Origin of the sequence: Micromonospora sp. MH99 (genome assembly GCF_021442385.1) — a bacterium.
Classification (GTDB): Bacteria; Actinomycetota; Actinomycetes; order Mycobacteriales; family Micromonosporaceae; genus Micromonospora.
The window spans coordinates 112,507-153,423 of record NZ_MUZA01000008.1 but is presented as its reverse complement, the minus strand read 5'-3'; the positions used below and the strand labels follow the sequence as shown (position 1 = coordinate 153,423).

The window sequence follows — 40,917 nt, the reverse complement described above, 5'->3', positions numbered from 1 at the left end:
CCGGGGCCGCCGGCGGGAGCCCACCGCGACCACGCCGACCGGGCGGCGTGGCCACGGGTCGTCGCCGTGCGCCCACGCCTTCAGCACCTCGACCACCACGCCGGCGACGTCGTCGGGCACCGGCGCGTCGGGCGCCTCCGGGCCCACCAGGGCCCGCAGCCGGCCACCCCAGCCCAGGTCGGAGAGGCGCCCGACGGCACGGCCGGGCAGCGCCTGCTCCGCGGGGGCGATCCGGCCCTTGAGCGGTACGCCCACCGCGTCCAGCCCGGTCGGCCAGAGCTTCTTCGGGGCGATCTCCACGCCGGGGCGACCCAGGAAGGTCTGCGCTGCGCCGAGCGCCGCAGTCGACACGTCGGCGGCGAAGAGCGGATCGGCGCACCTGTCGCAGCGGCCGCAGTCGGTCGCCTCGGTGTCGTCCAGGCGTTCCCGTAGATACCGCATCCGGCAGTCGGACGTGGTCGCGTACTCCCGCATGGCCTGTTGCTCGACGGTGCGCGCCTCGGCGACGCGGCGCAACCGGGCCTCGTCATAGACCCACGGCTCGCCGGTGGCGAGCCAGCCACCGCGCACCCGGCGGACCGCGCCGTCCACGTCGAGGACCTTGAGCATCAACTCCAGGCGGGCCCGGCGCAGGTCGACGAGGGGTTCGAGGGCCTGGGTGGAGAGCGGACGGTCGGTGTGCAGGGCGGCCAGCACGGCCCGGACCTGCTGCTCGGGCGGGAACGCCAACGAGGCGAAGTACCGCCAGATCGCGGCGTCCTCGACGCCGGGCAGCAGCAGCACCTCGGCGTGCTCGACGGCGCGGCCGGCGCGGCCGACCTGCTGGTAGTACGCGATCGGCGAGGGTGGTGCGCCGAGGTGGACGACGAAGCCCAGGTCGGGCTTGTCGAAGCCCATACCGAGGGCGCTGGTGGCGACCAACGCCTTGATCTTGTTGTCGAGCAGGTCCTGTTCGGCGGCCCGCCGGTCGGCGTCGTCGGACTGCCCGCTGTACGAGGCGACCGGATAGCCCCGGGAGCGCAGGAACTCGGCCGTCTCCCCCGCTGCCGCGACGGTGAGCGTGTAGACGATGCCGGACCCGGGCAGCTCGTCCAGGTGGTCGGCGAGCCAGGCCAGCCGGTGCGACGGGCTGGGCAGGTCGAGGACGCCGAGCCGCAGCGACTCGCGGTCCAGCGTGCCGCGCAGGACGAGCGCGTCACCCAACTGCTCGGCCACGTCCTGGGTGACCCGGGCGTTGGCGGTGGCGGTGGTGGCCAGCACGGGCGTGCGCTCCGGCAGGTTGGCGAGGAAGGTGCGCAGCCGCCGGTAGTCCGGCCGGAAGTCGTGACCCCAGTCGGAGACGCAGTGCGCCTCGTCGACCACCAGCAGCCCTGTCGTCGCGGCCAGCTTCGGCAGCACGCCGTCGCGGAAGTCCGGGTTGTTGAGCCGCTCCGGGCTGATCAGCAGCACGTCCACGGCACCGGCCTGGATCTCGGCGGTGATCTCGTCCCACTCGTCGAGGTTGGCCGAGTTGATCGTGCGAGCCCGGATGCCGGCCCGCGCGGCGGCCTCCACCTGGTTGCGCATGAGCGCCAGCAGCGGCGACACGATGACGGTGGGGCCGGCCTGGTCGCCCTGCCCACTGTCGCGCAGCAGGGCGGTGGCCACGAAGTAGACGGCGGACTTGCCCCAACCGGTGCGCTGCACGCAGAGCACCCGTCGCCGGTCGACGACCAACGCCTCGATGGCCCGCCACTGATCCTCGCGCAGTCGGGCGTGCTCACCGGCCAGCCGGCGCAGCACCGCCTCGGCCCGCTCCCGTACCGCCGCCCGTTCGTCGCCCATCCGGCATTTCTACCAGCGCCGTCCGTCAGAACCCCGGGCCGCGCGGGAGGTGCCGGTCACGATCCGCGCGTTCGCGCCTCGTCGGGTCGGGACGCCGGGGGCAGGAAGAGCAACAGGTCGCGCAGGGGCTCGGTCGCACTCGGAGGCAGCAGGCAGCGCGCCGCGAGCTCTTCCATCGAGGCGTACGGGCCGCGCAGCCAGCGGTCCACCACGATCTGCCGGCCCTGCTCGCTCGTCAGGCCGGGCAGGGCCGTGAGCACCTGCTCCGGGACCGCGTTGACGTCGACCAGTCCACCGTCGTCGAAGGTGCCGGGCAGGTCGGGCCGGCCGAGTCCCAGCTCGGCCCGGGCGGCCGGGTAGTGGTAGAGCAGGTAGCGGGCGTGCTCCCGCCGGATGCGCCGCTCCTCGTCGGCGCGACCCCGGGCGCTGTCCGGTCTGCCGGTGATCGCCTCCCAGAGGCCACGGCTGAGCAGGACCACGTGCACCGCCCCGGCGAGCCAGGTGATGAGGGCCAGGCCGAGGAAGGTCACCGCCTCCGGCCCGGGCACCTCGGCGTCCGGATTCTCGATGTCGAGCATCGTCACCTCGACGACGAGCAGCGCGAGGTAGCCCACGCCCGCGACCGCGAGGCGCCAACTCCGGCGCCAACCCGCGTAGGCCAGGATCACCAGCCAGGTCAGGCAACCGAACGAGAGCAGGACGAGCACCGTACCGAGGATCGTGACGGTCCTGCTCGCCCAGCGCGGCGCCTGCCGCCGCGGGGGTTTCGTGCCGCTCGCCGGAGGCGGCGAGTACGGAGGCGGCGGCAGGGGCAGCGGGGGCGGCGCTGACACGACGGTCGGCGCCGCCGGTCCCGGTTGGGTGGGGATGAGACCTGCGGGTGCGACCACCGGCCGCGGCGTCTCCGGTTCGGGCGCCGTGGCGACCACCGGCCGCGGTGTCTCCGGTTCGGGCGCCGTGGCGACCACCGGCGGCGGTGTCTCCGGTTCGGGCGCCGTGGCGACCACCGGCGGCGGTGTCTCCGGTTCGGTGGAGGGCTTCGCCACCACCAGGGTCGGATCGGAGCGCAGGATGCGCCGGTGGAGTTCCTGCAACACCTCGCCCGGCTCGATGCCGTACTCCTCGCGGAGCAGGTCGCCGAACTCCCGGTAGGCGGCGAGCGCCTCCGCCTGCCGCCCGCTGCGATAGAGCGCGAGCATGAGCTGGTGTCGCAGCCGTTCCCGGACCGGGAACTCGGCCACCAGCTCCACCAGCTCGCCGACCGCCTCACGGTGCCGGCCGAGGTCCAGCGTCAACTCTGCCCGGGTCTCCAACGCGACGGCCCGCAACTCCACCAGCCGCTGCCGGGCCGCCTCGAAGATCGGTCCGGTGAAGCCGGTGAACGGCTCCCCCTGCCACAGGTCCAGGGCGGTGGCCAGCTCACTCAGCGCCTGCTCGGTACTCCCGGCCGCATGCCGCTGCCGGACCGCCTGCACGCCCCGTTCGAAGCGGACCGCGTCCACCGCCTCGGGGTTCACCCGCAGCAGATAGCCGGCGTCGGTCAGGCTGAGCACCTGCCCCGGCGTACGCGGCGACCGGTCCGGCTCCAGCACCCGACGCAGTCCGGCCACGTACTTCTGCACGACGTTGGGGCCGTTCGCGGGTGGCTCCTCCGGCCAGACCGCGTCGACGATCTGCCCTGTGGACACCGGGCGACCGGCGGAGAGCAGCAGTACGGCGAGCACCGCGCGCTGCTTGCCCGGACCGAGGTCGATCTCCCGGTCGGCGTACCAGGCCCGCTGAGGCCCGAGAATCTCGAAACGCAGTTGGCCTGACATGCGAGTTTCCGCTCCTGACACCCCCGGGACAGCCGGACGGCAGTGCCCGGCAGCCGGACGGCAGCATATCGGCAGCCGAACCGCCGTGCCGGCCGGCAGCATCGTCGTCGGCAGAAGCCAGGCAGCGAGAAAGAGAAGTGCGATGACACAGGCAACGGGCACCGCCGGCACCATCCGACGGACGGCCTTCACGGCCGCCGCCGTGCTGGCCTCGACCACCCTGCTCGCGGGTTGCGGGTCGAAGAGCGAACCGGCCGCGGCGCCACCGAGCAGCCCGTCCGCCAGCCCGAGCGTCAGCCCGAAGGAGGCGCTCCTCGACGCCGTCCCGGACGGCACCGAGGGGGCGTTCCGGTTCAGCGGCAAGGACGCGTCGAGCACTATCGACGGCCGGATCGACCCGGCGGCGAAGGCATTCGAACTCAACATGGTCATGCCGCCCGACGACGGCATCGTGGTGAAGATGTCGTTCCTGGTGATCGAGGACCAGAACTGGGTGAAGGCGAAGTTCAGCGGCCGTCCCGGCCTGCCGAAGTTCCCCGACAAGTGGATGAAGCTGGACCCCACGAAGCTGACCGACGCCGCGAGCATCCCGACGTACGACGGCGTGGACCAGGGCAACGCCGGTCCGCTGATCCAGGCCGCCACCTCGGTCGAGGAGAAGAGCCCCGGTCAGTACGCCGGGTTCATCGACGTGAGCGACACGGAGGCGGCGAAGGCGCTGGAGGAGGGCGAGGCGGCGGCCCTCGGGGAGGCCGCCAAGAAGGTGCCGTTCACCGCTGTCGTCGGCGCGGACAAGCACCTGGCCTCGCTGACGTTGAAGATGCCGGCAGCCGGCAAGGCGAAGGCGTACGACTACGTCGTGAAGTACGCCGACTACGGCAGCGCGCCGAAGATCAGCGCGCCGACCGGCGCCGCCGCAACGAAGGCGCCGGCGGGAGCGTACGAGTTGTTGAACGGCTGATCCACGACGCACAGGGCGGCGGCCACACGGGGGGCCGCCGCCCTGTCGTCGTGCGCGGACGGTGGCGTGCTCGGTGCGCAGCGGATCGGCGTGGCGTGCTCAGCGGCCGAGGACCGAGCCGCCGTTGACGCCGAGGACCTGGCCGGTCACGTAGCCGGCAGCCGGGCTGGCGAGATAGCGGACCGCCTCGGCGATGTCGTCCGGCAGTCCGGGACGCTTGACGAGGGTCTCCGCGACCCGCTTCGCGTACCCCTCGGGTGTCATCCGGTCGCCGAAGAACTCGGTCTCGGCGACGTAGCCGGGGCTCACCACGTTGACCGTGATCTGCTCCGGGCCGAGCTGCGCCGCCAGGGTGTACGCCCAACCGTGCAGGGCCGCCTTCGCCGCCGCGTACGCGTCAGCGCCGCCCCGCTGCGCGGCGATCGAACTGACCATGATCACCCGACCGCCGGGCCGACGCAGCGCCGGCCGCAGCGCCTCGGTCAGCAGCACTGCGGTGAGCACGTTGGCGTCGAGGTTGGCCCGCCAGTGCGCGGCGGTGCCGGCCAGCGTGTCGGTGTCCCCGGCCAGGTAACCGCCCGCGTTGTTGACCACCACGTCGACCGCCCGGTCACCGACCGCCGCGAGGACCGCGTCGAGCTGCCCAGGATCGGTCAGGTCCGCCGTCACGGCGGTGACGGCGTCCGGCCGACCGCAGTCGGCGGAGATCCGGTCGGCGGCAGCAGTCAACACGTCCACCCGCCGCCCGACGATCAGCACGTCGTACCCATCCCGGGCAAGCGCCCCCGCGACGGCCGCCCCGATCCCGGTCCCACCCCCACTGACAACCGCAACCCGCTGTCCCACCTGACTGCCTCCCCATCCGCAGAACCCCGTCGATCATGAAGTTATCGCCACCCGCGACGGCGTGTCGTGGCAATAACTTCATGATCAACGGGGGGGTTCACCTGCGGGGGGACGGGCGGAGGGATCTGGTCAGGGCGGTGAGGCGGGGGGCGAGGCTGGTCATGCCTCCGGGGAAGAAGTACACGGCCAGGATGAAGACCGTGCCCAGGACGAACAGGGGCTGGCTCAGCGGGTGGCTGAGGACGGCCGGCAGGTTGTCGACCGCGTCGCTCGTGCCGAACGCGGTGAGCCGGTGGTCCAGGTACATGTAGAGGACGCCGCCGAGCACCGGCCCCCACCGGGTGCCCGGCCCGCCGAGCACCACCATGACCAGCAGCGACAGGGTCAGCTCGGAGGACGTGATGTGCGGTGACGCGCCGCCGACGATCAGGACGTAGACCACCCCGCCCGCCGAGGCCAGCCCGCCGGCCAGGGTGAACGCCACCAGCTTGTAGCGGTACGGGTCCAGCCCGAGCACACCGATCCGCCGCTCGTCGTCGCGCAGCCCGGCGAGCACCCGCCCGGTCGGCGACCCGCTGACCCGGTGCACGACGAACACCACAAGCGTCAGGTACGCCAACGCCAACCAGTACAGGTTGACCGTGTTGGTCACCCCCACCAGCCCGGCGGGCAGCCCGGACACGTCCAGCGGCAGACCCTCCTCGCCACCGGTCAGCCCACCGAAGTCCCGGGCTACCAGGATCGCGCCGACCTGCGCGAAGGCCAGGGTGACCATGGCGAACGCGATGCCCACGGTCCGCAGCGCCACAGCGCCGAGCAGCGCGGCGAGGATCGTGCCGCCGGTGATGGTCAGCAGCGCCGCCTGCCACAGCGGCAGGCCGGCCCGGGTGACCAGGATGTCGGTGCCGTAGACACCTGCGGCGAAGTACAGCGCGTGCCCGAAGGACAGCATGCCGGTCCGGCCGAAGAGCAGGTCGTACCCGGCCGCCAGCCCGCCGAAGATCAGGCAGATGGCGAGCAGTTGCAGGGTGCCGGGCGAGTTGACCGGCCCCTCGAAGATCCCCGGCAGGGAGATCGTCGAGTACGGCAGGATCGCCATCACGACCAGCGCAACCAGTGGCAGGAACGGGCGGACCCGGTGCCACCGCCCCCGCTGCGGGGTCAGTTCGTCGGGTACCTGCGCGGGAGGCGCGTCGATGACCGTCATGCCGTTGCCACCTTTCCGGCGATGCCCTGCGGGCGCAGCAGCAGCACCACGGCCAGCAGGCCGACCACGCAGATGTCGCCCAGCCCGGACGTGCCGTAGTAGTTGACGAACTGCTGCACCAGCCCGACCACGACCGCCGCGTACGCGGAGCCGACCACCGAGCCCATCCCGCCGATCACCACCACGATGAACGCGAAGATCAGCAGCGAGCCGCCCTGACCGGGCGAGACGGTGCCGAAGTAGACGCCGCCGAGCGCGCCGGCGAGCGCGGCAGCGGCCCCGCCGATCGCGAAGACCAGGGTGAACGCCTTGCGCACGTCGATGCCGAGAGCGGTGACCATCTCCCGGTTCTCCACTCCGGCCCGGATCACCAGGCCATAGCGGGTCCACCGCAGGAACGCCAGGATCGCGCCGAGCACCAGCACCGCCGCGACGATCAGCAACAGGCCACCGTTGGGCACCTGGGCGCCGAGGATCCCGGTCACCTGCCGGGTCCAGTCCGGGCGCGGGAACGGCCGGGCGTCCGCACCCCAGGTGGCCTGGAGCAGCGCCACCCCGGCCAGCGACAGCCCGACGGTGACCAGCACCTGCTCGATGGTGCGCGAGTACAGCGGGCGGATCAGCACCAACTCGACCAGGATCGCCACCAGCGTGCCGGCGGCCACCCCGAAGGCGACAGCGAACACGAAGCCGAACCCGTCCGGGCCGGCGCCCGGCAGGTTGCCCGCCGCCCACCAGGTGCCGTACGCGCCGACGCCGAGGAACAGCCCGTGCGCGAAGTTGAGCACGTCGGCCAGGCCGAAGACCAGGGACAGGCCGGACGCGACCAGGAAGTACAGCGCCGCCAGGCCCAGCCCGGTCAACGTCAACAGGATCACCGTGCTCATGCCCTGACCTCCGCGCCCACACCCAGCAGCGACTTCGTCAGCGCGGTCTCCAGCAGCAGGTCCTGCGCGTTGCCGGTCCAGGCGACCCGGCCGGCGGAGAGCACCACCGCGTCGCGGGCCAGCCGGCGTACGACCGCCAGGTTCTGCTCCACGAGCAGCACCGGCACCGACTCCGCGACCCGTTCCAACACCTCGGCCACCTCGGTCACCACCTTCGGCGCCAACCCCTTGGTCGGCTCGTCGACCAGCAGCAGCCGGTTGTCGTTGAGCAGCACCCGCCCGATCGCGAGCATCTGCTGCTGCCCGCCGGAGAGCGAACCCGCCCGTTGGCGTCCGCGCCGGTCCAGCTCCGGAAAGAGCGCGAAGACCTTGTCGTACGCCGGAGTGGTGCCCCGCCGCTCGGCGAGCCGCAGGTTCTCCGCGACGGTGAGGCCGGCGAACACGCAGCGGTCCTCGGGCACGTAGCCGAGCCCACCGCGGACCAGCCGGTGCGTGGGGCGGGCCAGCAGACTCTGCGCGCCCATCCGGATCGTGCCGCGGACCTCGCCGGCGGGCGGGGTGAGACCGACGATCGCGCGCAACGTGGTGGTCTTGCCGACCCCGTTGCGGCCGAGCAGGACTGTCACCCCGGTCGGGGCGACGGTGAAGGACACGCCCTGGAGGATGTGCAGCCCGGAGATCCGGACCGACAGGTCCTCCACGGTGAGAATCGGTTCCAGCTGAGCCGCTTCCGTTCGCGACTGCGGGGCTCGCAAACCCGGCTCACTCCTCGCGCTCACAGCGACTCCCCCAGGTAGGCCTCTTGCACTGTGGGGTTCGCCATCACCGTCTCCGGGGTGTCGCAGGCCAGCAGCGCGCCGTGGTGCATGACGGCGATCCGGTCGGCCAGCTCCAGGATCACGTCCATGTGGTGTTCGACCATCAGCACCGCCCGACCGCTGTCCCCGGTCAACGACTTGATGACGGCGACCAGCTCGGGCACGTCCTCGGCGCTGACGCCGGCCATCGGCTCGTCGAGCAGCATCACCCGCGGTTCACCGGCGAGCAGCAGAGCGATCTCCAGCTTGCGCTTCTCGCCGTGCGCCAGGGTGCCGGCCAGCGCCGTACCCCGGTGGGCGAGGCCGACCCGGTCGAGCGCCGCGTCGGCGGCGGCGGCGACCTCCCGGTCGGCCGCCGCCCGCCGCCACAGTGCCATCGAGCCCCCGCGGTGCGCCTGCACGGCGAGCCGGACGTTCTCCCGCACGCTGAGCGAGCCGAAGACCGACGACGCCTGGAAGGTACGGCCCAGACCGAGGCGGGCCCGCCGGTGCGGCGCAAGCCCACCGATGTCCTGCCCGTCCAGGGTGATCCGACCCTCAGTGGCCCGGCGCAGGCCGGTGATCAGGTTGAACAGTGACGTCTTGCCGGCGCCGTTCGGCCCGATCACGCCCAGGAACTCCCCGGGCGCCAGGTCGAGGTAGACGCTGTCGACGATGGCGACCTCACCGATCCGCCAGGTCAGACCGCGGGTGGCGAGCATTTCTCAGCCCTTCATCGCCACGGCCGGCGGCGCGGTCTCGTCACCGGTGAGGCTCTTCTGCGCGGTCGCCGTGAAGGCGGTGCCGCTGCCGGTCAGCTTGGCCTGGAACATCGGCTGGAGCAGCGCGTGGTCGGCGGCCCGGATGGTCATCTTGCCCTTGACCCCGTCGAAGCTCCAGCCCTCCAGCGCGGTGACCATCTTGTCGACGTCGTCCCCACCCTCCTGCGCGGCGCGGACCACCATCTGGGCGGCGGCGAAGCCGTCCGGGTGGAACAGGTCGATGGTGCTGACCTTCGCCTTGAGGGCCTTGCTGGCCTCGGTGTCGGACGCACCGTCGAAGTAGTGCGACAGGAAGGAGATCTTCGCGCCGGCCGCGCCGAAGGTCGGCCAGGAGGCCCGGATGTCCAGCCCGGTGACGACAGTGGTGGAGGAGAGCACTCCCTGCTGGTCGAGCGTCTGCCACATGGCCGGTGCGGTCGTGCCGGCCCAGGCCACGAAGAGCAGGTCCGGCTTGGCCGCCTTGATCTGGCTGGCGAACGGCGTGAACTCGGTGGCGCTGGCCGGTGCCCGGACGCTGCTCACGGTGGCGCCCGCGCTACCGATGACCGCCTTGACGGCCGCCTCGTTGGCGTCGCCGAACGCGCCGTCCTGGGCGAAGACCACCACCTTCTTGCCGGCCGGGTCGCCGATGAACGACTTGGCGGTCACCACGTCCTGGTAGGACTGCCGGCCCGAGCGGAACGTGTACTTGTTGGCCCCGGTCACCGCGTCGGTCGCGGCCGGGCCGGAGATGAAGAGAACCTTGTTCTGCGCCGCGATCGGCGCGACCTGGAGCGCCACACCGGACGCGGTCGAACCGGCAATGATCTTCGTACCCTTGCCGATCAGGTCCTTCGCGGCGGAGACCGCCTTGGCCGGGTCACCGGCGTCGTCGACCTCGGTCAGCTCGATCTTCCGGTCACCCACCTTGCCGGTGCCCTTGGTGGCGAAGTCCAGCCCCGCCTTGAACCCCTCGACGTACTGCTTTCCGTAGCTGGCCAGGGCTCCCGACTGGGAGTACACCAGGCCGACCTTGACCGGGGCGGCGTTGTCGCCGCCGCCGGTGGCGGTGTCCTGCGGGCTACCGCAGGCCGTTGCGGCGAGCGCCGCAGCCATCATCGTGGCGGCGGAGAGGAACGCCCGCCGCGTGTGCCGGACCGTCATCGCGACTCCAGGTGAGGACAGGATGCTGTGTTGTCGGCTCACGCTAGAAGTGACGTCACCCACGGGCTATGTGGCGGAAACACACAAGTAACCGGAAGGGGGTGGCCCGGGGTAACAGCGGACCGCACTACCACCCTCCGCGCCGGCCTCCCGATGGCCGTAAGCGCCGCAAATGGATCGACGGGTGTGTCGCCCTGAGCCATCCGCTATCCGCCATCCGCCGTCAGCCGCAGGCCGCCGTGGTCCGCCGGCTGCGGGCACCGCCGCCGACCCGCCGCCCCTCGATGGTCGAGCAGGCGAAGATCGTCGCAACTTCCCTGATGTTGCTGCCTCCGCCGGCCCCGAGACAGCAATTTCCCTGATGTTGCCGTCTCGTGCCGCGCTTCGCCCCGTCGAGATCGTGCTCGATCGTGGATGTAGTGGCCTCCGGGGCGCGGCGAGGCCACTACTTCCTGGATCGAGCACGATCTTGCGGGTGGTCTCGCGGCTCGGACTGGGTCAGAGGCCGGCGCGGGCGGCGACGGCGGTGTCCGGGTGGTCGCTGAACACGCCGTCCAGACCCAGGCCGAGGAAGAGTTCGTACTCGGACGTGATGTCGCCGCGCGCGTTCGGGTCGGTGCCGATCCGGAAGTCCACGGGAAGGAACTGGTTCTCCGCGCGGAACGTCCACGCGTGCACGAGCAGCCGCTCGCGGTGCGCGTCGCGTACCACGTTCGTCGGGGCGAGCAGCTTGCCGGCGGCGTCGCGGGGCACGATCAAATTCTTGTTCGCCCCGATGCCGTCGGCGTAGCCGGCAATCCACTTCAGGCCGGCCGCCGTGGCGAGGTCCTGGTAGCTGCGGGTGTCGCCGGCGACGGTGAAGTCGTACGGGCGGCCTGTCGCGTCGAGCAGCTGGACGAGCTTCACGTCGGTCATCCGGCTCAGCCGGCGCAGGTTGGCCGTCTCGAACGACTGGATGAAGACCGGCGAGTTCTTCCGGTCCAGCTTGTTCCGCCGCAGCACCGCGAGCAGCGGCTCCTCCAGCGGCAGGCCGATCGACGTGAAGTAGCTCGGGTGCTTGGTCTCCGGGTAGATGCCGATGGTGCGGCCCCGTGCCCGCCCCTCGGTGCGAGCGAGGTCGATGACCTCCTGGAGGGTGGGCACCTCGAAGCGGCCGTCGAAGGCGGTGTTCGCCACGCGGACCTGCGGCAGCCGCTCCTTGGCCCGCAGCGTCTTGAGCTCGGCCAGGGTGAAGTCCTCGGTGAACCAGCCGGTCACGGCGACACCGTCGATGGTCTTCGTCGCCTTGCGGGCGGCGAACTCCGGGTGCGTCGACACGTCGGTGGTGCCGGAGATCTCGTTCTCGTGCCGGGCGACCAGGACACCGTCGGAGGTGGACACCAGGTCCGGCTCGACGTAGTCGGCGCCCGTCCGGATCGCCAGCCGGTACGCCTCCAGGGTGTGCTCCGGCCGGTAGCCGCTGGCGCCCCGGTGACCGATGACGATCGGCCGGTCGGTGCCTCGGGCGCGGTCCGCTCCGGTCGAGGGGTCGGCGGCGGCCATGGTGGGAACGGCCACGGCGGCGGCGAGCAGCGCGCCGGCCACGCCGAAGATCGAGAGGGTACGTCGCAACGCCGTCTCCTGTCATCGAGGGTTGTCGCAGACAGCAGACCGCCCGCGATTGACCGGGAGTTGGTCGATGACTGGCCGGCAGGTGAATCTCCGGAATGGGCGTTCCCACTCGGGCGGTCATCCGGAAAAGGAAGATTGTCTGGTGCGCCGGTTACTCCGCAACCCCGTGCGGCTGGTGCCGCTGGGGTTCCTGGTGCCGATCCTGCTCGGCACCGCGCTGCTGCTGACGCGCTGGTCGACAGTCCAGCACCAACGTCCGCCCCTGGTCACCGCCCTGTTCACCGCCACCTCGGCGGTGTCCGTCACCGGCATGGCCGTCACCGACACCCCCAACTACTGGTCCGGCGGGGGTCTGGTGGTGATCACCCTGCTCACCCAGCTCGGCGGCCTGGGCATCCTCACCGTCGCGGCGCTTGTCATCCTCGTCGTCTCGCGCCAGCTCGGGCTGCGCAACCGGCTGCTGGTGCAGGCCGAGACGGCGGAGTTCGGGGTCGGTGACGTGGCCCGGCTGCTGCGCCGGATCGCGGTGACCGTCTTCGCGTGTGAGGCGGTGATGACCGCGCTGGTCGCCGGCCGGCTCTGGTGGGCGTACGACTACACACCCGGTCGGGCCCTCTGGTCCGGCGTGTTCCATGCCATCCAGGCGTTCAACAACGGCGGATTCGCGCTCTACTCGGACGGGCTGCTGGCGTTCGACCGCGATCCGTGGGTGTCGCTGCCGCTGGCGTTCGGTGCCATCGTCGGCGGGCTCGGGTTCCCGGCCCTGTTCGAGGCCGTACGCGAGTGGCGCCGGCCGGCGCGTTGGGCGGTGGCCACCAAGCTGACCATCTGGGGCAGCGTGGCACTGCTGCTGCTCGGCTTCGCCGGCCTGCTCGCCGCCGAGTGGACCAACGTCAGCACCATCGGCCTGTACGACGCCGAGGGCAAGGTGCTCGCGTCGTTCACCCAGATCGCGTTGAGCCGCACCGGTGGTTTCAGCGTGCTGAACATCCAGGACCTGCAGGAGGAGAGTTACCCGCTGCTGATCGTGTTGATGTTCATCGGCGGCGGCAGCGCCAGCACGGCCGGTGGCATCAAGGTGTCCACGTTCTTCCTGCTGGCGTTCACCATCTGGGCGGAGCTGCGCGGCGAGCCCGACGTGATGGTCGGGCACCGCCGGGTGGCCACCGCGAGTCAGCGGCAGGCCGTCACCGTGGCCCTGATCAGCGTCGCGCTGGTCACTGCCGGAACGATGCTGCTGTTGCTGCTCACCGAGGGCGTGCGGTTCATCGCCGCCCTGTTCGAGGTCACCTCCGCGTTCAGCACCACCGGGCTGACCATCGGCCTGGCCAGCGAGCTGCCGGCCAGCGGCCAGGTGGTGTTGACGGTGCTGATGTTCATCGGCCGGGTCGGGCCGCTCACCCTCGGGTCGGCGATCGCGCTGAACACCCGCCGCAGGCTCTACCGCTATCCCCAGGAACAACCAATTGTCGGCTGACGAGAAGGAGGGTCGAGGTGTCGGCGAGACGATCGGACGGCAGCGGCATCGTGGTGATCGGGCTGGGCCGGTTCGGGTGCCACCTGGCCGGCGCTCTCACCCGGATGGACCGTGAGGTGCTGGCCATCGACCGCGACCCGGATCAGGTGCAGCGCTTCTCGACCCAACTTGACCGGGTGGTCCAGGCGGACGCGACCGAGGATGGCGCCCTGCGGCAGCTCGGCGTCACCAGCTTCGACCGGGCCGTGGTGGCCATCGGGGCCTCGGTGGAGGCGAGCGTGCTCACCGTGCTGGCGCTGGTCGAGCTGGGTCTGCCGCAGATCTGGGCCCGCGCCACCTCGCAGAAGCACGCCAAGATCCTGTCGTCGGTGGGCGCGCACCACGTGATCTTTCCGGAGGCGGAGACCGGGGACCGGGTGGCGCATCTGATCGTCAGCCGGCTGCTCGACTTCATCGAGTTCGACGACGACTTCGCGATCGCCACCGTCCGCGTGCCGCAGTCGCTGGCCGGTCGCACCCTGCTCGACCTGCGCCCGGAGGAGCGCTACGGGGTCCGGGTGATCGGCGCGAAGGTGCCGGGTGAACGCTTCCGGTACGCCTCGGACGACACCGAACTGCCGCAGGGCGGGGTGCTGGTCGTGGAGGGCGGGATCGACCAGGTGCAGCGGTTCGCGGGGCGACGCTGACGCCTCACCTCGGGTGGCGAGCGTGCCCCTCAGGCACCTTCACCCTTTTCCCGGACCACCCGGCCCCTTCGCGGTCGCGGGCTTCGGTGCCTTCGCCTTCTCCTTCTCCGGTGCCTTCGGCGCCGGCGCCTTGGGAGCGACCTTCGTGGTGGTCTTCGTCGTCTTCTTGGTCGGCGCCTTCGTCGGGGCCGGCTTGGCCGGCGGGGCCGTGGACGGGGTCGTCCCGGCCACCCCGGAGACGCGTACGCCGCAGGTGGCGTCACCGAGCCGGAACTCCACCGGCAGCGGGTTGGCCCCGCTGTACGTCCCGGCGAGGGTGAGCTTCTCGGCCGCGCCCGGCGCCAGGGTCGTCCGCTGTGCCGCGGGTCGGATCTGCACGGTGCCGCCCTGCTGCTGCACCGGGGCGGGCTCCGCCTTCGTCACCGTCTGCTGCCCGGGGAACGTGAAGTTCATCGTCCAGTCCCGCAGCTCGTGGTCACCGGTGTTGGTCAGGGTCAGCTCGGCGGTGAAGTCCTTGCCGGAGTCGGTGCGCAGCGCGTACGCCACCTCGCAGGGCGCCGGCTCGGGCAGGCCCATCCGCGCCTCGGTGGTGGGCCGGTCCTCGCCGCTGGCCGGGCTGCGGGAGGTGAACCCCCACATCGCCCCGGTGACCGCGATGAGCCCGACGGCTGCCACCCCGGCCTCCACCCGCCGCCGCCGGCTCACCCGTCGGTCGCGGCTGCGCCGGGTACGCGACAGCGGAAGCGCGTCCGTCTCGGCCGACCAGGGCAGGATCGTGGTGCCGGCGTTGGCCAGCGCGGCGGGATCCAGCGGACCGCCGGCCGGCGACACCGGCACCGCCGCCAGCATGCCGGCCGCCTCGGCCAGGGTGCGGGCCAGCTCGGCGGTGCTCGGCCGGTCGGCGGGGCGCTTGGCCAGGCAGCGCCGCACCAGGTCGGTCACCGCGTCGGGCAGCCCGGGCACCGCCGGCATCGGGTCCGGGTCGCTGTACATGTGCGCACGCAGCATCTGCGTGGTCGTGTTCGCCTCCCACGGCAGCCGGCCGGTGAGCATCCGGTAGAGCAGCAGCCCCACGGCGTACACGTCGGTGGCCGGGGAGACCTGGCCGTTGTCCAGCCGCTCCGGCGCGAGGTAGGCGGGCGTGCCGAGCAGCGCGCCGTCCGGCCCCTTCTCGCTCTCCCCGACCAGCGCGGAGATACCGAAGTCGACCACCTTCACCCCGGTCGAGGTGAGCATGACGTTGCCCGGGGTGACGTCGCGGTGCACGACCCCACGAGCGTGCGCGGTGGCCAGCGCCGAGCTGACCTCCGCGCCGATGGTCACCGCCTCCCGCCACGGCAGCCGCATCTCCCGGCCCAGTCGGCCGGCCAGCGAACCGCCGTCGACAAGCTCCATAACCACGTACGGCACGGTGAGGCCGACCTGGTGGGACTCGCCGTAGTCGTACACGTTGGTGATGTTGGGGTGGCAGAGCCGCGCGGCGGCCTGCGCCTCGACGCGGATCCGGTGCCGGAAGGCCCGGTCGCTGGCCAGCCGCGAGGCCAGCACCTTCACCGCGACCTGGCGGCCCAGCACTTCGTCGTAACCGCGCCAGACCACGGACATGCCGCCCGCGCCGAGCTGCTCGATGAGCCGGTACCGCTCATCGAGGAGTTGCGCACCGTTCCGGTCCCCACCGCCCATGGTGGCCGTTGTTGCCCGCAGGAGAACGGGCTACACCTGAAGGATCGGAATCGGTCAGGAATATCACCCGTTCAGGCGGTCGCCAGCAGTTGGTCCACCGGGGCGTAGTCGTCGGTCAGCACCATCGCCCCGCCGACGAAATCCGTGAGGTCCGCGCCGGAGAGCAGGCTGACGCTCGGGTCGACCTCGTCGAGGCGGGCGCGGACGGCGGCCAGCGGCAGCGGCGCGTCGGAGCCGACGATGAGGAAGTTGCTGCCCCGCTCCTCGGCGAGCGCCTCCGGCGGGGCGATCAACGCGACGTGCGTGAACTCGGCGGCCACCGTGGCCAGTTCGGCGCGGATGAACCGCAGTGGCGGGTAGTCGATGACGTTCTGCACGTACACGCCGCCGGGGCGGGTCACCCGCCGGATCTCGGCGGCCATCTCCCGGGTCGACAGGTGCCAGGGCACCACCAGGTGGCCGAACGCGTCGCCGACGACCAGGTCGCGGCTGTCCGCCGGTTCGCCGGCGACAAGCATCCGGGCGTCGCCCACCACCGTCCGCAGGCCCGGCCCCGGGCGTACGCCCAGTTCCCGCTCGCCCAGCTCGACGAGCCCGCCGTCGATCTCGAACACCACGTTGTCGGTGCCCGGCCGGGTGGCGCTCAGGTACGTCGGCACGGTGAACCCGCCGCCGCCCAGGTGCAGCGCGTCCAACCGCTGCCCGGCCGGCGCGACCACGTCGGCGACCGCGCCGATCCACTTGGTGTACGCGTACTCCAGGTGCTTCGGGTCGGCCAGGTCGACGTACGAGTGCTGGGCCGAGTTGAGCAGCAGCGTCCGGCCGCTGGGCCGGTGCGGGTCAGTGGTGACCCGGGCGCAGTGGTACGCGGTCTCGATGTCGCACGGGTTCGGCGCGACGGTGGACAGTCCCGCCCCGAGCAGGCCGAGCACGGCCAGCGCGGCCCGGGTACGGGCCGGACCGGGCAGGTCGGTGCCCGCCTGCCGCCGCAGATACCACCCCAGGCCGATGCCGGCCAGCCCGAGCGCCACGGCCAGCGACAGCAGGATGACGGTGCTGGGCAGGGCGGCGACCAGCACGAACCCGGTGAGCAGGGTGGCGGTGATGCCGCCCAGGGTGCCGATGCCGGACAGCCGGCCGACCACCTGACCGGTACGACGCAGGTCGGCGAGTTGGAGCTTGACCACCAGCGGGGTGACCGCGGCCAACAGCGCCGCCGGCACGAACACGGCGAGCGCCACCAGCAGCAGGATGGCGCTGGCCGCCCCGCCCCGCAGGACCTCCCCGGCGTAGCGGACCACGGGCAGGGTCACGGCGGTGGCGATGCCGGCCAGCACCAGCGCGGGCGCCAGCAGGCCGCGCGGGTCACGCCGGTCGGCGAGCCAGCCGCCGGCCCACGCCCCGTACGCGATCGCGGCCAGCGCGATGCCGATGACCGAGCTGGTCACCTGGAGGGTCACCCCGACGTACGGGCCGACCAGTCGCAGCGCGACAGTCTCGAGCACCAGAACGGCGCCGCTTGCGAAGAAGACCAGGAAGGCGGCCAGGCCACCCGGCAGCGCCCGGCCGGTGACCGGCACGGACGGGTCCGAGGAAACCGGCGTGGTCGCGACGTCGGACGATGGGGAGCTCATCGTCGCGATGGTACGCAGCGAAGCGGGCGTCCCGGGTCAGTACATCGAGAGATGAACATGGTTCGTGTGGCTGGCGGCCGGGCTGCCGCTGCCGCTGTACGACCGCCACCCGGTGCCCGGATGCCAGATCTGCCGGTACCAGATCACGTAGAGCACACCCAGTCGGTCGGCGTTGCGCACGTGCCAGGCGGCCAGGCTGTCCCCGTACGCCTTGTCGCCGCCTGTCGCGTTCTTGTCCTCGAAGCCGCCCGCGGCGGCCGAGAAGTCGCAGGCCCGCCCCTTCGGGTGTTCGCCGCCGCCGCCCTCACGCTTGCAGGAGACGTACCGCTTGTAGCCGGCGGCCTGGGTCTGCTTCAGGGCGTTGAGGGTGCGCGGGGTGATGCAACCCGAGGTCGTCGGGTCCTTCACCGAGCAGGACTCCGACGGCCAGGACCCGTCGGAGTTGCGCGGCGCGGGCTTCGCGGACGTGGAGCTGCCGCCGCTGAAACCGTTGCTGCTGCCCGAGCTGACCTCGGCGAGAGCCGCCTCGGCCTCCTTCTTCTTCTTCGCCATCACGGCGAGCTGCTTCTGCTGCTCGCGGACCTCGGTGTCGATGGCGATCTTGGCCTGCTGGGCCTGCTGCTTCGCCTCGGTGAGATCACGCAGCCGCTTGCTGTCCCGCTGGGCCATCAGGTCGAGGTCGGCGGCGCGTTGCAGGAACGCCTGCGGCGTGGCGGTGTTGAGCAGCATCGCCGTCGGGGTGAGCCGACCCGCCCGGTACGACTGCGCGGCCACCTCGCCGACCTGGGCGGTGAGCCCGACCAGCCGAACCTCGACGGCCTTCAACTCGCCGGTCAACGCCGTCTGGCGGCGCTTGGAGTTGTCCAGCTTGGCCTTGGCCTCGATGTGGCCCTTGGCGGTCAACTCCAGCGCGTCCTGCAACTTCTTGGTGCCGCCCTCACCGGGCTCCGCGTACGCGGGCAACCCGCCCGCGAGCACCAGCGCCACGGCGGCGAGCAGAGGGAGCAGTACGCGGCGAACGCGCCGCTGACTGAGCCTGGTCCTGGGCACGACAGCGTCCTTCCGTCGACCGCCGGCCCCCGGTGAACTCTGCGCGGCGGCGTCCCCGCCGGCGCCGGTCGGCGGCCTGCTGGCGGAGACCGCCGGTCACGATACCGGAACGCGCGCCGGTGACCAGCCCCGTGACCGCCCGCCGGCCACAGTGTCGACGCAGCGTGCTGCCCTCGTAGCGCAGGGCGGATCAGGAGCCGAGCAGGGCGTCGTGCACCTCGGTCCAGACCTGTTCGTTGGCAGCGACGAGCAGCCCTCGGCCCTCGTCGGCCGGGTGGTAGTCGACGCCGTCGAACCGGCGGGCCACACCACCCGCGGCGCGGACCAGCAGGACGCCCGGCGCGTGGTCCCACGGCAGGGTGCGCCAGAAGAGGGTGAACTGCTGCTCGCCGGTGAGGATGTCCAGGTATTCCCGGCCGGCACAGTGCTGGCCGGGCAGCAGCTCGCCGAGCCGCCGACCGCCGGCGCGGACCCGGTCGCGGGCCTCCGCCGGCAGGAACCGCGTCATCGCCGCGCCGCGCAGCTCGCCCAGTGGCGGCACCGCGTCGGCGGCGTCGACCGGCTGGCCGTTGAGCAGGGTGCCCTCGTCGACCCGACCGGCGGCCAGCGTCCCGGCCAGCGGGTCGAGAATCCACCCGGCGGTCGGGCGGCCGTCGGTCAGCAGGGCCACCATCAGGGCGAACGGCCTGCGGCCGGCGGCGAAGTTGGCGGTGCCGTCGACCGGGTCGACCAGCCACACGTCCCCGCTGTCGCGCAGGTGCCGCAGCAGCCCCGGATCGTCGGCGACGCCCTCCTCACCCACGACAGTCGAGCCCGGCCGCAGCCTGCGCAGCCCAGCGGAGATCAACTCTTCGGCGCGACGGTCGGCGACGGTGACCACCTCGCCGGGCGCCTTCTCCGACACGTCGGCGTCGTCGAGCTTGCGGAACAGCGGCAGCACGACCTGGTCGGCGGCCTCCACGAGCAGGTCACCGACGTCGTCGAGCAGGGTGTCAGCCACGAGGCGGCAGCTTGACCACGCTGACGAAGAACTCGTCGATCTGCCGGACCACGGAGATGAAGCGCTCGAAGTCCACCGGCTTGGTCACGTAGGCGTTGGCGTGCAGCTGGTAACTGCGCAGGATGTCCTCGTCGGCCTGGGAGGTGGTGAGCACGACCACCGGGATCCGGCGCAGCTCGTCGTCCTTCTTGATCTCCTCAAGCACCTCCCGGCCGTCGCGGCGGGGCAGGTTGAGGTCGAGCAGGATCAGGTCGGGCGCCACCGCGTCGGCGTACTGCCCCTCCCGGCGCAGGTAGGCGAGCGCCTCGGCGCCGTCGGAGACGACGGTCAGCCGGTTGCGCAGCTTGTGCTCCTCGAACGCCTCCTGGGTCATCAACACGTCGCCCGGATCGTCCTCCACGAGCAGGACCTCGATCGGGCTCTTGCCATCCGCCGGCGCGGTCATCCCACCGTCTCCCTCATGTCACCCGTTCTACCGCTTTCCGGCGGCCCGTCGGCCCGGTCCGGCTGGTCCGCCCCGGCGGAATGCTCCGGCAGCGCGGACGACGCCTCGTCCGCGGGCGTCGTGTCCCCCGCCGTGGCCGATTGCGGCTGCTCGGCAGGGTCGGCGGCGGCAGCCGCCTCCACGTCCTCGGGGCGTGCCGGGAGGGTGAACCGGATGGCAGTGCCCTCCGGTACGTCGGTGTCCACCCAGACCCGGCCGCCGTGATATTCCACGATCTTCTTGACGATCGCCAACCCGATGCCGGTGCCCGGGTACGCGTCCTTCGAGTGGAGCCGCTGGAAGATCACGAAGATCTTGTCGGCGAACTCCGGCTCGATGCCGATGCCGTTGTCCTGGCAGCTGATCTCCCACTCGGCCCCGACCAGCCGGGCCGAGATGTGCACCTTCGGCGGCGCGTCGGGACGGCGGAACTTGATCGAGTTGCTGACCAGGTTGGCCAGCAGGTTGGTGAGCAGCGGCTCCTCGCCACGGATCACCGGCAGCTCGGTCCAGGTCAGCTCGGCGTCGGCGTACTGCCGGGCCGCCTCGGTCTGGCCGGCCACGTCGCCCATCACCTTGTTGAGGTCGACGTCGACGAAGCCTGTGGTGAGCCGGCCGATCCGGGAGAACGCGAGCAGGTCGTTGATCAGGCGCTGCATCCGCTGCGCGCCGTCCACCGCGAAGGCGATGTACTGGTCGGCCCGCTCGTCGAGCTGCCCGGCGTAGCGGCGCTGGAGCAGCTGGCAGAAGCTGGCCACCTTGCGCAGCGGCTCCTGCAGGTCGTGCGAGGCCACGTACGCGAACTGCTCCAGGTCACGGTTGGACCGGGTGAGCTCCTCGGCCTGCTTCTGGAGCTGGCTGTTGACCCACTCGATGCGCTCGCGGGCCTCGCGCACCTCGGCCAGGTCGGAGGCGATCTTCTGGCGCATCGCGTCCACGTCGTCGCCGAGCCGGATGAACTCGGGTGGGCCGACGGTGGCGATGCGGTGCTGGTAGTCACCCTCGGCGACCTCGCGGACCTGGGTGGCCAGCCCGGTCAGCGGCCGGATCACCATCCGGTCCAGCGAGAGCAGCAGCACCGCGCCGGCCACGACCACCACCAGGGCCGCGATGATCAGCAGGAGGACCAGCAGGTTGCTGCTGTTGCGGACGTTCGCGGCGGACTTCTCGCGGGCGGCCAGGATCTCATCCTGGAGGTCGCCGACCGCCGAACGCACCTCGTCGAACCGCTGCCGTGCCTGCTCGGTGACCAACGCCTGGCCGGCGCGGGTGCCATCCTGTTCGGTGGTGGCGATGACCGGCTCGGCCACGCTCTCGCGCCACTGCTCGGCCGTCTCCTCGACGACCCGCAGCTCCTGGCCGATCTGCGGGTAGTCGTCGAGCAGCCCTCGCATCGCGGCGATGGTGGCCTTCTCCTGGTCGAGCCCAGCCTGGTACGGACCCAGGTCGGCCGGGTCACCGCTGACCGCGTACCCGCGAACCGCCGTCTCCTGGTCGAGCACCGCGTTCAGCAGTTCCTGCGACTGCACCCGCAGCGGGCCGGTCTGGTTCAGGATGGCGTCGATCTGGGTGCGGTTGCGGGCGGCCATCGCCGCCTCCGCGGTGGCCAGGCCGATCAGCAGCACGCCCACGATGGTGAGCAGCGTGATGACCCGGCGGCGCAGACTCCAGCCGCCGCTCACCGGCGTCACCGGCCACCACCGCGGCTGACCAGCAGCATGGCCACGTCGTCGGCGAGCGGGCCGCCGTTGATCTGCTCGGCCCGACCGACCAGCCAGGCCGGCAGCTCGGGCAGGGACACCTCCCGGTTGGCCGGCTCGTCGAGCAGCCCACTCAGGCCCGGCACGTCGAGCCGTTCGTTGCCGGCGCCCACCCGCCCCTCGATCAGGCCATCGGTGTACATCAACAGGGACCAGTCATCGGTGTCGAACTCCAGGTCGTAGGCGATCGGCCGGCGAGGTCGTACGCCCAGCAGCAGGCCGCCGGGCGCGGGCACCGGGACGACCCGGCCACCGGAGAGCAGCAGCGGCGGCGGATGCCCGGCGAGTCGGACGGTGGCCCGATTGGCGTCCAGGTCGAGTCGGGTGGTGGCCACCGTCGCGAAGATCTCCTGAAGTCGGCGCTCACTCATCAGCACCTGCTCCAGTGCGGGCAGCACCTCGTCGTCCGGCACCCCGGCGAGCACCAGCGCCCGCCAGGCCACCCGCAGTTCCACACCGAGCGCGGCCTCGTCCACCCCGTGCCCGCAGACGTCCCCGACGATCAGGTCGAGACGGTCCGGACGGGTCTGCACCACGTCGAAGAAGTCCCCGCCGATCAGCGCGGCGTGCCGACCCGGCCGGTAGAAGGTGTGCACCGCCACCTGGTCGGTGGTCATCAGCGGCTGGGGCAGCAGGCCACGTTCGAGTCGTGCCGACTCGGCCTGGCGCAACTCGACCTCACGGAGCCGGCGGGCGTTCACGTCGGCGCGCTTACGCTCGACCGCGTAGCGCAGGGCCCGCGTCAGCAGCACCCCGTCGACCTGACCCTTGACCAGGTAGTCCTGTGCGCCCTCGGCGACCGCCACGATGCCCAGGTGCTCGTCCGAGCGGCCGGTCAGCACGCAGACGGCGGCCCCACTGGACATCTCCAGCACCTGGCGCAGCCCGTCCAGCCCCTGCGCGTCGGGCAGACCCAGGTCGAGCAGGACGCAGTCGACGCCGGTGATCCGCTGCCGCGCCTCGCTGAGGCTGGTCGCGACCACCAGGTCGATCATCGAGTTCGTCTCGGCGAGCAGCTCACCGACGAGGAAGGCGTCGCCTTCGTCGTCCTCCACCAGCAGCACCCGCAACCGTTCGCCGGGCGGCACGTTGCCGTGCCGCGCCAGGCCACCGTGCGGGTACGGCACAACGGGGGACGCGGTCAGGCCGCCTCCCCGGTGCGGCCGGGTCACCGCCGCGAGACGCGGGAGTTCGCTGGTGATGTCGGGCTCCTTCCGAGTGCCCTGCTGATCCTGTATTAGACAACGGTCGCACACAACACGATGGGCGCGGCACGGGCGGGGATGGGCCGGATCACTGCCCGCCAGGGGACAAACCGGGCGGCCGGTCGGTGCCCGGGTGGCCGAGCGACCCGCCGACGGGCGGAAGTCGGTGGACGCCCGGCCATCCCGTCCCCGGCCGCCGGAGGGCAGGATGGTGCCACCCCAGGCCCCACCACCTTCGAGGAGTTCGGATGGGCGCACCCCCCACCCCCGTCACGGCCGGCGTACCGCTCCGGCCGGGTCCGGGCGTACCCCCGGCCAACCGTGCGCTGACCCGACCGCGCCGACGGCTGCTGGCCGCCGCGGCGGCGCTTGTCGCGCTGGCGGCCGTCGGCGCCGGCAGTCTGCTCGACCTGCGCACCCCGACGCCGAGACCGGCGGACGCGCCGGCCGGCGAGTTCAGCGCCACCCGGGCGTACGAGGACGTCCAGGTGATCGCGGCCCGATCGCACGTCGCCGGGAGCCCGGCCAACGACCAGGTTCGCGCGCACGTCGAGCAGCAGTTGCGCGGCCTGGGCCTGGAGACGGAGGTGCAGGACACCGTCGCGCCGGAGGCCGGTCAGCTCAGTGGGGCGGCCGGCGGGGCGACAGTGGCCCGGGTGCGCAACGTCGTGGCCCGACTGCCCGGCACCGACCCGACGGGACGGGTGTTCCTGGTCGCCCACTACGACTCGGTGCAGACCGGGCCCGGCGGCAACGACGACGCGGCCGGCACCTCGGCCATCCTGGAGGTGGCCCGCGCGCTGAGCACCGGCCCCCGACCCCGCAACGACATCGTCTTCGTGCTTACCGACGCCGAGGAGGCGTGTCTCTGCGGCGCGGCGGCGTTCGCCGCGAGCCACCCGCTCGCCGCCGACGGCGGCGTGGTGCTCAACCTCGAGGCGCGTGGCTCCACCGGCCCGGTGATCATGTTCGAGACGTCGAAGAACAACGCGAAGCTGGTGGACGTCTTCGGCCGGGCCGCCCCGCACCCGGTCGGCACCTCGTTCGCGGTGGAGATCTACCGGGCGCTGCCCAACGACACCGACTTCACCGCCTTTCTGGACCAGAAGTTCGTCGGGCTGAACTCGGCGTACATCGACGGCGGCGCGATCTACCACACGCCGTTGGACACCCCGGCCGCGATGGACCGGAGCAGCCTTCAGCAGCACGGGGACAACGCGCTGGGCCTGGCCCGGGAGTTCGGCCGCACCGACCTCACCGACCTGCGCTCCGGGTACGACGCCACCTACTTCCCGGTCCCGCGTGGGCTGGTCCGCTACCCGGGCTGGCTCGTCCTTCCGCTGGCAGTGCTCGCGGTGCTCGCCGTCGCGGCGCTGGGCTGGCTGACCCGCCGCAGCGGTCGGGCCAGCACGGGACGGCTGGCCGCCGGCTTCGGCCTGGCTCTCGTGCCGATCGTGGCCGCGCCGGTCGCCGCCCAACTGCTCTGGCTGGCGATCACCGCGATCCGTCCGGGGTACGCGGAACTGCTCGACCCGTACCGGCCGATCTGGTACCGGTTGGCCGTGCTGGCGCTCGCCGCCGCCATCCTGTTCACCTGGTACGCGCTGGTCCGCCGCCGGATCGGCCCGGCCGCGCTCGCCGTCGGCGGGCTGGCCTGGCTGGCGCTGCTCGGGGTGCTGCTCGCCGTGGCGGTGCCCGGCGGGGCGTACCTCACCACTCTGCCGGCCCTGGCCGGCGCCCTCGGCGGGCTGGTCGCGCTGCGGACCCGGCAGACCGGGCCGTGGCCGGTGGTGGCGGTGACGGCCGCCGCCGCGGTCGGCGTGGTGATCCTGCTGCCGACAGTGGTGCTGCTCTTCCCCGCGTTGGGCATGGCGATGGGTGGGGTGGCCGCGCTGGTCGCGGTGCTGCTCGGCCTGACCGCGCTGCCGGTGGTCGACCTGCTGCACCCGCAGGCCGGCGGGCAGCGCGGCCTGGTGGCGCTGCGGGCCCGACGACTCGCGGTGCTGCCGGCCGGGGCCGCCGCCCTGGCGGCGGTGGTGCTCGCCGGGGTCGGGCTGGCCGTGGACCGCTTCGACGCCGCCCACCCCGCGCCCACCCACCTGATGTACGCCCTGGACGCCGGCACCGGCCAGGCCCGCTGGCTGAGCCGCGAGAGCGACCCGCAGCCGTGGACGGACGGCTACGTGGACGAGGTGGCCAGCGTGGCGGACGACTTCCCCGGCCTGGGCGACGCGGAGCTGCGGGCCGGCCCGGCGCAGGCGGCGAACCTGCCGGCGCCGAAGCTCGAGGTGCTTGCCGACACCAGCGCCGGCGGTGAGCGCACGCTGCGGCTGCGACTCACCCCGCAGCGGGCGGTCCGGCTCGCCACCCTGCACGTCGACACGGCGACCGCCACCGTGTTGCGCGCCGAGGTGGCCGGCCGTCAGGTGCCGGTGGAGCCCCGCGCGGGCAGGTGGGGCTTCGGACTGGTCTTCCACGCCCCACCGGCGGAGGGCGTCGAGGTCACGTTGACGCTGCGGCCGATCGCCGCGCAGGTGGCGCTGCGGGCGATGGACGCCAGTGACGGGCTGGACGCGCTGCCCGGCTTCCGGCCCCGGCCGCCGGCCGTCGGCGTGGTCGGATCGCACAGCTCCGAGATGCTGGCGGTCGCCCGCACGTATCCCCTCTGACGAGACGGGTCATGGTCCGGCGGGGGTGCTCCCCGCCGGACCCGCGGCCCTTGCTCTGCACCCGCGGACGCACCACCCACCTACGGTGCCCGGTCAGTGCGGCGCGGCCGGACCCAGGTCACTCGGGTCGGTGTTGCCGCCGCAGACGATCACCGCCACCCGCTCCCCCGCCTGCGGCACGTACGCGCCACCGACCAGCGCGGCCAACGCCGCGGCACCACCGAACTCGGCGGCGACCCGCAGCTCCGACCAGAGCAGTCGACGCGCCCGCACCAGGTCCTCGTCGCTGACCAGCACGGAGACCACACCGGTCCGGCGGGCGGTGTCGAACGCGATGTCGCCGATCCGGCGGGCGCCCAGCGAGTCCGTGGCGACGCCGCCGACCTCGATGTCCACCGGCCGGCCCGCCTTGAGCGCGGAGTGCAGGGTGGGGATCTGCTCGGGTTCGACGGCGACGACCCGCACCGACCCGTCGAACCAGCTCGCGATGCCGGACACCAGTCCACCACCGCCGACCGCCACCAGCACCGTGTCGACCCCGTCGAGCTGCGCCTCCAACTCCCGCCCGACGGTGCCCTGACCGGCCACCACCTCCGGCTGGTCGTACGCGTGCACGACCAGCGCGCCGGTCTCCCGCGCCCGCTCGGTGCTCGCCGCCAGGGCCTCGGCGTAGTGCTGGCCTACCTGCCGCACCTGCGCGCCCAGCCCGGCCAGCCGCTGCACCTTCACCGGCGACGAGGTCACCGGCACGAAAACCTCCGCCGTCACGCCCAGCGACCGGGCCGCGTACGCCACCGCGAGCCCGTGGTTGCCACCGGAGGCGGCGATCACCCCGGCCGACGGCAGCGGCCCCTGGAGCATCCGGTTGAACGCGCCACGCGGCTTGAACGAGCCGGTGTGCTGGTGCAGCTCCAACTTGAGGCTGAGCTGGCCGGGCACGCCCAGGTCAGCACCGTCGACAGCGATGACCGGAGTTTCGCGGACCCGCCCGGCGACCAGCGCGGCAGCGGCCTCGACGTCGCTTCTGTTCACCATCGGAAACGCCCTCTCACTGGGACCGTGGTCGGTGAGCCATCCTATGGAGCGTCAACGGGGTCACCCCTGTCGGCTGCGCGCCGCAACCGGCGGTGCTCGGCGGTCACCACCCCCAGCAGGGCCAGGTCGATCGCGACCACGGCTACCGCGTTGAACTGGTTGACCGTGAAGTTGAAGACCTGCCCGAACAGCAGGTTGACCAGCAGCGCGAGCTTGAAGAACCGGAACGCCTCGATCCGGTTCGAGCGCAGCAGCCACGCCGCCCGCAGACTGAGCACCGCCGTGACCAGCGCGGTGGCGGTGACACCTACCACCGCGCCCCACTCGCGCTCCTGGTCCAGTTCTCCGGTCACACCGTCCAGCAGCACCGCCACCACGACCAGCACCGGCTCCACCACCAGGTAGACCACCACCAGCCAGACCAGCCAGCGCTGCCGGGTCGCCCAGGTGGCGAGACGCCGGGCCCGGTCCGCAGCCCGCTGCCAGAACCGGACCGGCGGCGGCTCACGTCGGGGCATCGTGTCCAGCAACTGCTCCACGGCCGCCTCGGCGGCCGGCCCGGCGCCCCGCACGAGACGCCGCACGTCCGACCGGCGCCGGTCGGTCAGCCCGCCGGGCTGACCGCTGAGCACCACGTCCAGCGCGTTGGCCGTACGCTCGGCCGGGGTCAACTCGGATCGACCGGTACGCCCACGTACCGCCTGGGTGAGCAGGACGAGCAGCGCGAACGCGACGTAGATGATGGCGGCAGCCGGGGCGTAGAAGTAGTCGGTGCCGGTGGTGACGAACTTGCCCACCTCGTCGATGAACAGGCCGAACCCGACGCCGCCCACGATCGCCCCAGCTGTGCGTGGCCCTTCGCCCAGGAAGATCAGCGGGATTCCCAGGCCGACCGCGAGCAGCAGGCCGCCCCAGAGCACATGCGCGATGTGCAGGCCGCCACCGCCGAGCTGCGGATAGTCGGTGGCCTCCAGGTACGCCCGCAGGGCCAGCACGGTGACCACACCGGAGAGCACGAAGGCCTGGAGGTGGGACGCCGCCTCGACCGCCCGGGTCGGCAGCCGGCGGACCAGCCAACCAACTCCGGGGCGGTGGCGCGAAGGTCCAGATGACATGTTTCGAAACCTAGTAGCCACCCACTCCGCGCGGACGTGGTCCGGTCGAGCCGGCGATGCCAGCACGGATCCGTTCGTCCCTCGTCGTGGGCACGCTGGCCGCGTGCGCCCTCCTCGTCAGGAGGTGATCGGCGCCAGCTCGCCGACCTGGAGTCGATCGCTCAACCGGGGCCGCGGGACGTGGCACGGCCGGGCAGAATGCCACCCATGCGCCGGCTTGCGACCGTTCTCTGCCTGTTGACTGCCGTGCTGCCGGGAGTGGCTGCCTGCGCGGCGCCGCAGACACGGCCCGGAGACGCCGCACCCAGCGCGTCCGCCGCGTGGAGCACCTACCAGGCCGAGGTGAGCGGCGTGACGCCCGGTCCGGGTGCCCGGGCGGTGACCGTGCAGGTCGAGGCGCTCGCTGGTGGCGATGGTTGCTCCCGCAACGTGCGGGTCGACAACCAGACCGAGGAGAACGGCGTCATCTTTGCCGACATCGTGCAGGATTCGGCCGGGTCCGCCATCGTTGGCGCCTGCCCGACCTTCGCGCCGGCCGAGGTGACCCTTACGTCGGCGGAGCCGATCGGCGACCGCGCGCTGTCGCTCAACCAGAAGACATGGGCGCTGAAGAACGGCGCCTACAACCGCTGCGACGAGAACCTGGGCTGTAACCCACCCAAGGATCGCTGCGACCCGACCTGGACGCGTGCGGCCGTACGGGGGATGGACGTGTCCCGCCACTCCCAGGGTCATGTCGAAGCCTGCGACGGGAAGTGGCTGGTCATGACGGTGCCGGACGACCCGGCATCGTGCGGCGTCGAGCCGCGCCCGGGGTGCGAGGTGAACACCGCCCTACGGCGCTACTTCCTGCGGAACGAGCCGGCCGGATGGTCGATCATCGCCCGGACCACGTCGGGTGGGTGCGACGCGGTCCGCAAGGCAGCGATTACCTTCCCCCGGGAACTCTGCGCCAACTTGAAGCCGACGGCCCGGCTCGTCACCGTGGCACCAACGCCGCCGTCCGGTCGGCCCGGCGGCTGATGGCCCTGTCGCCGCCGCGCCCCGACGTCAGCAGCAGGGCCGCGTTCCTGGTGATGATCGGCTGGTATCTGGCCATCGTCGTGGCGTTCGGCCTGTTCCTCGGCACGCTCTCCGGCTCGGTTCCGGCGGGCTGCGGGGAGGTGTGCGACTCGGAACGGTCCCGGATGCTGCTGTTCGGGCTTTACGTCGCCCTGCCGGCGATGTTCCTCGCGCTGCTGGTCAGCCTGGTGACGCTAGCAGTGCTGGTCCCCCGTACGCGGAATCGCTCGTCGGCCCTGGTGGGCACCCTCAGCGCGGTGCTACCGCTGGCCGCGTGCGGCCTCCTCACCGCCAGCCTGTGACAGTGCGCCCAGTCGGAGTAGGACATGACCCGTCGCCTGGGTGGACGCCGCCTATCAGCGCGTCCAGGCCACGAACCGCTCGTACAACTCGGCCGGCGCCACCTCGGGCAGCTCCACGACGACGACGAAGAGCAGCCCACTGACGTAGATGGAAAGGCCGATGCGGTCACACCCGTACGCCTCGGCCAGGCGTACCCGCGCCGGATGGCACGGCCAGGGCGTATCTGCCGCGCACGTCTGACAGTGCCACTGCGGCCGGCGCGGCAGGTGCTCCCCGTCCATCCGGCGATCGAGCGCTGACACCGACCGTTCAGCCCGATTGGCCCGTGCCGTCTCCCACTCTCCGGCCATCAGAGAACCGCCCGCCCACCGTCGCGGTTGCCGTCGCGCGCCGTGATTCCAAGCGCGCCGGACCGCTGTGGATAGCAGGTCGCTGCGCCGGTCTTGTCCAACTGGACCTGATTCCGTCTGCTCCACCAGCGCTTGAACCGCTCCCGAACCGCCACCACGCCTCCCGCCGCTCACTGCGCGTGCTCGTCCGATACACCCTGCGGCGGTACGCTCACATCGGTCGACGGGTTGCGCGTTGCCAACCCGCATCGGCAACCCGGCAACTCCGGCGGGAGGCGCGAGACATGCCAACATTCGGCGCCCGAATGCGGACAGCGCGGGAAGCTCGCGGCCTCAGCCTGGCCGCTCTCTCGGAGCTGCTGCCCGCCGACAAGGGGCACCTCTCCCGCCTCGAGAACGGCCGTCGTCGACCGGGTGAGGATCTCGCCCGCCGGATCGACGACGTCCTGGCCGCTCGTGGGGAGCTGATCGCCTGCGCCGCCCTGGATATCGCCGCCGCCTCCGACACCCGGCCGTCGGAGACCGTCGAGCTGCTACATCGAATGCACGCCTGCGACACCGCCCCCGCGACCATCGAGGCGTTGCAGGCGACCGTGACCGAGCTGTGCTGCCAGTACGGGTGGCGCGACGCCGGGGAACTCCGCGCCGAAGGTCAGGGTTGGCTGCGCGAGGTCGCCCGACTGCTACAGCGCCCCACTGGGCTACGGCAGCATCGCGAACTGCTGGTGTGCGCAGGCTGGCTGGCGCTGCTGATCGGCTGTGTCGATTACGACCTCGGCAAGCGCGCCAGCGCCGAGGCCACCCGCACTGCGGCCCGTCAGCTCGGCGAGGAAGCCGGTCACGCCGGCATCACCGGCTGGGCGTGGGAGATGACGGCCTGGTTCGCACTCACCCAGTCCCGGCACGAGGCAGTGTTGACTGCCGCCCGAGCTGGGCAGGAAGCGGCCGGCCGGCAGCGGGTGGGGGTGCAACTGATCGCACAGGAAGCCAAAGCGCTGGCACGACTCGGCGACCTTCAGGGCGCGCGGGCGGCGCTCGATCGAGGTCGGCGGCTCCTCGACGACCTCGGTGCGCCAGACCGGCCCGACAACCACTTCGAGGTCGATCCTGGCAAATGGCTGTTCTACGCGATGGACGCCTACCGCCTCGCCGAACACGACGCTCTCGCCGAGCACTACGCCAACGAGGTTCTGCGTCTCGGCACCGGATCGGACGGCATCGAGCGGTCACCTATGCGGATGGCCGAAGCCAGACTCACTCTCGCCGCCACAGCCCTGCGCGCTGGCGAGCTGGATCGGGCCGTCGAGGAGGGGGTGGCGGCGTTCGCCGCTACTCGGCGGTCCCTGCCCTCGCTGCTGCTCGTCGCCGGCGAAGTTGACGTCGAACTTCAGCGTCGCTACCCCCACGAGCAAGCCACTGCCGACTTCCGAGACGCGCTGAACGCGATTCGTTAGCCACACCCGCCGATGACGTTGACGGAGGGCTCTTGTTCCTCAAGACCGCCCTTGAGGAACACCAAGGCGTCCAGCGATACGGGTCGCCGATCCGGTCGAACTACCCTCACCGTCATGCCGCACCTGGACGCCACGGATCCCCTGCCGCGCCGTCCCCGCCGCGTCCTGGTCGCCGGGACCTCGGGCGCCGGAAAGACGACCCTCGCCTCGCGCATCGCCATCTCGTTGCAGGCGCCGCACGTGGAGATCGACGGCCTCTTCCACGGGCCCTCGTGGACCAGACGTCCCTCCTTCGAAGAAGACGTACGGCGCTTCAGCGCAGGCCCCTCCTGGGTGACCGAGTGGCAGTACGAGGCGGTTCGCGCCCACCTCGCCGATCTCGCGGACCTGCTGGTGTGGCTGGATCTGCCGAAGATCACCGTTATGCGCCAGGTCGTCCGGCGGACCGTCGTCCGCCGTCTTCGACGCCGGCGGCTCTGGAACGGTAACGTCGAACCGCCGCTCTGGACCCTGTTCACCGACCCCGAGCACATCGTCCGCTGGGCGTGGAACACACATTCACAGACGGCCGCGCGCATCGCGGCCCTGGCGGCCCGGCGTCCGGACCTTCCCGTGGTGCGCCTCCGCAGTCACGCCGCCGCCGATAGCTGGCTGCGCGGCCCGCTGAAGCAGGCTCAGCCCAGCAGGTCGTGACCGTGGCTGCCTCCAGCGGCTTGAGCTACTTCCAGCGGTATTGATCTAGTGCGAATGTATAGCCCATCAAACTGGACGAGACTCCCCTGTGACCTGGTCTTGGACAGGTCATCGACGGTCATTCCTGGTCGCCGTTGGTTCACCTCCGACGGCCTGGAAACGGCATGATCTTGGTGTCTCCAAGGGTTCCGGCCCCCGCCGGGGGGAGCCCCGTCGGCTCGTGCGGACTGCTGCCGATCAGGCTCCCCTGGCGGTCGAGGTCGTGCTACGGATGCGGGCGCGGTTTGTCCGCCGGGCGGTCCGTGCCAAACAGCAGGAACCCCAGAATCATCAGGCACAGCGTCTCGGTCGCCGCGAACGCCGTTGCGCCTGCGATGATCGACTTAGCGGGGTGCTCGTCGTTCAACCAGGCGAGGCCACCGCCGACGATGCCGATTACCGCGCTTAACAGGAGCGACCAGGCGATCCAAAGCGCCCGAACGTGGCTCATGGCGAACCGTCCTTCCTTGAACAACTGGCAGCGATCTGCCGCTAGGGCGACGGTATCCAGGCTTCCTCTGTCGGTGAACAGCGTGAGACAATACGTAGACAAGCGCGGACATCGTGAGACTTCAAAGTCGTAGGAGGAGCGAGATGCCCCGGCGGCCGACACCGCTCGATCACGACGGAGGGCCGCTCGCCAGATTCGCGCTGAAGCTGCGCGCGCTTCGTGATGCCGCCGGCGAGCACGCGCTCACGATTGACCAGATCGCGGTGCAGACCCGCATCGCTAGGTCGACGGTGTACTCGGTATTGCAGGGCAAACGACTTCCCAGCCGCGATGTCCTAGCAGCGATCGTCAAATCCTGGGGTGGTGTCGATGCCGTCGCCCACTGGATGAGTGAACGAAGTGCTGTGGAAGCGGAACTTGAGAGAGACCGTTTGGCACACCGCTCGTTCCATCAGCGGCTGAGTGCGCCGCGGCGACCTGAGCCAGTGCTGGCGCCGCAGGTCAGGCAGTTCGTCGTAGATCTCGCTGCCGTCCGGGAACGGGCGGGCGCGCCGTCTCTTCGGGAGATTGCGCGGCGTGGCGCTGAGCGAAGTGGTTACCTGACTTCCCACACGTCTCTGTCCCACCTTCTCCGGGGACGGGGCATGCCGCTCTACTTCACCGTGGACTGCTTCCTGCTTGGTTGTGGTGTGGACGATCCGAAGGCGTGGCGGGACACCTGGGAACGCAAGGTCCGGTACAAGCCATGGTTCGGCGAGGAGGACGTCGACCAGGCCGTCGGGGCCGGGTGAACGGACAAGCGGCGTTGCACTGAGGCTCGTGGTCACATCGCCTGCTCATTGCTGTGCATCGCTCACGGAACGTTTGCTATGCAGCACATCGCACCTGCCATGCACCACATCGCACCTGCCATGCACCAGCTCGTCGCTGTCCTTGACAGGTTGAGGCACCCTGGTTGGGTCAAGCGGAACCGACGGAGGCTACGTGCAGTTTGACGTCGTGGTTCAGACCTTGATCGGTGCTGTCGTCGGCGGCACCCTCGTGCCCTATCTGACACATGCACGGGAGAAGCGCACTGCGCGAAGTGCCGTGAGGCAGCAGTTGTCGGATCTTGAGCAGAAGCGTTGGGCGGCCAGCAAGGACGACGCCGCCGAGAAGGAGTTTGAGCGAGCCGCCGAGCGGTTCGAGGCTGAGGCCATAAGTTCCGGGCTACCGCGTTCGGTCGTCGAGCTTTACGTCCAACTTGCTCGCGTCAGCTTCTACACCACTCAGGAGACCTTCGGTGAATATCATGTCGTCGGGGCTGATGGCCCGGTCGTAGGCGGGTCGTTGCACGGCGACACGGCCACTGTGGTGGAGGCTGCGCGAGACCTAGTTGTGGACTCGATCTGGCGTCCTGCTTACAGCTCGGTCACGAGGGGCAGGCGCATTCGGGCAGTACGGGCCACCGTCAAGGCCGTCATCGACAGTGAGGATGGGGAGACCGTCTGGGATACGTGGCATGAAGAGAATTTTCCTCGCAATGTTCAGATGCGAAACATTCGGAAGCGTCGTGATGGACACCGCAAGTCCTCCGCCCGCCTGCACTCGACCCGGCCTCCTGGGCAGCGGGCAGTGAGTGACGAGCGGCAGGAACCTCGCCCTGGCCAGGATCGGGCCTAGGTCGTGGCTGTGGATGCCCGGTGACCTTCGCACGAAGAACAGGCAGGTTATGTCGTGGGCCTCTAAGGACTCGAACCCCTAAACCGCTGGGTGGTGGCAGATCCACAGAAAGTGGACCCAGGGGCCCCTGGCCTGGATCGCGTTCCTCGGTGCCTCTCGACGTTTCGCATGCGTTATCGCTGTCGGCTGTGCCGGATCTGTGCCCGATGATCTCCCGATACCGCGCAGCATACGAAGGTGGTCTGGACCCCGGACGCCTGCCTTGCAAAGGCGGATAACGTGCGCTGTAGCCGGGTAGACCGACGTCACAGGTAGCCGTGCTGCCCCGCAAGCATGCACAGCGTGTGCAGAGCGCGGCTGCCCGAGGTGCCCTGAACCCTCGCTGCTACCCCACTGCATCGATAGCCGCTACTTGCGCCCACCTGGGAAGATAGGGTGTGACCGATCAAGCGGAGCAGCACGCGGATGAGCTTCCACCGTTCCAACTTCTGGTTCAGTCGATTAAATCAAGCGTCAGAAGGCTTCAGCAAGCGTTACAAGCAAACCCCACGCTAGAAAACGGGTTGCGAAATTCGCTCACTTCTATTGCCGCCCAAGGCGACGATATATTCGAAAGCGTATTGGATGTAATTGGAAGGCTTTCGAGAGAAGACGGTTCGATTCTGCGTCGCATGATGCGCGACTTCGATCAAATAATGCAGCGTGACGAAGGCCAGTTCTTGAAGGCCAAGCCAAAAGAAGCAATCCTGCTGGTCGGCAACTTCACCGCACTGGCCAGTGAGGTAATACGCCGGGCGATAGCCGAAGGTCCCCGACCGCACGAACGAAGGCACCTAGACTTCCAATTTCAGCGAATGTCGGCTCTCCTCAGCTCGGTAAAGCTACTTCAAGAGCACGAGGAGGTTAAGCAAGTTGGGGCGGAAGTACGGCAGATAGCCGACGATGCGCAGGAAGCCGCCGGCCAGGCTGCTACCAGCGGCATAGCGACTTTCTACCAAGAAAGAGCCGACACGGAGCGCCGCCGGCACTTTACCTGGAACGCCCTGCTGCTCGCGTCGACAGCTGCCGGAGTATGGCTTGGTTGGTTCGTTGTTTTCCGCACCGCCGACTCTGGCTTGACCGTGCATGAGTTAGCCAGGGCAACGATCGCCCTTCCGGTTCTCCTGCTCGCTGCCTACTCAAGCCGCCAAGCGAACTACCACAGGAATTCGGAGTCCGATGCCCGCAGTATTGCCGTTCAACTTAAGACGATACGCGCTTATTCCGACGCTCTAGACACCTCAGCCCGACAGGAGATTTTGCGGTTATTTGGAACCAAGATATTCGGCCCTTCCGCTGACACGCCATTTCCCACTGCCCCTACGGCTGCAGCGGAAGGGGATGCAGGCGAAGGCTTTTCCGCCGACATGATCCAGGTCCTTAGGGCACTCGCCCAGGGCAACAAGAGCAGCGGTCCTGCTTGAAGACCCCGCGCCCTGCGCCATCCCGTCTGCCGTCGACCCGCCCTCCTGGGGAGCGGGCCGCCGCCCGGCCCGCCATGTCAAGACGGCCTTGACGCACGTTCGGACGCTGGCGGGTCGGGCGGTGGTCTGCTCGGCTTGCCCGGGTCGACGGCAGACGGGATGGTCCGCGCAACCACCCGCGGACCGCAACGCGCCGACGGGTTTGCAGCCATCTCGGAGCCCGAGCGCCCCCGCCGGAGGCGCAGTAACCGCAACCCGGCGACCGCCGCCAGCTTCGCCGACGCGGCCGGCGTGCGCTCCCCTACGCCGCGCGGGCTCGTGGCCGCGCGGCCCGGCCGGCTGCCGGCCCACCATCACCCGGTCAAACGCCCTGTCGTTCTGCGGCGGCCCCTTGGACTTCCGCCTTCCGCGCCAGCCGGCGGGCATATGCGTGGCCGGAGTCGGAGCGTCAGCGAAGCGACGGACACGCGCCCAGGCGGCGGCGCGTGCGGCCCGTTGCGGGCCGCCTTGATCTCGTACAGAAAGTTCTCACAACATGGGGATCACCCTGGTTGTCATCCGTCGACTGATGCGCAACACTCGTGCGCCAACTGATCTGCGACACCTCCGCACGCTGATTGCGGCTACTTCCGGGCTCTCGATCGGCCGCCGAATGTTGCGGGATACTGCCTCAATGATCAGGTTCCGCTTCGAGCTGTACCCACTGGACAAGGTGTCGCCGTGGGGCAGTGACCAGCCGAGGCTCCACTGGTTCGGCCTCACTGAGGGTTGGTACTGGCTCGAAGCAGGCGGGCAGGAGCTGCTGCGCCGCACGCGGGAGGTTCACCCGCATCCCTACATCGACTACTACCTGGCGCGGCTCTGGGAAGACGTCATTGTCCTTACACCCGAGGTGCTGGAGCCGGTCCCCGACGATCTGCAGCCATTCATCGCCTCCGACCCCACGCAGTGGACGTGTGACCCGCTCGAGTTCGTGGCCGAGCCGGATGAGGAACGGACCGACGACGGGAACGCGGACCTGCCCGACCATCCAGTCGTCACGGCCGCGATCTGGCACGGCGACCACTACCTGGACTTCGGTTACCTGCGCAATCCTCCCAAGCTCCGGGTCTGGCGCACCGCCCGCGGCGATCGGGACGAGATCACCATGGATTGGCGGCACGAGGACGACGGCGAGATCGTTTTCACCGCCGACCCCACAGTCCGGCTCAGCGTCCCGACCAGCGCATACCTTGAGGCCGTGCACACCCTCAACCGCGAGCTGATGTACAACATGGGGCAACGGGTCGAAGAGCTGGAACGCCTCGGTGGGCTACCTGGCGTGAATCTTGACCTCGTCCAGCTGCGGCGGGAACACGAAGACCGACGGCATTGGCTTGCCAGGAACCTCAACCGCTCCCCGAACACCGACTGGAACGTCGTCCGCCAAGGTGCCCGCCTGCTGCTCGCTGACGTTCAACGGATCGACGCCCCCAACGGGCTAGGCACTACTTCGAGCACCTGACCGGGACAGCATCCGCTCCTCGGCATGACAGGAGCTTGCGTGGCGGCCATCCTCTCGCCCCTAGCTTCGCAGTGACCCTGCCGTGGGAGACGCTGACCGGCGAGCCGCGAACCGTAGAGCTGTACCTGACGACACCCGCTGGTCTGGCGCTGTCCCGCTCGATGTTCAACTCTGGCGTCTGGAAGCCCGCGATCCGGGCGACCGGCATCCCCGACGACCGGCACAACGGGACGCACGTCCTGCGACACACCTACGCCTCGGTCCTCCTGGACGCCGGGGAAAGCATCAAGGCGCTGTCGGCCTACCTGGGCCACGCGGACCCGGCTTCACCCTCCGGACCTACACCCACCTGCTACCGGCAAGCGAAGATCGCACCCGCCGGGCCATTGACAAGGCACTTGGTGAGGACCAGGGCCGCGATGTTGCTCCGGAGGCCCTTGACGGCCTGGACACGGCATGATCATGGTTTATCGGCCCTAGCAGCGGCTTGCGGTGCAGGTCAGAGGCCATGCCGCTCTTACTTCCAGCGGAAGTGGACGAAGAGGCGGCCGAAGTTCTTGGAGTCCTTCTCCACCCGGTGGTAGAGCTGTTTGACGTCCTTCTGGTCGAGGAACCGCAGCACCCGCTTCTTGAGCTGCCCCGACCCCTTGCCCGGGATGATCTCCACGAGGGTGGCCTTCTTCGCCACCGCCTCGTCCATGATCCCGCGCAGCGCACGGTCGATGTCCTGGCCCTTGTTGAAGATGTCGTGCAGGTCCAGCTTGAGCTTCATGCCGCAGCCCCCGGCCGGTCAGGTCCCATGTCCGCCATCCTAGGCACGCCCGTCGGCCCGCCCGCCGGACGACGAAGGGGCGGCCCGTAGGACCGCCCCTTGCTCGTCACCAGTTCTGCGCTCAGCGCGTGCCGCCCACCCGGGTCTCCACCCGCTGCAGCGCGATCCGGTAGTCGTCGTTGGCCGCGTACATCGCCGCGGCGATCCGCAGGTGCCGCAGCGCGTCGGTGTGCCGGTTCAGCCGCTCCAGCGTCCGACCGAGCACGTGGTGCGCGTAGTGGTCGCTGGGGTCCCGGTCGACCAGCTCGCGCAGCTGCTCCTCGGCCCGGTTGAGCTGGGCCGACTGGAAGTACGCCCGGGCCAGCAGCTGCCGGACAGCCGCGTTGCCGGGTTCGGCGTCGACGATCGGTTCCAGCAGTCGGGCCGCTCCGCTCGGGTCACCGGTCTCGAAGAACATGGTCGCCCGCCGGTAGTCCGCCAGAAGATCCATCTGCCCACCTCCTCGGGTCGCGCCGTCACCTGTTCCGACGCTGGCACAACACTGGGCGTTTGGCGACTGTTCCCCGTGTCGAAATCGGGTCAGGTGCGGGCGTCCCGGCGGCCGGCGGCCAGCTCCCAGGCGCGGACGCCGCCCACGATCCCGGCTGTGTTCGGCACCACCACCACATCGTCGCCCATCCGGGTCAGCTGCTCGGGCCGGATCAGCCGGGAGTTGCCCCCGCCCAGGTAGAGCCGGTCCCACCGGAACACCGGGCGCAGCCCGTCCACCACCTGGCGGATCCGCCGGGACCAGAAGGCGTCGCCGAGCCGCCGACGCTCCGGCTCCCCCACGTACGTGTCGTACGTGGTGCCCCAGCGCACCGGCGCGTGCGACAGCTCCAGGTGCGGTGCGAGCACGCCGCCGTCGAAGAGGGCGCTGCCCAGCCCTGTTCCCAGGGTCAACACCAGTTCGCAGCCGGTACCGGCGACCACACCCGCACCGTGCACCTCGGCGTCGTTGAGCACCAGCGCGGGTACCCCGAACGCGTCGGCCAGCGCGCCCCGCGCGTCCCAGCCGGACCACTCGGCCAGCAGGTCCGGGTCGACGCGGGAGCGGGGGCCGCTGCGGGTGACGTAGTGCGGGGTGGCCACCACCACGCCGTGCCGGATCATCCCGGGTACGCCGACCGTCAGCCGGTCCGCCGTGGGCAGTCGCCCGCCCAGCTCCAGCAGGGTCTGGACGAAGAGCGCGGGCGGCAGCGGGTACGGGGTCGGCACCCGCAGCGGCCGGGCGCGCATCGTGCCGGCCTCGTCGAGGACCGACGCCTTGATGCCCCCGCCACCGCAGTCGATCGCCAGAGTGGTCACCACGTCGTTGAGTCTGCCCGCTGCCGTCGGCTCTTATGCGGGCAGCCGGATAGGCTGCCGTCCTGATGAGCGCCACGATGATCGTCAAGGACCTGGCCGCCGGGCACGGGGACCGCCCACTCTTCTTCGGGCTGGACCTGGTCGTCGCCCCGGGCGACGTGGTCGGCCTGGTCGGGCCGAACGGGGCCGGCAAGTCGACGCTGCTGCGTACCCTCGCCGGATTGTTGCCGGTCGAGGCCGGCAGCGTGCGACTCAGCCCGCCCACCGCGAGCGTGGGGCACCTGCCGCAGGAGCCGGAACGGCGACCGGGCGAGACGGTACGCGACTTTTTGGCCCGCCGGACCGGGGTGACCGCCGCGCAGGCGGCGCTGGACGCGGCCACCGAGGCGCTGACCGCCGGGGCGGCGGGCGCCGACGACGCGTACGCCGACGCGTTGGAGCGCTGGCTCGCCCTCGGCGGCGCGGACCTGGACGAGCGCGCCGAGCAGGTGAGCGCCGACCTGGGCCTCGCGGTCGACCTGGACCACCCGACGACCGGGCTGTCCGGCGGTCAGGCGGCCCGCGCCGGGCTGGCGTCGCTGCTGCTGAGCCGGTACGACGTGTTCCTGCTCGACGAGCCGACCAACGACCTGGACCTGGCCGGCCTGGAGCGGCTGGAGGAGTTCGTCACCGGGTTGCGCGCCGGCACGGTGCTGGTCAGCCACGACCGGGAGTTCCTCACCCGCACGGTGACCCGGGTGCTGGAGCTGGACCTGCCGCAGCAGCAGATCAATCACTTCGGCGGCGGCTACGCGGCCTACCTGGAGGAGCGCGAGGTGGCGCGGCGGCACGCCCGAGCCGACTTCGAGGAGTACGCCGACACGAAGGCCGGCCTGGAGGCGCGGGCCCGCACCCAGCGTGGCTGGATGGAGAAGGGCGTGAAGAACGCCCGCCGCAAGGCCACCGACAACGACAAGATCGGCCGTAAGTTCCGCAGCGAGTCGAGCGAGAAGCAGGCCGCCAAGGCCAAGCAGACCGAACGGCTGATCGAACGACTCGACGTGGTCGAGGAGCCCCGCAAGGAGTGGGAGCTGCGGATGGAGATCGCCGCCGCGCCCCGCGCCGGCGCCGTCGTGGCCACGCTGCGACATGCGGTGGTACGCCGGGGAGGTTTCACCCTCGGGCCGGTGGACCTCCAGATCGACTGGGCGGACCGGGTCGCGGTGACCGGTGCGAACGGTTCGGGCAAGTCCACCCTGCTGGCCGCGCTGCTCGGGCGGCTGCCGCTGGACGAGGGCACCGCCTCGCTCGGGCCGGGAGTGGTCATCGGCGAGGTGGACCAGGCTCGGGGGCTGTTCCTCGGCGACGTGCCGCTTATCGACGCGTTCCACGCGGCCGTACCGCACCTGACGCCGGCGGACGCGCGGACCCTGCTGGCCAAGTTCGGGCTGCGGGCGGCGCACGTGCCGCGGCCGGCGGCGACCCTCTCCCCCGGCGAGCGGACCCGCGCGGCGCTGGCCCTGCTCCAGGGGCGCGGGGTCAACCTCCTGGTGCTCGACGAGCCCACCAACCACCTCGACCTGCCCGCCATCGAACAGCTCGAATCGGCGCTGGCCAGCTACCCCGGCACGCTGCTGCTGGTCACCCACGACCGGCGGATGCTGGCCGCCATCGAGACGAACCGTCGGCTGCGGGTCGACGCCGGACGGATCGCCGAGGATTGATCCGTGCCGAAGGGCCGGGCCGGGGTCAGAATGACGCCATGCTCAAGTGGGAGTACGCCCTGCTGGTCCGCCGCCGCCAGGCGGCGACCAACGACCTCGGCTGGGAGGTCGTCTTCGTCTGGTACGGTCCGGACGGCTCGATGGTCGACGTGACGCCGTACGGCGACACCGCGCTGGCTCACCTGAACCGGGCCGGCGACCAGGGCTGGGAACTGGTCGCGATGAGCGAGGACCCGTCCCTGCCCGGCAACAACGAGTTGCACCGCTACCACCTGAAGCGGCCGAAGCCCGCCGCCCCGCAGCCCCGCCAGCGGATGCGCGGCAGCCGTCGCACCCTGTCCGGCTGACCGCCGTCGCGGACGCCTGGATCGGCGCGGCCCCACTCCGCGAGGCCACCCCCCGATGAGCGTGATGACTGGGCGGCATCTTGATGCCGCCCAG

37 protein-coding genes are annotated in these 40,917 nt (G+C 71.0%); 14 read left to right on the top strand and 23 right to left on the bottom strand.

The genetic code is table 11. The features are described from left to right. Window positions 1-1,824, bottom strand: a 1,824-nt coding sequence (locus B0E54_RS06980; RefSeq protein WP_234582430.1) for an ATP-dependent DNA helicase RecQ, incomplete at its 3' end; no start/stop codon positions are given. Between the two features lie 56 nt (window positions 1,825-1,880). Beyond that, window positions 1,881-3,641, bottom strand: a complete 1,761-nt coding sequence (locus tag B0E54_RS06975; RefSeq protein WP_234582429.1) for a BTAD domain-containing putative transcriptional regulator — start codon at window positions 3,639-3,641, stop codon at window positions 1,881-1,883. A gap of 142 nt (window positions 3,642-3,783) precedes the next feature. On the opposite strand from B0E54_RS06975, the gene B0E54_RS06970 reads away from it, so the two are divergent. Beyond that, entirely contained in the window at window positions 3,784-4,602 is an 819-nt protein-coding gene (locus B0E54_RS06970; protein ID WP_234582428.1) for a hypothetical protein, read from the top strand. 99 nt (window positions 4,603-4,701) lie between these two features. Here the strand turns inward: B0E54_RS06970 and B0E54_RS06965 are convergent, their stop codons facing one another. From B0E54_RS06965 to B0E54_RS06935, 7 genes are all read right to left on the bottom strand, one after another. After that, on the bottom strand, window positions 4,702-5,448 hold the full coding sequence (locus B0E54_RS06965) for an SDR family NAD(P)-dependent oxidoreductase (protein ID WP_234582427.1): 747 nt from the start codon (window positions 5,446-5,448) through the stop codon (window positions 4,702-4,704). 97 nt (window positions 5,449-5,545) lie between these two features. Next, window positions 5,546-6,655 (bottom strand): branched-chain amino acid ABC transporter permease, encoded by a 1,110-nt coding sequence (locus B0E54_RS06960; RefSeq protein ID WP_234582426.1) that lies wholly within the window; start codon window positions 6,653-6,655, stop codon window positions 5,546-5,548. After that, complete coding sequence (locus B0E54_RS06955) at window positions 6,652-7,542, bottom strand: branched-chain amino acid ABC transporter permease (protein ID WP_234582425.1); 891 nt, start codon at window positions 7,540-7,542, stop codon at window positions 6,652-6,654. The genes B0E54_RS06960 and B0E54_RS06955 overlap by 4 nt, the downstream gene beginning before the upstream one ends. Continuing rightward, window positions 7,539-8,261 carry an ABC transporter ATP-binding protein gene (locus B0E54_RS06950; protein ID WP_234582437.1) on the bottom strand — a complete coding sequence of 241 codons (723 nt, stop codon included), beginning with the start codon at window positions 8,259-8,261 and terminating at the stop codon, window positions 7,539-7,541. The genes B0E54_RS06955 and B0E54_RS06950 overlap by 4 nt, the downstream gene beginning before the upstream one ends. A gap of 56 nt (window positions 8,262-8,317) precedes the next feature. Further along, window positions 8,318-9,061 (bottom strand): ABC transporter ATP-binding protein, encoded by a 744-nt coding sequence (locus tag B0E54_RS06945; RefSeq protein ID WP_139586386.1) that lies wholly within the window; start codon window positions 9,059-9,061, stop codon window positions 8,318-8,320. 3 nt (window positions 9,062-9,064) lie between these two features. Continuing rightward, window positions 9,065-10,264 carry a substrate-binding domain-containing protein gene (locus tag B0E54_RS06940; RefSeq protein ID WP_234582424.1) on the bottom strand — a complete coding sequence of 400 codons (1,200 nt, stop codon included), beginning with the start codon at window positions 10,262-10,264 and terminating at the stop codon, window positions 9,065-9,067. A gap of 498 nt (window positions 10,265-10,762) precedes the next feature. Further along, complete coding sequence (locus B0E54_RS06935; RefSeq protein WP_234582423.1) at window positions 10,763-11,875, bottom strand: glycerophosphodiester phosphodiesterase; 1,113 nt, start codon at window positions 11,873-11,875, stop codon at window positions 10,763-10,765. A 142-nt stretch (window positions 11,876-12,017) separates the two neighbouring features. Here B0E54_RS06935 and B0E54_RS06930 point away from each other — a divergent pair, with 142 nt between their 5' ends. Continuing rightward, entirely contained in the window at window positions 12,018-13,352 is a 1,335-nt protein-coding gene (locus B0E54_RS06930; RefSeq protein WP_234582422.1) for a TrkH family potassium uptake protein, read from the top strand. Window positions 13,353-13,369: 17 nt separating this feature from the next. Further along, complete coding sequence (locus B0E54_RS06925) at window positions 13,370-14,038, top strand: TrkA family potassium uptake protein (RefSeq protein WP_234582421.1); 669 nt, start codon at window positions 13,370-13,372, stop codon at window positions 14,036-14,038. A gap of 39 nt (window positions 14,039-14,077) precedes the next feature. On the opposite strand, the gene B0E54_RS06920 is transcribed toward B0E54_RS06925, so the two are convergent. From B0E54_RS06920 to B0E54_RS06890, 7 genes are all read right to left on the bottom strand, one after another. After that, the gene (locus B0E54_RS06920) at window positions 14,078-15,721 is read right to left on the bottom strand and encodes a serine/threonine-protein kinase (protein WP_234582420.1); all 1,644 of its coding nucleotides are present in this window, start codon (window positions 15,719-15,721) and stop codon (window positions 14,078-14,080) included. 71 nt (window positions 15,722-15,792) lie between these two features. Continuing rightward, window positions 15,793-17,355, bottom strand: coding sequence for a fused MFS/spermidine synthase (locus B0E54_RS06915; RefSeq protein ID WP_234582419.1), 1,563 nt, complete (start codon window positions 17,353-17,355; stop codon window positions 15,793-15,795). Between the two features lie 36 nt (window positions 17,356-17,391). Beyond that, entirely contained in the window at window positions 17,392-18,405 is a 1,014-nt protein-coding gene (locus tag B0E54_RS06910; protein WP_234582418.1) for a hypothetical protein, read from the bottom strand. Window positions 18,406-18,595: 190 nt separating this feature from the next. Further along, on the bottom strand, window positions 18,596-19,405 hold the full coding sequence (locus tag B0E54_RS06905) for an inositol monophosphatase (RefSeq protein WP_234582417.1): 810 nt from the start codon (window positions 19,403-19,405) through the stop codon (window positions 18,596-18,598). Then, on the bottom strand, window positions 19,398-19,850 hold the full coding sequence (locus B0E54_RS06900; RefSeq protein ID WP_234582416.1) for a response regulator: 453 nt from the start codon (window positions 19,848-19,850) through the stop codon (window positions 19,398-19,400). Before B0E54_RS06900 ends, B0E54_RS06905 begins: the two co-directional genes overlap by 8 nt. Then, entirely contained in the window at window positions 19,847-21,580 is a 1,734-nt protein-coding gene (locus tag B0E54_RS06895; RefSeq protein ID WP_234582415.1) for an ATP-binding protein, read from the bottom strand. Before B0E54_RS06895 ends, B0E54_RS06900 begins: the two co-directional genes overlap by 4 nt. After that, window positions 21,577-22,776: a PP2C family protein-serine/threonine phosphatase gene (locus B0E54_RS06890; RefSeq protein WP_234582414.1), complete on the bottom strand. Its 1,200-nt coding sequence runs from the start codon at window positions 22,774-22,776 to the stop codon at window positions 21,577-21,579. The genes B0E54_RS06895 and B0E54_RS06890 overlap by 4 nt, the downstream gene beginning before the upstream one ends. A 326-nt stretch (window positions 22,777-23,102) precedes the next feature. Here B0E54_RS06890 and B0E54_RS06885 point away from each other — a divergent pair, with 326 nt between their 5' ends. Beyond that, a complete protein-coding gene (locus B0E54_RS06885; protein WP_234582413.1) occupies window positions 23,103-25,523 on the top strand; it encodes a M28 family peptidase in 2,421 nt (806 codons plus the stop codon). 93 nt (window positions 25,524-25,616) lie between these two features. On the opposite strand, the gene B0E54_RS06880 is transcribed toward B0E54_RS06885, so the two are convergent. After that, a complete protein-coding gene (locus B0E54_RS06880) occupies window positions 25,617-26,558 on the bottom strand; it encodes a threonine/serine dehydratase (RefSeq protein WP_234582412.1) in 942 nt (313 codons plus the stop codon). Between the two features lie 41 nt (window positions 26,559-26,599). Then, complete coding sequence (locus tag B0E54_RS06875; RefSeq protein ID WP_234582436.1) at window positions 26,600-27,619, bottom strand: hypothetical protein; 1,020 nt, start codon at window positions 27,617-27,619, stop codon at window positions 26,600-26,602. 432 nt (window positions 27,620-28,051) lie between these two features. Here B0E54_RS06875 and B0E54_RS06870 point away from each other — a divergent pair, with 432 nt between their 5' ends. After that, window positions 28,052-28,696 carry a hypothetical protein gene (locus B0E54_RS06870; protein ID WP_234582411.1) on the top strand — a complete coding sequence of 215 codons (645 nt, stop codon included), beginning with the start codon at window positions 28,052-28,054 and terminating at the stop codon, window positions 28,694-28,696. Continuing rightward, window positions 28,696-29,037 carry a hypothetical protein gene (locus B0E54_RS06865; protein ID WP_234582410.1) on the top strand — a complete coding sequence of 114 codons (342 nt, stop codon included), beginning with the start codon at window positions 28,696-28,698 and terminating at the stop codon, window positions 29,035-29,037. The genes B0E54_RS06870 and B0E54_RS06865 overlap by 1 nt, the downstream gene beginning before the upstream one ends. 54 nt (window positions 29,038-29,091) lie before the next feature. Here the strand turns inward: B0E54_RS06865 and B0E54_RS06860 are convergent, their stop codons facing one another. Next, window positions 29,092-29,319: a hypothetical protein gene (locus B0E54_RS06860; protein WP_234582409.1), complete on the bottom strand. Its 228-nt coding sequence runs from the start codon at window positions 29,317-29,319 to the stop codon at window positions 29,092-29,094. A 248-nt stretch (window positions 29,320-29,567) separates the two neighbouring features. Between B0E54_RS06860 and B0E54_RS06855 the strand changes: the two genes are divergently transcribed. Further along, window positions 29,568-30,842, top strand: coding sequence for a helix-turn-helix domain-containing protein (locus B0E54_RS06855; RefSeq protein ID WP_234582408.1), 1,275 nt, complete (start codon window positions 29,568-29,570; stop codon window positions 30,840-30,842). 114 nt (window positions 30,843-30,956) lie between these two features. Continuing rightward, the gene (locus B0E54_RS06850) at window positions 30,957-31,535 is read left to right on the top strand and encodes an AAA family ATPase (RefSeq protein WP_234582407.1); all 579 of its coding nucleotides are present in this window, start codon (window positions 30,957-30,959) and stop codon (window positions 31,533-31,535) included. A 265-nt stretch (window positions 31,536-31,800) separates the two neighbouring features. Here B0E54_RS06850 and B0E54_RS06845 read toward each other — a convergent pair whose 3' ends face one another. Then, complete coding sequence (locus B0E54_RS06845; protein ID WP_234582406.1) at window positions 31,801-32,025, bottom strand: hypothetical protein; 225 nt, start codon at window positions 32,023-32,025, stop codon at window positions 31,801-31,803. A 143-nt stretch (window positions 32,026-32,168) separates the two neighbouring features. Here B0E54_RS06845 and B0E54_RS06840 point away from each other — a divergent pair, with 143 nt between their 5' ends. The 4 genes from B0E54_RS06840 to B0E54_RS06825 all read left to right on the top strand — a co-directional run bounded on the left by B0E54_RS06840 (window position 32,169) and on the right by B0E54_RS06825 (window position 36,654). Continuing rightward, complete coding sequence (locus B0E54_RS06840) at window positions 32,169-32,816, top strand: helix-turn-helix transcriptional regulator (protein WP_234582405.1); 648 nt, start codon at window positions 32,169-32,171, stop codon at window positions 32,814-32,816. 193 nt (window positions 32,817-33,009) lie between these two features. Beyond that, the gene (locus tag B0E54_RS06835) at window positions 33,010-33,687 is read left to right on the top strand and encodes a hypothetical protein (protein ID WP_234582404.1); all 678 of its coding nucleotides are present in this window, start codon (window positions 33,010-33,012) and stop codon (window positions 33,685-33,687) included. Window positions 33,688-34,124: 437 nt separating this feature from the next. Further along, on the top strand, window positions 34,125-35,150 hold the full coding sequence (locus B0E54_RS06830; protein WP_234582403.1) for a hypothetical protein: 1,026 nt from the start codon (window positions 34,125-34,127) through the stop codon (window positions 35,148-35,150). Window positions 35,151-35,823: 673 nt separating this feature from the next. Beyond that, window positions 35,824-36,654 carry a DUF5984 family protein gene (locus B0E54_RS06825; RefSeq protein ID WP_234582402.1) on the top strand — a complete coding sequence of 277 codons (831 nt, stop codon included), beginning with the start codon at window positions 35,824-35,826 and terminating at the stop codon, window positions 36,652-36,654. Window positions 36,655-37,171: 517 nt separating this feature from the next. Here B0E54_RS06825 and B0E54_RS06820 read toward each other — a convergent pair. The 3 genes from B0E54_RS06820 to B0E54_RS06810 all read right to left on the bottom strand — a co-directional run bounded on the left by B0E54_RS06820 (window position 37,172) and on the right by B0E54_RS06810 (window position 38,776). Next, entirely contained in the window at window positions 37,172-37,426 is a 255-nt protein-coding gene (locus B0E54_RS06820; RefSeq protein ID WP_088987488.1) for a Smr/MutS family protein, read from the bottom strand. 121 nt (window positions 37,427-37,547) lie between these two features. Then, on the bottom strand, window positions 37,548-37,916 hold the full coding sequence (locus B0E54_RS06815) for a M48 family metallopeptidase (protein WP_234582401.1): 369 nt from the start codon (window positions 37,914-37,916) through the stop codon (window positions 37,548-37,550). Between the two features lie 89 nt (window positions 37,917-38,005). Further along, window positions 38,006-38,776 (bottom strand): ROK family protein, encoded by a 771-nt coding sequence (locus B0E54_RS06810; protein WP_234582400.1) that lies wholly within the window; start codon window positions 38,774-38,776, stop codon window positions 38,006-38,008. Window positions 38,777-38,838: 62 nt separating this feature from the next. On the opposite strand from B0E54_RS06810, the gene B0E54_RS06805 reads away from it, so the two are divergent. Together B0E54_RS06805 and B0E54_RS06800 are read left to right on the top strand one after the other, a co-directional pair. Further along, window positions 38,839-40,476 carry an ABC-F family ATP-binding cassette domain-containing protein gene (locus tag B0E54_RS06805; protein WP_234582399.1) on the top strand — a complete coding sequence of 546 codons (1,638 nt, stop codon included), beginning with the start codon at window positions 38,839-38,841 and terminating at the stop codon, window positions 40,474-40,476. A gap of 38 nt (window positions 40,477-40,514) precedes the next feature. After that, window positions 40,515-40,823, top strand: a complete 309-nt coding sequence (locus B0E54_RS06800; RefSeq protein ID WP_234582398.1) for a hypothetical protein — start codon at window positions 40,515-40,517, stop codon at window positions 40,821-40,823. Window positions 40,824-40,917: the final 94 nt, after the last annotated feature.

What these genes read in the sequence shown, in the direction of transcription:
- B0E54_RS06975 (WP_234582429.1), bottom strand. Translation starts at nt 3,641, where the DNA reads ATGTCAGGCCAACTGCGTTTCGAGATTCTCGGGCCTCAGCGGGCCTGG.
- B0E54_RS06970 (WP_234582428.1), top strand. Translation starts at nt 3,784, where the DNA reads ATGACACAGGCAACGGGCACCGCCGGCACCATCCGACGGACGGCCTTC.
- B0E54_RS06960 (WP_234582426.1), bottom strand. Translation starts at nt 6,655, where the DNA reads ATGACGGTCATCGACGCGCCTCCCGCGCAGGTACCCGACGAACTGACC.
- B0E54_RS06955 (WP_234582425.1), bottom strand. Translation starts at nt 7,542, where the DNA reads ATGAGCACGGTGATCCTGTTGACGTTGACCGGGCTGGGCCTGGCGGCG.
- B0E54_RS06945 (WP_139586386.1), bottom strand. Translation starts at nt 9,061, where the DNA reads ATGCTCGCCACCCGCGGTCTGACCTGGCGGATCGGTGAGGTCGCCATC.
- B0E54_RS06940 (WP_234582424.1), bottom strand. Translation starts at nt 10,264, where the DNA reads ATGACGGTCCGGCACACGCGGCGGGCGTTCCTCTCCGCCGCCACGATG.
- B0E54_RS06920 (WP_234582420.1), bottom strand. Translation starts at nt 15,721, where the DNA reads ATGGGCGGTGGGGACCGGAACGGTGCGCAACTCCTCGATGAGCGGTAC.
- B0E54_RS06915 (WP_234582419.1), bottom strand. Translation starts at nt 17,355, where the DNA reads ATGAGCTCCCCATCGTCCGACGTCGCGACCACGCCGGTTTCCTCGGAC.
- B0E54_RS06900 (WP_234582416.1), bottom strand. Translation starts at nt 19,850, where the DNA reads ATGACCGCGCCGGCGGATGGCAAGAGCCCGATCGAGGTCCTGCTCGTG.
- B0E54_RS06885 (WP_234582413.1), top strand. Translation starts at nt 23,103, where the DNA reads ATGGGCGCACCCCCCACCCCCGTCACGGCCGGCGTACCGCTCCGGCCG.
- B0E54_RS06880 (WP_234582412.1), bottom strand. Translation starts at nt 26,558, where the DNA reads ATGGTGAACAGAAGCGACGTCGAGGCCGCTGCCGCGCTGGTCGCCGGG.
- B0E54_RS06865 (WP_234582410.1), top strand. Translation starts at nt 28,696, where the DNA reads ATGGCCCTGTCGCCGCCGCGCCCCGACGTCAGCAGCAGGGCCGCGTTC.
- B0E54_RS06860 (WP_234582409.1), bottom strand. Translation starts at nt 29,319, where the DNA reads ATGGACGGGGAGCACCTGCCGCGCCGGCCGCAGTGGCACTGTCAGACG.
- B0E54_RS06850 (WP_234582407.1), top strand. Translation starts at nt 30,957, where the DNA reads ATGCCGCACCTGGACGCCACGGATCCCCTGCCGCGCCGTCCCCGCCGC.
- B0E54_RS06845 (WP_234582406.1), bottom strand. Translation starts at nt 32,025, where the DNA reads ATGAGCCACGTTCGGGCGCTTTGGATCGCCTGGTCGCTCCTGTTAAGC.
- B0E54_RS06840 (WP_234582405.1), top strand. Translation starts at nt 32,169, where the DNA reads ATGCCCCGGCGGCCGACACCGCTCGATCACGACGGAGGGCCGCTCGCC.
- B0E54_RS06825 (WP_234582402.1), top strand. Translation starts at nt 35,824, where the DNA reads ATGATCAGGTTCCGCTTCGAGCTGTACCCACTGGACAAGGTGTCGCCG.
- B0E54_RS06820 (WP_088987488.1), bottom strand. Translation starts at nt 37,426, where the DNA reads ATGAAGCTCAAGCTGGACCTGCACGACATCTTCAACAAGGGCCAGGAC.
- B0E54_RS06815 (WP_234582401.1), bottom strand. Translation starts at nt 37,916, where the DNA reads ATGGATCTTCTGGCGGACTACCGGCGGGCGACCATGTTCTTCGAGACC.
- B0E54_RS06805 (WP_234582399.1), top strand. Translation starts at nt 38,839, where the DNA reads ATGAGCGCCACGATGATCGTCAAGGACCTGGCCGCCGGGCACGGGGAC.
- B0E54_RS06800 (WP_234582398.1), top strand. Translation starts at nt 40,515, where the DNA reads ATGCTCAAGTGGGAGTACGCCCTGCTGGTCCGCCGCCGCCAGGCGGCG.